Source organism: Magnetococcales bacterium, from assembly GCA_015232395.1.
Classification (GTDB): domain Bacteria; phylum Pseudomonadota; class Magnetococcia; order Magnetococcales; family JADFZT01; genus JADFZT01.
In genome coordinates this window covers 1-57,671 of record JADFZT010000009.1, presented here as the reverse complement: position 1 = coordinate 57,671, position 57,671 = coordinate 1, and the positions used below count along the sequence as shown (strand labels likewise).

41 protein-coding genes (1 of these 41 running past the window's edge) are annotated in these 57,671 nt (G+C 53.1%); 25 read left to right on the top strand and 16 right to left on the bottom strand.

Going from position 1 to position 57,671, the window contains the following annotated elements; genetic code table 11:
* The 3 genes from HQL52_04625 to HQL52_04615 all read right to left on the bottom strand — a co-directional run.
* A protein-coding gene (locus HQL52_04625) for a hypothetical protein (protein ID MBF0368724.1) crosses the window boundary here: on the bottom strand, positions 1-87 show its beginning. Its footprint begins 279 nt before the window's first position; the window shows 87 of its 366 coding nt (coding positions 1-87); it begins with the start codon at positions 85-87; the stop codon falls past the left edge of the window.
* Positions 88-268: 181 nt separating this feature from the next.
* Positions 269-2,470, bottom strand: coding sequence for an adenylate/guanylate cyclase domain-containing protein (locus HQL52_04620; GenBank protein ID MBF0368723.1), 2,202 nt, complete (start codon positions 2,468-2,470; stop codon positions 269-271).
* A 435-nt stretch (positions 2,471-2,905) separates the two neighbouring features.
* The gene (locus HQL52_04615; GenBank protein ID MBF0368722.1) at positions 2,906-3,196 is read right to left on the bottom strand and encodes a hypothetical protein; all 291 of its coding nucleotides are present in this window, start codon (positions 3,194-3,196) and stop codon (positions 2,906-2,908) included.
* Positions 3,197-3,595: 399 nt separating this feature from the next.
* On the opposite strand from HQL52_04615, the gene HQL52_04610 reads away from it, so the two are divergent.
* A complete protein-coding gene (locus HQL52_04610; GenBank protein ID MBF0368721.1) occupies positions 3,596-4,369 on the top strand; it encodes an MBL fold metallo-hydrolase in 774 nt (257 codons plus the stop codon).
* Positions 4,370-4,679: 310 nt separating this feature from the next.
* A complete protein-coding gene (locus HQL52_04605) occupies positions 4,680-5,147 on the top strand; it encodes a cyclic nucleotide-binding domain-containing protein (GenBank protein ID MBF0368720.1) in 468 nt (155 codons plus the stop codon).
* 115 nt (positions 5,148-5,262) lie between these two features.
* On the opposite strand, the gene HQL52_04600 is transcribed toward HQL52_04605, so the two are convergent.
* The 8 genes from HQL52_04600 to HQL52_04565 all read right to left on the bottom strand — a co-directional run bounded on the left by HQL52_04600 (position 5,263) and on the right by HQL52_04565 (position 14,549).
* Entirely contained in the window at positions 5,263-7,539 is a 2,277-nt protein-coding gene (locus HQL52_04600) for a filamentous hemagglutinin N-terminal domain-containing protein (GenBank protein ID MBF0368719.1), read from the bottom strand.
* A gap of 971 nt (positions 7,540-8,510) precedes the next feature.
* Positions 8,511-8,996 carry a helix-turn-helix transcriptional regulator gene (locus HQL52_04595; protein MBF0368718.1) on the bottom strand — a complete coding sequence of 162 codons (486 nt, stop codon included), beginning with the start codon at positions 8,994-8,996 and terminating at the stop codon, positions 8,511-8,513.
* A 196-nt stretch (positions 8,997-9,192) separates the two neighbouring features.
* On the bottom strand, positions 9,193-9,678 hold the full coding sequence (locus HQL52_04590) for a MucR family transcriptional regulator (protein MBF0368717.1): 486 nt from the start codon (positions 9,676-9,678) through the stop codon (positions 9,193-9,195).
* A gap of 414 nt (positions 9,679-10,092) precedes the next feature.
* Positions 10,093-10,764, bottom strand: a complete 672-nt coding sequence (locus HQL52_04585; protein MBF0368716.1) for a hypothetical protein — start codon at positions 10,762-10,764, stop codon at positions 10,093-10,095.
* 275 nt (positions 10,765-11,039) lie between these two features.
* A complete protein-coding gene (gene blaOXA, locus HQL52_04580; GenBank protein MBF0368715.1) occupies positions 11,040-11,894 on the bottom strand; it encodes a class D beta-lactamase in 855 nt (284 codons plus the stop codon).
* Between the two features lie 73 nt (positions 11,895-11,967).
* On the bottom strand, positions 11,968-12,201 hold the full coding sequence (locus tag HQL52_04575; GenBank protein MBF0368714.1) for a DUF2007 domain-containing protein: 234 nt from the start codon (positions 12,199-12,201) through the stop codon (positions 11,968-11,970).
* Positions 12,202-12,222: 21 nt separating this feature from the next.
* A complete protein-coding gene (locus tag HQL52_04570; protein MBF0368713.1) occupies positions 12,223-13,185 on the bottom strand; it encodes a universal stress protein in 963 nt (320 codons plus the stop codon).
* 8 nt (positions 13,186-13,193) lie between these two features.
* A complete protein-coding gene (locus HQL52_04565) occupies positions 13,194-14,549 on the bottom strand; it encodes a DASS family sodium-coupled anion symporter (protein ID MBF0368712.1) in 1,356 nt (451 codons plus the stop codon).
* A gap of 523 nt (positions 14,550-15,072) precedes the next feature.
* Here HQL52_04565 and HQL52_04560 point away from each other — a divergent pair.
* Both HQL52_04560 and HQL52_04555 read left to right on the top strand, forming a co-directional pair.
* Positions 15,073-15,339, top strand: coding sequence for a hypothetical protein (locus tag HQL52_04560; protein MBF0368711.1), 267 nt, complete (start codon positions 15,073-15,075; stop codon positions 15,337-15,339).
* A gap of 162 nt (positions 15,340-15,501) precedes the next feature.
* On the top strand, positions 15,502-16,845 hold the full coding sequence (locus tag HQL52_04555) for a GAF domain-containing protein (GenBank protein ID MBF0368710.1): 1,344 nt from the start codon (positions 15,502-15,504) through the stop codon (positions 16,843-16,845).
* Positions 16,846-16,910: 65 nt separating this feature from the next.
* On the opposite strand, the gene HQL52_04550 is transcribed toward HQL52_04555, so the two are convergent.
* The 5 genes from HQL52_04550 to HQL52_04530 form a co-directional block, all read right to left on the bottom strand.
* Positions 16,911-20,675: a PAS domain S-box protein gene (locus tag HQL52_04550; protein ID MBF0368709.1), complete on the bottom strand. Its 3,765-nt coding sequence runs from the start codon at positions 20,673-20,675 to the stop codon at positions 16,911-16,913.
* A gap of 408 nt (positions 20,676-21,083) precedes the next feature.
* On the bottom strand, positions 21,084-21,542 hold the full coding sequence (locus HQL52_04545) for a type II secretion system protein (GenBank protein ID MBF0368708.1): 459 nt from the start codon (positions 21,540-21,542) through the stop codon (positions 21,084-21,086).
* 694 nt (positions 21,543-22,236) lie between these two features.
* Positions 22,237-22,410 carry a DUF3012 domain-containing protein gene (locus HQL52_04540; protein MBF0368707.1) on the bottom strand — a complete coding sequence of 58 codons (174 nt, stop codon included), beginning with the start codon at positions 22,408-22,410 and terminating at the stop codon, positions 22,237-22,239.
* Between the two features lie 77 nt (positions 22,411-22,487).
* The gene (locus HQL52_04535) at positions 22,488-23,282 is read right to left on the bottom strand and encodes a hypothetical protein (GenBank protein MBF0368706.1); all 795 of its coding nucleotides are present in this window, start codon (positions 23,280-23,282) and stop codon (positions 22,488-22,490) included.
* 747 nt (positions 23,283-24,029) lie between these two features.
* Positions 24,030-24,575 (bottom strand): purine-binding chemotaxis protein CheW, encoded by a 546-nt coding sequence (locus HQL52_04530; protein MBF0368705.1) that lies wholly within the window; start codon positions 24,573-24,575, stop codon positions 24,030-24,032.
* Positions 24,576-25,042: 467 nt separating this feature from the next.
* Here HQL52_04530 and HQL52_04525 point away from each other — a divergent pair, with 467 nt between their 5' ends.
* The 21 genes from HQL52_04525 to HQL52_04425 form a co-directional block, all read left to right on the top strand.
* Positions 25,043-27,364, top strand: a complete 2,322-nt coding sequence (locus tag HQL52_04525; protein MBF0368704.1) for a response regulator — start codon at positions 25,043-25,045, stop codon at positions 27,362-27,364.
* A 57-nt stretch (positions 27,365-27,421) separates the two neighbouring features.
* A complete protein-coding gene (locus HQL52_04520) occupies positions 27,422-28,693 on the top strand; it encodes a response regulator (GenBank protein ID MBF0368703.1) in 1,272 nt (423 codons plus the stop codon).
* 31 nt (positions 28,694-28,724) lie between these two features.
* Positions 28,725-30,371: an adenylate/guanylate cyclase domain-containing response regulator gene (locus tag HQL52_04515; GenBank protein ID MBF0368702.1), complete on the top strand. Its 1,647-nt coding sequence runs from the start codon at positions 28,725-28,727 to the stop codon at positions 30,369-30,371.
* Positions 30,372-30,475: 104 nt separating this feature from the next.
* Positions 30,476-32,464, top strand: a complete 1,989-nt coding sequence (locus HQL52_04510) for a methyl-accepting chemotaxis protein (protein MBF0368701.1) — start codon at positions 30,476-30,478, stop codon at positions 32,462-32,464.
* A gap of 230 nt (positions 32,465-32,694) precedes the next feature.
* On the top strand, positions 32,695-32,979 hold the full coding sequence (locus HQL52_04505; GenBank protein MBF0368700.1) for a hypothetical protein: 285 nt from the start codon (positions 32,695-32,697) through the stop codon (positions 32,977-32,979).
* Positions 32,980-33,469: 490 nt separating this feature from the next.
* The gene (locus HQL52_04500) at positions 33,470-35,269 is read left to right on the top strand and encodes a type II and III secretion system protein (protein ID MBF0368699.1); all 1,800 of its coding nucleotides are present in this window, start codon (positions 33,470-33,472) and stop codon (positions 35,267-35,269) included.
* Between the two features lie 119 nt (positions 35,270-35,388).
* Complete coding sequence (locus tag HQL52_04495) at positions 35,389-37,686, top strand: tetratricopeptide repeat protein (protein MBF0368698.1); 2,298 nt, start codon at positions 35,389-35,391, stop codon at positions 37,684-37,686.
* 1 nt (position 37,687) lies between these two features.
* On the top strand, positions 37,688-39,421 hold the full coding sequence (locus HQL52_04490; GenBank protein ID MBF0368697.1) for a type II/IV secretion system protein: 1,734 nt from the start codon (positions 37,688-37,690) through the stop codon (positions 39,419-39,421).
* 73 nt (positions 39,422-39,494) lie between these two features.
* Complete coding sequence (locus HQL52_04485) at positions 39,495-40,697, top strand: type II secretion system F family protein (GenBank protein ID MBF0368696.1); 1,203 nt, start codon at positions 39,495-39,497, stop codon at positions 40,695-40,697.
* The gene (locus HQL52_04480; protein MBF0368695.1) at positions 40,697-42,298 is read left to right on the top strand and encodes a hypothetical protein; all 1,602 of its coding nucleotides are present in this window, start codon (positions 40,697-40,699) and stop codon (positions 42,296-42,298) included. The genes HQL52_04485 and HQL52_04480 overlap by 1 nt, the downstream gene beginning before the upstream one ends.
* Positions 42,282-42,896, top strand: coding sequence for a hypothetical protein (locus HQL52_04475; GenBank protein ID MBF0368694.1), 615 nt, complete (start codon positions 42,282-42,284; stop codon positions 42,894-42,896). Before HQL52_04480 ends, HQL52_04475 begins: the two co-directional genes overlap by 17 nt.
* A complete protein-coding gene (locus tag HQL52_04470) occupies positions 42,893-43,567 on the top strand; it encodes a hypothetical protein (GenBank protein MBF0368693.1) in 675 nt (224 codons plus the stop codon). The genes HQL52_04475 and HQL52_04470 overlap by 4 nt, the downstream gene beginning before the upstream one ends.
* 290 nt (positions 43,568-43,857) lie before the next feature.
* The gene (locus HQL52_04465; GenBank protein MBF0368692.1) at positions 43,858-45,180 is read left to right on the top strand and encodes a hypothetical protein; all 1,323 of its coding nucleotides are present in this window, start codon (positions 43,858-43,860) and stop codon (positions 45,178-45,180) included.
* Between the two features lie 98 nt (positions 45,181-45,278).
* Positions 45,279-46,178, top strand: a complete 900-nt coding sequence (locus tag HQL52_04460) for a type II secretion system protein (GenBank protein ID MBF0368691.1) — start codon at positions 45,279-45,281, stop codon at positions 46,176-46,178.
* Positions 46,175-46,945 carry an ABC transporter permease gene (locus HQL52_04455; protein ID MBF0368690.1) on the top strand — a complete coding sequence of 257 codons (771 nt, stop codon included), beginning with the start codon at positions 46,175-46,177 and terminating at the stop codon, positions 46,943-46,945. Before HQL52_04460 ends, HQL52_04455 begins: the two co-directional genes overlap by 4 nt.
* 60 nt (positions 46,946-47,005) lie before the next feature.
* Positions 47,006-47,719 (top strand): hypothetical protein, encoded by a 714-nt coding sequence (locus HQL52_04450; GenBank protein ID MBF0368689.1) that lies wholly within the window; start codon positions 47,006-47,008, stop codon positions 47,717-47,719.
* A gap of 318 nt (positions 47,720-48,037) precedes the next feature.
* Positions 48,038-48,973 (top strand): prepilin-type N-terminal cleavage/methylation domain-containing protein, encoded by a 936-nt coding sequence (locus HQL52_04445; protein MBF0368688.1) that lies wholly within the window; start codon positions 48,038-48,040, stop codon positions 48,971-48,973.
* Positions 48,974-49,124: 151 nt separating this feature from the next.
* Positions 49,125-49,841 carry an ABC transporter ATP-binding protein gene (locus tag HQL52_04440; protein MBF0368687.1) on the top strand — a complete coding sequence of 239 codons (717 nt, stop codon included), beginning with the start codon at positions 49,125-49,127 and terminating at the stop codon, positions 49,839-49,841.
* Positions 49,842-49,968: 127 nt separating this feature from the next.
* Positions 49,969-51,936 carry an AAA family ATPase gene (locus HQL52_04435; protein MBF0368686.1) on the top strand — a complete coding sequence of 656 codons (1,968 nt, stop codon included), beginning with the start codon at positions 49,969-49,971 and terminating at the stop codon, positions 51,934-51,936.
* A gap of 1,132 nt (positions 51,937-53,068) precedes the next feature.
* Positions 53,069-53,854, top strand: coding sequence for a thrombospondin type 3 repeat-containing protein (locus tag HQL52_04430; protein MBF0368685.1), 786 nt, complete (start codon positions 53,069-53,071; stop codon positions 53,852-53,854).
* Between the two features lie 32 nt (positions 53,855-53,886).
* On the top strand, positions 53,887-57,671 hold a 3,785-nt coding region (locus HQL52_04425), incomplete at its 3' end, for a thrombospondin type 3 repeat-containing protein (GenBank protein MBF0368684.1).

The following is a 57,671-nucleotide window of genomic DNA, read 5'->3' as shown; positions in this document are numbered from 1 at the left end:
GCGGGCCTGGATGATCCGCTCATCATAGTCTGACGGTGGGTCGAACAGGTGGATGGCGCAGTGTATTTCGCTCTTTTTTTGGGACATGCCTATCGTATTGAGCCTGTCGCAATTCGCAACGACTTTTCAATCTTCTGCGTTCAATCAAAAGTATCGTTGGTCTCCTGGCAACCCACCGGGCGGCTGACAACTGATGGCCGGAATGAGTCGAGAAGAGTGAGCGCCGTACTTTTGCCAATGCGGGTTCAATGATTGCCCGCAGCCGTCTCTATTTTTGCGTAAATACCACCCGCTCACCACTCTGACCATCCCCAAGGCGCTTGTTATGGAATTTGATCAGGGGATCTTCAGGATAGGTTTTAGCCAGCTCGGCAAACATTTGCACCGCCTTGGGATCTTCACTCTTCATCAATTCAAAGGCCGCCTTATAAGCCACCACCCGCTCGGACTGTTCCTCTTCCCGGCTTAACGGTTCAAAGGCCTTGATACCTTGGGCTTTGCCCTTGAGCACCAGAGTGCCGACTTCCCGACCGACAAAATCGGGGCACTGCTGGACCGTCTCCCAACTCACACAGATATGGCCGCCCAACTGCTTGTTGACGCTCTCCAGCCGGGCACAGGTGTTGATGGGATCCCCCAACGCCCGATAGTCAAACATGGTGGTGCCACCAAAGTTGCCCACCAGCACTTTGCCGGTATTGACCCCCACCCGGGTCTTGCCGAAGGGAAAGCCTTCATCCTGTTTGGTTTTGGCAAATTTTTGTGCAAACTCATCCATCTCCATGGCACAGGCCAGCCCTCTTTCAGCATGATCGGCCTGCTCGATGGGGGCGGAAAACATCACCGCCACCGCATCACCTACGATCCGGTCCAGGGTGCCGTCATGCTTGAAGGCGATCTTGACCATATGGTCGAGATATTCGTTGAGAATGGAAACCACGACGTTGGGTTCATAGTTTTCCATCAGGGAGGTAAACCCCGCCAGATCGGTCAAGACAAAGGTACACTCCTGAAATTCCGCTTCCAGGCGCAACTTGTCGGGATTTTCCAGCAGGTGCTTGACCCGGTTGGGAGAGACATAGCGGGAAAAGGCATCCCGAATCCAACGGTTTTCCATCTCCTTGGCCAAATTTCTCGGGATGGAAATAGCCAGAAATATACTCAAAAGACCAATCAAAGGCAGGATGGGATCAACGAGGATACTCTGCTCCATGAACAGCCAGAAGGAGGCCAGATAGAACCAAAAGGCCACCCCAATGACGAACCATCCCATCAAAATGGAGCGCAAACGCTTTGGGAAAAACACCATGATCAACCAGGAGACGATCAACATGCTGGCTGTGGCTGTAGGCTCCCAGTGGGGGCGCAAAAGATAGTTGCTGTTGATAATCTGCTCTGCCAGCTGGGCTTGGATTTCCACCTCGGGGATGGCATTGCCGAAGGGGCTGAAGCGGCTGGTCAAAAGACCGCTGGCCGACATGCCGATGATTACCGTATGCCCCTCGATATAGGGGGCGGGGACTTTGTCGTGCAATATGTCCGCAGCGGAGATAAACCGTTTAGGCTCCTTGCTGTCATAATAAAAAAGGATATTACCCCGTGTATCGGTCGGTATATCGAGATTTCCAACCTTAATACCGGCAATCCCCGGGGAGGTGATCCACGATTCGATCATGCCCGGCTGCCGAATCTTCACATCGATGGTATCGGCCCCTTGGGCCACCCGAAGGGTTTCCAAAACCAGGGACGGATGGATGGTCCGGCCAATCTTGAACAGCAGGGGAAAGCTACGGGCGATCACTTCCTGCTCCTCCAGGGCGAGAATACCGCCATTGCCTTTGGCTTCCCGACTGATGAGTTGCAGGGTACCTGTCGCTCCGAAAGTATCCAGAGGCAGGGAAACATCCGGCATTTGGGGCTGGCCGTCGAAGAGAAAGGAGGCTGGCCGTTTACCCAGAAAGGCGCTGGATTTTTTGTTTTCTACCTGAAAACCGGTAACAACAGGACCTTCAGAGACCGCCTCAGCAAATATTTCATCCTGATTTTCAAGCCCTGTCGCCAGCTTCATCAGATCAGCTGCCGAGGCCAACTCCCGTAATTGCAAAAGCTTTTCGGAAGCGGATGGGTCCGCTTTATCAAAAACCATATTGAAGGCGATGACCTTGGCCCCCATGCCGGTGAGTTTTTCCACCAGCATCGCCATCTTATCCTTGGGCCAGGGCCAGGGACCGATTTCGTTGAGGCTTTTATTGTCGATAGTCACAACACGCACGGAGGGCTGCATGAAGGGCCTGGGACGAATATTTTGATAACCATCGAAAGTCAGGTCGCTCAAAACCTTCAAAAAAGCGGGAGGATGATATTGAACGAACACCCCCAGCATCAACACGATCAAGGAGAGCCAGACCGGCGAGCTGTTGATGACGGGTTTTAAGATCGCTGTAATGCGTGGGTTGGATAGTATGTACATTCTCAATCCATCTCCGGCAACTACCGGTGATACCAAGCTTGTCAAAGGCACCAAACTTGACAAAAAACAGGCCCCTGTCGGAGCAAAAAGCCTCTCTCGGATAACGGCTTCATCAAACCGTGTCACCTGATTGGCCGCCCACTAAAGCTGAGCCATTCCAAGTTAAAAAACAATAAAGACGGGGCTTTTTGGATACGCCTGCCATTCCTGATTTTAAAATCGGAACAAGAGGGCACCCGACTGCCAACCGTTGGCTATGGTCACAATCCAAACAGGAGATGAAAGCCTCTGGATTGTGGATACGCTTGATTGTGGGATTTTAAGGCCGGCCAAATCGCCTGACTGAAAAAAGCGCGAACCGAAACTCAAAAAACCCCCTCCCCGAACTGGACAGTATACGCCCTTCCACAACAGATTTGAACCACAATGGCCCGATCAGGCCAACCGAATCTCAACCAAGCAGATCAAATCTACAAAAACGATACCCGCATTGATTTTCCAACATCCTGAATTTGTTTTATTTTCATAGCCATCCCCGCCAAAAAAAGCACTCCTTGACCATCTGGGCAAATAGACAAAAAACAGCGTCAAAATTTCCAGAATGGACTCATACCCGCAGGAAATAACGAAGGAAAACCATCCGATCAAGCCCGCACCCGGCAGGAAGGCCACTTCTATTCCCCCCTGAGAGCCTGTGGCAACATACCGTTTTTGGTCTTCAGGCAAGGCTTGCTATTTTTTGAAAAATCAGCATATTCAGATAGTTAAAATCCTTACAGAAAGCTGCATCACACGACATCAAGACCAAAAACGGCGTATTGCACCAAACTCCTCAAGGAGGGCTTGATCTCACCACCTCCGATAAAAATGCCCCAGCTGGAATGAATTGATGATGTAACTGGCATTTCCCACCATTTTCACCTAATCTGTCAGATGTCATAAAATCTTGCTTTATCTCTCCCGGGTCGAGGCGTATGGCTGAACACCATATTGTCTCCACTCAAGAGGGTCGGAGTGTGCCAGAAAGAGCTGGCCGACTGCTTTCCAGATCCAAGGGAACAGCCCTCCTGTGGGCCGCACCAGCCTCCCACTGCACCATGACACACCTATTCGATTGGACATTCGATGAAAATGACATTTCTCGGGGTTGGAGGGGCTTTCACCACCCTTGAATATGGCCAATCGAACATGCTCCTGACCGCCAAAAACGGCAAAGGCCTGCTCATTGATTGCGGTGCCGACGCCCGGCTCTCCCTGGCCGACCAGGGCATTGGCAACCAGGAGGTCGCCAACCGCATCAATGGCGTCTACATCTCCCACCTCCATGCCGATCACGTCGGCGGCCTGGAATGGCTCGCCTTCAACACCTATTTCAACCCCCGCTGCCAGAAGCCCAAACTCTATGCCGAAAAGGATCTACTCTACGATCTCTGGCATCACTCTCTGAAAGGTGGCCTTGAATTTGTCCACGATCAGGTGATGGAGTTGGAGGACTATTTTGAATGCCACCCCCTCACTGTGGGCAAACCCTTCTATTGGGAAGAGATCCGCTTAACACCCTATGATCTGGCCCATATCCAGATTCATGAACGCCTGATTCCCAGCTATGGCCTCACGGTTGAGGAAGATTGGTCCTTTTTTCTCTCCACCGACGCCCTCTACCACCCCCCCTTGCGGCCCCTGCTGGAAGAGATGGCCGGGAGGATGGATCTGCTTTTCCAGGATTGCGACACCTCCGCCTTCAAAACCCCGGTCCACGCCCACTATGACGAACTCCGCACCCTGCCAAAAGCGATTCGAAAAAAAATGTGGCTCTACCATTATGCGCCCACACCTCCCTATGATGCCGTGGCAGATGGTTTCCAGGGATTTGTCACCAAAGGGCAAACCTTTGGTTAAGCTGGCCATAGGGAACAAAACCCTATCGAAAAATCATAAAGCGATTTAATTTTTTAATTGATTGAGATATATTATGATTGGTTGGCCTGAAACCATTTGATTCACTTTCAGGGAACCATCAGATCAACCGATTCAACCTACCATCAAGAGACCCCATCCACGCGACCACCCGAGCATTCCCATGACCCTGCCCTTTATTCGACTCCTGACTGACGACCTGTTTGGCACCAACCTCCTCTCCGCCCGTTGGAAATGAGCTCTGTCAACGGCGCAATAGCCGGAAAAAAATCCGCTTTAAGGAGGGCATCTGATGTTTTTTAAAAAAGAGAGCGACCCCATCAAAGTGCTTCTTTCCAAGCAGCAGCAAGCCCTTGGTCGGGTTTTCAAGCGTGGAGAGATGATCATCCGGGAAGGGGATGTCGATAACAGCATGTATGTCATCCAGTCGGGCGCTGTGGAAGTGTTTCGGTTGGACCACAAGGGCCAGGAGATGATTTTTACCACCTTGGAGAAAGGGGATGTCTTTGGCGAGATGTCCCTGTTCGACAGCGCTCCCCGTTCCGCCTCCATTCGGGCATCAAGCAAAGAAACCCGGGTACTCTGCCTGACTAAAAAAACCCTTTTGCAACGAATCCGGGAGGATCCGTTCCTGATGTTGCTCATCTTCCGCAAAATGTCCGAACGCATCCGGGAGAAGGACGAAGAACTCATGACCCTCACCATCAAAATGAACCGGCTCATGGACGAACTGCCCCCCTCCGCTCCCAAGGAGTCCTGACCCCCCGGCAACCCACATTTCCCCTCCGGCGCCCGGAAAAGCAACCCAATGCCAATCCCCGCCACAGGGATAAAACCCATCCGCCGAATCAGATCAAATCCTCCCCTGAATCAGATCAATGGCGCAGGCTGTTACGACACCCTCCTCTCAAAAAATCTTCTTGCCCCATTTTTTGTGCCGAACTGAGCTGCTGCCAATCCAGCTCCGACAAAGCCCCACCACCCCTGGTTTGATCCATCCAAACACGCTGCTTTTGGCTGCTGCCATCCCACGACTCCCCTGCCTGGAATGAACTCACTCGCTTCACGACTGGATTCAAATCCAATAGCTGGGCGGTTTGAAAGCCACTCATTCCCGACGCCATCCCCCCCTTCCCCACCCGCACCAGAGAGCTGCCTTTTTGCTGCCGACTGACGGAACAACGCTCCTTGAGCATTTTAGCCACCTTCTGAAAGGAGGAGGACAAGGAGAGGGCCTGGCTGTCGGCATCGTCCCGGGGGGTATTGATGGTGACTGTTCCCTGCAAGCCGAACTCTGATGAGGCGGTGATGGAGGAGTTGGGATCGGTGATGAGGTGTTGGGTGGTGATATCGATGGCTCCCCCATCCCCGCCGTGGGCATTGGCATTGATGCTGCTGTTATCAAGGATGACGAAGGTGGGATCGATGGTGATATTGCCCCCGTTACCCACACCGCTCTCAACCGAAGTGGTGATCTGGCTGTCAGCCAGCTGTACCAGCTCCTCGGCGATCAGGGTAATGTTGCCCCCATCAGCTATTTTGGCTTCAGCAATGATCGTGGCTGAGGCAAAAATCTGAATACGGTCAGCCTCAATCCGAATCTCTCCGGCATCACCACTGTCACTCTGGGTTCCGGAGCTTTCAGCGTGGATATCTCCCCCCCCTGTCAGAATGAAAGTGGCCGCCACCAGATCAATGCTCCCACCGGGTCCACTCCCCGAAGTGGAGGAGGTGATGGAGCCGGTCGCATCCAGCCGCATCTCCCCGGCTGCAGTCACCCCAATCTCTCCCCCCTGGCCGGAGCCGGTGGTATCGCTGGTGAGGTAGGAATCGATCAGACTGAAGTCCCCCCCCACCTGCAACTGAATCCGACCGGCATCACCAGAATCGTGGGTATCGCTGCGAAGAAAAGAAAACCCCGTCAAGATCAGGTCATCACCAGCGGTGAGGGAAATTTCGCCCCCCTTGCCAGAGCTATCGAGAATGGAACTGGTGATAGAGGCGGTGGAGGAAAGAACAATGGACTGGGCAGAGGTGAGGAGGATGCTCCCGGCATCCCCCAACGCCACATCGGTAGCCATGGCATACCTCGAAGCGCTCTCCAAACTCCCACCCTCCAGGGTGATGGCGCCAGAAACGGTGGTCAGCGTAACTGAACCAGCACTCCCGGTATTGTAGGTGGTGGTGTTGATGCCGCTAACAGAACGATCCACCTTGCTGATGTCGATGGATCCCCCGGCACTCAACAGCACACTCCCCCCATTGTCAGCCGAGGTGGTATAGCTGTTAATCAGGGAATCGACAATCTGGATTTCGCCCTGGGCCATCAGCGTCACCCCCGCCCCGTTGGTGGAAATGATATCAGCCCCATCTTCCAGTTGAATATTTCCACCACTCACCTCCCCGCCGACATCCAGTGTCCCGGCTCCAATGGTCACTTCCGCTTCAGAGGCGACCGTTATAATCTCGACACGGCCACTGCCGGAAGCGGATAACCTGCCGTCGGTCATGGTAAAATCCCCTCCCACAAAGGCCAGGGTTTCCCCCTCGACGGCTGAAAGAGAGCTTCCTTGAATGGTAATATTTCCCGGGTTATCCAAAAAACCGAAGGCAACGGGCGCAGCACTGGAGAGCCGACTCGCCTCTCCCAAATCCACATAAAGCCGGTCACTCTCACCCAAATGCAGCGTGTCGGCACTGCTGGCATAAAACGCCCCTCCCAGGTTCAAGGAAGCATTTTCACCAAAAACGATACCATTCGGATTGAGGAGATAAAATCCGGCCCCATCGATTTCGGAAACAATTTCCCCATCGATCCAGGAGTCGTTGCCACCGGTCACCCGGCTGATAATGTTGGTGACTGAATCCGGGCCACTGAAAGTGGCGGACTCATTGGTTTCCAAGTTGAAATCACTGAAGCTGTGAAAAAGATTTCCCCCAGCCTGCTCCCCCATATCCGAGGTGATGGCATAATTTCCTGCCACCGGGGTAAGAGAGCCGCCAGCCTCAGCACCTATGGAACCATCCAGGGCGATGCCATCCCCCGTTCCTGCCCAAACAGTGGAAGTGACGAGCAGACCGCCCAGACAAATCGCTGCAAACAGGGCACCGTTTCGGTTAAAAAACATTCTGGGCGCAAAAAACACCATCATTTAAATTCCTTTATGGGAGCGGCCCATAATCATCCACAATGCCTTCATTGGAAAGAGTGCCACCTGCGCTCAATGGATGGACAAGCTTAAAAAAAAATTCCCGTCGCCACACTTCCCCATCATTTCAAAAATTCCATCAAGGATACCAATGCAATCCAGACCCAAGGAGCCTGTTGCCATACCATTTTGGTCTTGATACAGCGTTACACAAGTTTTCTGCAAGCCTCACATCTATCTGAATATGCAGCGATTATAAAAAAACACCAGCCGCATCCTAAAGGCCAAAATCGACATATTGCAGCAGGCTTCAAGGTGTTGCCAGTTTCATAAACTGCGCAAAAAAGTGACACACAATACCAACAGAGGAAGACAAATAAAGCCATACATCAAACGCTTACGGATGGGTGAGAGCATGACTCCATTGAACATGGTGAACCTATCCAGAGAACAAAAGGGTGATAGAATCAACCAGACAAATGGATGGTACAATCAATCTAATCGTGCCTCCAGCTCCCCCAAAAATGCCACACTCATATTCTCTCATACCAGAAGACGGTGAGTAAAACAATCCATTCCTGCTGGCCGTAACTTTCAGTTTACAATTGTAATATTTCATTTATAGACAAGGCGAGGCTAAAAGGGACCGGTTGCTCGGTGATTTGGGTAGGTTTTGCTGATGTAACATCAAACAAAACAGCTGCCCGCATCACCGAGTTCCAGAAAAAAGATGCGTTTTAAGGAATAGCCTGGGAGGCTCTATCTGAAAAAATCCACCCAACACCCAGAACCAACAATCGCACCAGCCCCGCACACGACAAAAGCTGGCACCATTTCGGGATCCGATGTTTGATTTGCAATGAGGTCTGGGGCACCCCTTGGCAGGAACCTGGCAGGCTCTGCCACGAAATATTCCCAGAGCTTACCGAACACGAAAATCCCGCTTTGCCGGTCCAAGCCCCAGGCAATCCAGCCTATTCCGGCGGTCTCCAACCGGCTTGTCGAAAGATCCGAATAGCTGCACGCACTTCCAGGATACGGTTGTTTTTGGAATCGATGGAAAACTGCTCCCAAGAGGCCGAAGAGCCAAATGGGGTCGCCTCAAACATGGCTCTGGCCATAGCCTCTTCCAGTTCAGAAGGGGGCGGGTTGATGGGTTTGGGAGGGGAGATGGAAATACGCTCCAGATCGGAGCAGGGTGATGGAGAGGCTGGCTTTCTCCTGACAGATGTACTACCCGACCGGCCTGGAACCATCATTCCATCGCCAGTTTCCAGCCAGACCGGATCCACGCCACAAGAGAGCGCGATGGGTACCGTAAAGCGTGATGAACGGGAAAAACCATTTTCCAGCTTGTGAATGGCCGTCTGGCTCACACCGACCTGATTGGCCAAACCAGCCTGTTTGAAACCACCATGTTTTCTGGCCATACGAATTCGTTGGGCAAAAGTGGTTTTCATGGGGGTACTCCTTCTAACACGGTCCCACCGACAAATCGTGACGCTTGGCAAACCAATGAGCGTCCGGCAAGAACCCTTTCAATCCCTAATTGGATGGATGATGAGAAAATAATTTGGGGGCTCAGTCTCACCAGCTACGGATGCAATGGCCGATGATGGCTGCCAGCCCGAAAAAAAAATGGTTTTAAGGGTTGTTCTAGTTCTGCTTTTTGCGACGTCCAGCACGTAATTTTTCACCCAGACCGGATTGAATGGCCAACTCTCTGCGTTTTGCGGAATAATTTTTGGAAACCAAAGGAAAACCTTTGGGAAGATCAAATTTTTCCTGGTAGGCCTTTACATCCATTTTGTGGGTTCGGGTTAGATGTCCTTTCAGAGTGGAAAGAGATTTTCCGCAAATCAGGCAGATGACAAATTCATCGCCGACCGCTTGGTCGAGGGAGACGGCCGGGGCCTCTTTCAGTGGTTTGTTCCGCCGGGATTTCGGCGTTACGGGAAGCGGATCGGCATCACTGACAGAGGGGGTGGAAGCAGGCTGCAAATCATCCAGAGCAGATCCATGACCAAGGGTGGATAAACTCCGATGGATATTTTTCATCAATTCCGGGATTTCGCTGGGAGCCAGATCATTATTGCTGACATAAGCTTCCATGATCTGGGCCGTCATTTTGATGATTGACATGGGTTCTCCAAAGAAGCGGTCTCGTGAATCAAAGTTAATTTATCAATAAAGCTAACACTTTAACCGAAACTTGAAAAGCGTTTTTCGATTCTCTTCCAATAACCACTCCAAACTCAGGATGGGTTTGCAATGAAGTCAAAAAAAACTGGCGATATCTTATCCTTTGTTTTATTTTATACAACCTTCTTCAAGAGCTTGGTTTCGTTCATCCAAAGCCATTCTATACTGAAAAACCGCATGTTTTATTAATACAGGAGTCAAAATCCACTAAACATGGAAACCTTTTCGAAAACTTGTCGGGTTGAGAGACAAAAACATCGACCAAAGTCAGGCCAAAGCTTTCCCAGCAGCGTTCCAGGGGAATCTTCCTGCCCCAGGCTGGTAGTGGTGGTGGTGAATGAAGGCAGGTTTTGGTCAGTGCGGCAGGTGCAGTCCCGCCACCAAACCGGTGGTTACCGGTAGGTTGAGGTTGGGAGGAGTGGGCAGGTCGGGCAAAGGTGTGGCAGGTAAGGGATGTGGCTCAAATTTTCGCCACTCAGGGGGAATCACCGGTTGGTCGCAGATGGCCTGCTCCTCAAGCGCCATCTCCACTCCACCGCTGATTTTGACCCCACAATCAATATCATAACGGATATAGAGAACAAAGGCGGAGCGATCCGGGGCGCTGTGATAGAACACCCGGTGGTGAGGGGTCAAATCAGATTCAGCCCGGGCTGTACACCCCCCACCCTCTTGACAACCCCGGCCAGCAGCGGTGAAACCAGTGGGAATTTCAGGACAGAGGGCCTTGGATTGGCACTCTGCCTGGATGAGGGGAGCTGTTTCCCGGACAAACCGGGTAGAGGTCTCCCGGCCCCGAATGATGAGGACCATGCCCACCACAAAAAGCAGAAGCACAATGGCCCCGGTCCATCTAAAAAACAGCCGGAGGCGAGGGCGGGGTTTTCCCGGTGGGGGCCGACCCCCTTTGAACAAGCGAAAATAGATTAAGCGCAGGAGCCCATACCCCAGGCGACCCAGGGCATAAAAAACAGCGAAAAAAATCAGCAGGCCAAGGGAGAGCCCAAAAATTTCAGCTCCAACCATCGATCTACCCCACCTCTTTTTCTCAGGGATATTCTACCTTATGAAAACGCCTCTTCGAGGCGGACTTTTCAAACCTGAAGCCCCTATAACCCTAATGGTTAATGGATACTGGGGAGTGGCCCATTGATTGCCTCTGACGCTGGATCCAGGTTTATAAACACTAACTCAGCAACATCCATGAGTTATCTTTGGCTTGGCCTGAATTGAGGGGGGAAATGAAAAAAAAAGACAATAAAATCCAGACTATACGAACCTCTCACACTGTTCCAGCCAAGTTATTGTTTAGGGGGAACCACACCAAGGGAGTGTAACGCAGCCTTGGCCAGGGATATGCGTAAGGGAGCCCAATCCAGCGAAGGCATGGGGATTTTGACCGCGAAGGGGACGATTTCATCCTGGCGTTCTACCCAGCCAACATACCAGCCGATATGGAGTGATTCAGCCACTGCCCAGCCGGTTTTACCAAAGAGACTCCATCCCTCCTCCATCCTCTCCCGGGGGATAATGCGCCTGAGTGCAGTCATGGAAGATTTCGCCACTGGAAGCTGCCCATTGGCCAGTAACGCCATAAATGTAGCCTGTTCCAACGGAGAAATGGCCAAAGGGCCATCCAACCAGAATCGATCCACGACGTCGCCTATGTCTCTGTTGCCATAACCGAGCCTGGTGACCCACTCCGCCATACGCTTCAGGCCAATCCTGCGGGCAATCTGCTGGAAAACAGGGACCGCAGAAACAGCCATGGCCTGACGAAGAGTCATATCCTGCTCCCACACACTGAAAGAGTAGGAGGCACCATCCCAAGGAAAAACCTCCTCTTCCTCAACTACCCCGGTTTCCAGTGCGATCAAAGCATTGGCCATTTTGAATGTGGAGGCCGGTATCAACCGCTCCTGGCAATCGGACAGATTGGAAACCAGAGTGCGCTCCTGGCGAGGTTGAACCACCACAATGCATCCTTCAACTCCCGCCTGATGAAGAACAGTCGCCAACCGCGAATCAAGCGTTGGTTCAGCCCATCCCACAGAAGCCGTAAACAGGATTGCAGCCACTGCTCCAAGCAGACTTACCCGCACCTCTCTACCTCTGCCCATCAGCATGGAAAGCGAGAGACCAAAAAAGCCAGCCATACCCACATCCATTGAATTGTCCCCTCGTCCGAAAAGCGCCCCCAGGCCGACCGGTTATCAACAACACTGAAAATCAGACCCCCTCCCCTTCGATCCCATCCAAGCTCTCCCTGGCCTCCCGCAAAACCGCCTCAGCCCGGAACCGCTCCCCCTCCGACACCATCAGGCGCCGGGGGAAGGCACCGATATTGCCCTCCAAAAAATTAATATTGAGATCAAAAACCTGAGCCGCAATTCCAGCACTTTCCAATATCATCTGCGCCCACCCCAACTCCACAGGGTTATTGGTCCGCAGGAGTTCAACCATGAATATACAACCAAGCCATCTTCAACGAACGATCAATACCGAGGTTTCGGCATGCTCCAGGACGTTGAAGGAGACCCCACCGATAAAAAAGCGGCGCATCCCCGACTTGTCGGTATCAGACATCACCACCAGGGAATAGTCTTTGCCCGCTTCGATGATTTCGTGAACCGGATCCCCCACGCGGACAAAACTATCCTCTACCGGAATTTTCATTTCGGAAAGGGCTTCGTTGCAGTCGGCCAGGGCCTCTTCAGCATCTTTAAGCTCTTCCTCGGAGGTCGCTACTGATAGCAGGGAGACCGGACAGCCACAACGATAGGCCAGTTCAGCATCCTTTCTGGCCATTTCCAATGAACGTTTCGAACGATCCACACAGATCAGATGACCATATCCCACCTCCAGCTGTCGGGCGATGATCACCGAACAGGGGGCGTGGGCGGCCACCTTGAGGGCAACTGGCGCCACCCCCAGGATCCGATCCATTTTTTGCTTCATTTTACGACGCCGTCCCGAGGCACCCAAAATAATCAGATCGTGATTTCCCTCCTCCTGCTGGTCGAGAATGCCGGTTTCGATGGAGGCGGAAACCTTGAGGCGCAGGCGAATCCGCTTACCGGTCTCACCGCTATATTCCACCATGTGATCCCCTGAAGGATCCCCCCGAACATCCCGCTGGGGATAGCTCATCTCCCAATCCGGGGTCATATTCCCCATTTCCAAGAGCATCTCCCGGCCCTTTTCCAGATAGCCCACTTCCGGCAGGTCGAGCCCCCATTCGAGCATGTTTTCCCGGGCCACACGCACTTGCAACCCCTCGGATTTCATTCCCTGATCTTCCATGCGAACGTAAAGCAGGGAGATGTCCGAATCCATGCCTTGACCGAGCTTCGCCGCATAGCGCAACCCTCGATAGGACTCTTCGGAGCCATCGATACAGACTAAAATCCGAAAACGGTCATGGGTATCCTTGGAATCAATCGTCATTTTGCCACTCACACACTGAGAAGGGGCCAATAAAAAGCGGACAGGAGCATCATGATGGTGATGGAGATGACGGCCATCTTCCAGCCAACTTTCAAAAAGTCGGTGGTCTTGAGATAACCGGAAGCATAGACGATGGTGGAAGCTGGGGTGCCCACGACCGTCAGATAGGCGAATGCTGAAGAGATGGAGGTGATAAAGCCGATCACCAGGGGGCTTTCATTGGCGATTTCGGCCATAGGCAACACAATCGGCCCCAAAACCGCCACAGCGGCACCGTTGGACATGACGTTGGTCACAGTCCCTGTCAGCACCGAAACCGACAGCCAGAGCCCCATCCCCTCATTGGCTCCCAGGGGAACGAGGAGTGCCATAAAGTTTTCCGCCACCCACTGGGCCGCCCCCGTCTCCTGCATGCGCAGCCCCAGAGAGATGGCTGCGGCATAGAGAAGCACCACTCCCCAGTTCACGCCACCGTTCAGGTCGTCCCACACCACCAGGCCCGCCACCAAAAAAGCCGCTGCCCCCAGGAGCGCAACCACCCCCATGCCTACCGTGCTGGAAAGGGTGACCCAACCAATCAGGATCAACACAAACAGCCCAATCGAGACCCAGTCCCGAGCCTTCAGAGGCCCTTGCCCCGCCACCTGCTTGCGGAGCTTGGTGACCGCTGGCGTGAGATCGGCAAATTCCGGCTTGAAGGTAAAAAACAGCACCATGGTCACAAAAGGCAACAACATCAAAAACATCGGATAGGCAAAAGTCATCCAGCCGGTATAGGTCATCTCGATGCCATTAAACTGCTTCCAATAGCCAATCATGATGGCGTTTCTGGCTCCCCCGGAAGGAGTTCCAAGGCCCGCTACAGAACAGCCATAGGCGATGGAAAAAAGCAATACTGCCGCCAGATTTCGGACCTTTTTGGGATCGTCGGAGGTCAAACGAATCAGGGTGATTCCCACCGGCAGCATCATGGCGGCCACGGTGTGCTCACCGATGAAGGAGGCCAAAAGACCCGACACGGCGGTCACCCCAAAGGCGATGCGTGAAGTTCGGGTTCCAGTGAGGGCAATAATCAAAAGGGCCAAGCGTTTATCGAGCTTTTGCTTGACCACTGCGACGGCCAACATGAGGGAGCCCATGATGAAAAGAACGGAATCGTTCATCAGGCTCCGGGCCACCTCGGAAGAGTTGACCCCCAGCAACAAAACCTGCCCCACCACAATGAGTAGCGCGACGGTGGGCAGGGGAACCGGTTCGGTGATAAACAGCACCGTGGCGACGAGGGTCATGGTGAGGACCGTACGACCATCCATGGTCAACCCCTCGGGCAGGGGCAGATACAGGAGCACCGCCCCGCCGATCATCGCCAGGAAAAACCACTTTTTTTCACTTAGATAGGGGACCACCCATCCTACTCCGTTCCATTTGCTGGGAAGGTTGAGCCGGAACTTATCCGACCTTTGGCATCATCAACACAGCCAAAGGGGGCTTATTCCAACAAGACAAACCTCTCGACAGCGGGTTCACAGTTATGGTCGCGGGCGTCTCCCCCTGAATTGCCACCCATTTTTATCGATCAATGGATCGGTTATGCCAAACCTGGAACCTATCAGGAAGGATTGGGAAATTCACCGGTTAAAAAATACCGGCCAGCTCTGCCAAACGCAGGCTGACCAAAATCAAAATGGTCGCCAGCGCCCCCCGGAAAGAGACGCAGTTCTCCTGACGAGGAACGACCTGGAAAAAATCACCCTTTTCCTCCACCAAATCCCCCGACTCTCTCATGATGGGAAAAAAATTTGACGTACTCTCATCCGCAAAATCCCTTGCAGAGATAAAAGAAAAATAACGCTTCTGGGGTGAAAAACCGACAGATCGCTGGGGCTGATGGGCAGGCAAAAAATGGCTGGCGCAATCGGCCTCCCTGCCTGGAAAATTGCGCTGTTTTTGAAAGAAAAACACATTGAAAAACAAGGAAACTTTATGAAAATACCGCATATTTTTTTCACCCCTGAAAATCAATCCTCCATTGAGAAAATTGACCGCAGCATACGGAAAATTAATATGCATTTTGTATGCCATGCGCAGAGGGAGCCAACCTTTCATTTGTTGAAAAACGTTACAAATTTCAGCCCTTTCCAGGGAACCAATTGATCTTCATGCCTTCAAAACACCCAGGTGGATAGGTATACTTTAGAATATTCTAATGTTATTGGACGGATCCGATTTCACCCTCCAACCGACACTGCTGGTAGTGGAGGCGACCCGTCACCCTATTTAATCAACGGCTTAGCCACTTATATAGAAGAGCGGATCATGGAAAAACTGCTACTGGATCCATTTCCCAATCTCAAAACCGAGCGCGGTGTACAGCTGCCATTGGATGTGGATATCAGCAACCTGATCATCACAGGTCCGCCTGGATCGGGAAAAACCACCATCCTGAATAAATTGGGGGGATGGCCTGAAGAGGGCTATCTGGATGTTTCCAGCCACGACTGGTGGCGCTCCCCAGCCATGGCCCATCGCCCCAGGGAACTCCATCTGGGGCTGCCTTTCGTAGGATTTGACAAGGCTGTACCGGTCTACGAAGCCAAAACCCTGGATGACACCAACTATCTGGAGCTGGACCTCTTCCGCATTCCCCTGCCGCCGCCCAAGGGCAACCTGATATCTGGCAACTTCCGCCGCAAGCTGGTCTTCGAATTTGTTTTGCCCCCACCTGAAGTCCTCTTTGAACGCCGCCAGGAGCGGGCAAAAAAGGGGACTCACCATGTGGACAAGGAACTGAAACTTGAGGATGTGGTGGAGGAGTACAATTTTTTCTGTACCCTCGCGCTCTTTTTCCATCAGAGCGGCATGAACGTCTATGTCCGGGATGAGGGGGAAGGCCCCCCCAAACGCATCCGCGACGAATCCGGTGCTCTGGATTCCGTGGGCATGATGCGGGCTCGGGGCAACCTCGAAAAAGAACTTTACCAGGTTCACGACCAGCTCAAGCTGCGTCAGCGAATTCTCACCCGGGCTTGGAGCTTTCGGGGCAACACCGATTTGATGCAACTCTTTTTAAAGATGCTCCCCGATGCCATGGGGGTAGAGTTTTGCAATATCTGCATCACTGATCGGGAGCAAGAGGATGTCTGGCTGCTGGCTTCCACTGATTTTACCGAAGAAGAGCTGCACACCACAGGTCTCAGGGAAAAAGTCCTGGATGTCATCATCAATGGGGAATATCTGGTGATGGAAAACCAAGATCTCCAGACCGCTCCAGGAGAGGGAGACAAACCGGGAAAAACCATCCACAACGCCCTCATCGTGCCGATCAAAAGCGTGTTGGATAACAGTGTCACCGGCGTCATTCAGGTACTCAACAAAAACAACGACCAATATTTTACCGAAGAGGATCGACTACTGGTGGAGCGGGTTGCCCTGCACCTGCAACTGGCGTTGGAAAATGTTTCACTCAGACAGGAGATGATGGACTTTTCCGAGCTTCTCTCCCAGAAAGCTTGGCGTATGGGGGGAACCGTACGGTTTTTCGGGATCCTGCTCCTGGTGCTCTTTTTTATCTCCCTGGGGGTAAATGCCTGGTTATTGGCCCCACCCTGGGATGAGTTGATGCAAATAATCCTTCAGGACAGCCACACGCCCACACCATAATGTCCACAGAAAACAGAGGTTCCAGGAGATCCAGGAGAGGCATCCACACAGTCTGTACAATCAAGCTAAGAGGAACGCTCGATCTCTTCGGCAATTCGCTCCAGTTCCTGGATCAGGCGAAGTTTTTTAATGGGTTTGGTCAGATGACCATCACAGCCGGAGGTGAGGGTTCGATCAAGATCTTCCTTTAAGGCCTGGGCGGTCAGGGCCATGATGGTCACCGGGAGCCGCCCCTCCTGCTTTTCCCAACCCCGAATCCGGCGGGTCGCCTCATAGCCATCCAGCACCGGCATGAGCATATCCATCAAGACCAGATCAAAATCATGGCTCTTGAATTTTTTCAGAGCCTGAAGCCCATCCATGGCGGTCACAATTTTGTGGGGGGTTTTTTTGAGGAAGGCCTGGATCAGAAATAGATTGTCCTCGGAATCATCCACCAACAAAATCTTCAAACCTTCTTTGACCGTCAGGCTGGGATTCCCTCCCCTCCCCTTTACTTCGGAAACCTCCGGCGATTCCTCGACCCTGAGATCTACCTTGGGCAGGGGGACGGAGACAAAAAAGGTGCTTCCCACCCCCACAGTGCTCTCCACCCGGATATCCCCTCCCATGGCCTGGAGAAGTCGTTGGCAGATGGTAAGCCCCAACCCCGTCCCTCCAAACTGTCGGGTAGTGCTGGCATCGGCCTGGACAAAAGGGTTAAAGATGGATTCCAGGCGGTCCGGGGGAATACCGATACCGGAATCCCGCACCGAAAAATGGATCCAATCCGCCTCCCCTGCCTCGACCCGAAAGATCACCTGGCCTATGGAGGTAAATTTGATGGCATTGTTCAATAGATTCAAAAACACCTGACGCAGACGATCCCGGTCGCCACGGACGGCTTGGGGAGTTTTCGGGTCCATCTCCAAAACCAGATCGATTTCCTTATCCCGGGCAGGCCCTTTTTGGATATCCAGAGTGCCCTGCACGAGCCTTTCCAGCTCAAATTCGGTCAACACCAGGTCCAGTTGCTGAGCCTCGATTTTGGAGAGGTCCAAAATATCGTTGACCAAGGCCAACAAGGTGCCGCTTGCCCGCCTGGATGTCTCCAAAAATTGGCGCTGTTCCTGAGTGGTTTCGGTCTCCTCCAGGAGATCCCCCATACCGAGAATGGCGTTGAGGGGGGTGCGAATTTCATGACTCATATGAGCCAAAAAGAGGGTTTTGGCCCGGTTGGCGGTCTCGGCTTCCTCTTTGGAGCGAATGAGATCTTCCTGTAGTTTCCGCTGTTGGGTCACATCCCGGGACATGAGCACAAAGCCGGTCAGGTTACCCGAGCGGTCTTTAATGCCGGTCACCTGGGATTCCACCACCCGCTGCCGGCCTGCCTTTTCGTCGGTCACCGAATAGCGATAGTGACCCTCCTGGCGAACGATTTCCACGGCGCGGTCGAAGCGGGCATGGTCGACCTTTTCCCGGGTGTGGATCTCCTGGACCGTCTGACCGATGGCCTCATGAGCCGTGTAGCCGAATATTTTTTCTGCCACGGGGTTATAGTAACGAATTCGAAAATCCATATCGGTGGCGGCAATGGCCAGATCCGGGGAAGAGTGCAAAATGTTATCGATAAAGGCGGTTTTTTCGGCCAAATCCTGCTGGGCTTTTTTGCGCTCGGTGATATCAATGGCCATGCCGCACACCCCATAGGGCGTACCGGCACTATCCTTGAGAGGAAATTTCAAGGAAACATAAACCTGCTCCCCATCCCCCATCGAAACCCGCTCCTCCATCTCCATCGGCTGATCCGCCGCCAGCACGGCCTGATCGTTTTTTCTGAATTTTTCCGCCACTTCCTTTGGGAACACATCAAAATCACTTTTCCCCTGCAACCGGGCGCTGGATACGCCAAATAGTTTTTCGTGGCGGGGATTGACGAACAGAAACCGCCCATCAAGATCCTTCAAAAAGACCACCATGGGGGCGTTGTTGAGGATATCCCGCATCTGGCTTTCACTGTGCTGAAGGCGCTCATGGGCCTGGCGAATCCCCTTCTCCGCCCGGGTACGGCTGGTAATATCAGAAAAACTCCAGATCCGACCCGACAGATGATCTTCTACAATCAGCGGCTGGGAATAGCGTTCGAACACCCGACCATCTTTAAAATGGAGAATACCAGAATCACTCTCCCGGGATCGGTAAAGCTGCTGGACCTTGTTGAGAAAAACCTCCGGTTCTTGAAGCTGACCAAGGACATAGGCCAGCAGCTGTTTATCATCCCGGGTTTCGAAGAGGGTATCGGGTATCTGCCACATCTCCTTAAACCGGGGATTGGTGGTCATCACCTGCCCCTGATCATCCACAACCAGGATGCCATCCTTGGTGGAATCGATGGTCGCTCGCAGCAGCGCTTCACTCTTGTGTCGGGCGGCCTGGTCTGCCACACGCTCGGAAATATTCTGTTTGACCGCAATGAAGGCACTGATTTGACCCTCTTCATTGCGAACCGGGGTGATGGTGGCGTCTTCATGATAGAGATGACCATCCTTGTGTCTGTTGGCAAAAACACCCTGCCAGACCTCTCCTCCCTTGATGGTGTTCCAGAGCCGTGCATAAAAATCAGCATCGTGCTTTCCAGATTTCAATACTTTGGGGTTTTGACCCAAAGCCTCTTCCGGGGAAAAACCGGAATTGACCGTAAAGGCCGGGTTGACCCATTGGATTTGTCCCTCTGGATCGGTGATGACCACCGTATTGGCAGCAGCCTTGAGGGCGGCATCCTGAAGGCGCATTTCCGCTTCGGCCTGTTTGCGTTTGGAAATATCAGCAAACGTCACCACCGCCCCGCTGATTTCCCCCTCCTGCAGGATGGGATGGGAGCGATATTCAGCGGAAAAAAGGGTGCCGTCAGCTCTCTGGAAGAGATCATCCGCCACATGCACCACCTCCCCCTTGAGAAACGAAGCACACAAGGGGCAGTTCGCATCTTTCCCGCTTTGGTTTAACCCTGAAGAGGCCCTCTGGGACTCCCTGCCAGGGGTGTGAATCACAGCATGAATCTCTCGCCCCAAAAGCTCTTTGGGATTGGAATAGCCCATCATCTTGAGACAAACGGGATTGACGAAGATGCAGCGCCCTTCCAGGTCCAGCCCAAAAACACCCTCACCCGTGGACATCATGATGGCATTGAGCCGGGCCATCTCCCGGGTCAGGCGTTTTTGGTAGCGATGGAAAAGCAGCAGAGCCAGGCCGCCAAAAAGCAGGATCAATCCACCCATACCCAAGCTCAGATAACGCACCTGCCCCAGATGTTGATTCAAGTCACCTTGGAGAACGCTCCCAAGCTGATCAACATCCTTCAAAACAGCGTTAAAAATCCCATCAAAAGCCTGGCCTGCATCGGAACCGGCCCAGTTTTCAAAACCGCTGTCAAAACGATCCCGGGCTCGGGCTTCCAATACCTCCACACGGGAGAGAAGATGTCGGATGGATTGACGGAGGCGCGGTTTTTTCAGGGAAAGAACGGTTCGTTCCCTGATGACACCCCCATCCAACATGGTCCGGGCATGGGATTTGGCGTTCTCCAGATGTATCCAGATCACCTCCCTGGCCAGGGAGGGATCGTTGAGCAAAATTTCCTCAAACCACAGATGAAAGAGAGTCAACTCCTGTTTCAGCTCGGTGTTTGCTTCTACCAGGGGGGCATAACGGATGGAAATACGCCAGGAAAGAGCGGCCAAAATGAGACAAAACAGCGCCAGAACAACGATGAATGACACCACGGAACGAACGACCCATCGGTAGGGAAAGGCCTCTTTGGCTATTTCGTGGAGGGTGGAATCAGCCGACATGGTGGAGCTCCGGCATGTTGCGGATATCATAAGATCTTCGCCTGACAATATATCCTCGTCATTAGGCCGATGTCTTCTCTTTACGATAACTCGCCCCCAACTATATACAATACAGCTACAGGGAGCAGACAGGTCAGGAATAGAGGGCGATCTGCCCATGTCTGATGCAAAAGAGGTTGGCTGGCACTTCAAGTTACGAGGTTAAACGGGTGGCATGACCGGCAAAGCAAGGAGGCCTGTTCATGACTGGAAAAAGAGAACAGCTACAACAATACTCAAATGCATACAACAGCTATCGGTCATGATTGGCTTGAATGGTTCCAGCCAAAGAGTCGCTGGGAAGAGGCCGAACAACGATGCCGGAAAAATCTGTCCCTTCAGGAAAACATCCCTCCCGGCTGAAGCACTTCAGGTACCACTCACATAAAACACCTCCGTTTTGCCACTGGGGGTGTAGTTCAAAGTGCACTTCACCACCTCTCGAAACCCCACCGGTTGGGGGCTTACGCTATAATTTTTTGGCATCTCCAACTCCAGGAGCTGCTCGGCATCCACACAGTCACTCACCCGAACACAGGCCTGATTGCCAACAATACAGGCCACCAGGTTGATATAGCTGCCGGAACCCAGCCCCCCAGCCACTCCCAACAGTGCCGCCCGTTCGGCTTCATCCCGAAGATCCACAAATTTGGGGACGGCATGGGTGCTCAGGATGCCCAGCAAAACGATCACCATGGTCAGCTCAACCAGGGTAAAACCGGCACCGCGATGCCTGTTCTCAGGCTGAAGCTTTTTTCCCCTGGTGAGATCCGTTCCTGGAAAAATCCTGCCCCACAGGAAAAAACCGAGGCTTTCTTTCAACCACATGGCCATAGCTCGTCTCCATTGGAAATAGGACGAAACAACACCATCCAATCCACCCCCGGTAGGATCGAATGTTTGACGCAAACGTGGGATCACTCTTCGGTGTAAGTTCACTCCTTAGGAAAGAAGCACTATTGATGCCATCACATACCTGAAAAAACCTATAGGCCCTTTATTCCCCGGCAAAGCGAGTTATCCAAAAAACGGTCCCTGGGAGGCTGCCCTTTTCTTGAACAGAATGCCCCATCCAAACAAAAATGTGAATTCAAATATAGTGGCATCACCCTTTTAAAAGGCTATTATTGGCGCTGCCATTGAGAATGACACATTTTGATTTGTTCAGGGCCGAAGAGAACCATTTGAGCGTCAAAACGTCGGTTCGCCACGAAAAACACTGGAAACAGGGGAAAGGAACAAGGAGACGAAAGAAAAACAACAGAAAACCCTCATCTGAAATGAGGGTTATGTTTGCCTGAAGATATTGATTTATCTTGAATATATGGATTTTTCAGCGCAGAAAACCACTTTCCCGAAAAGGGTGTGTCCAGGAAAGTGTACGGCTATTCTCTACCCTCCCGCAAAGCACGAAGATCCGGGGCTGGGCAGCAGGTCACAGGCCACTCACTCACTGCCGAGTTCAAACAGGCAGCGAGGGACGGTCACTGAAAAAAGCGGGGATTGGATAAATCTGTTTGCGTTAGTAGCAGTGCTGATCAAAATGCTTGATATCATTGGCAGACATCTCTCCCTGGCTTTTGCCTTTCATATTTTCGCACCAACCGGGACTGCCGATGGGATCGGAGCAGGCACCCAGGGTGAGTGTGGCGAGAGCGAGAATGACCAGAAAGAGTGGGGAAAAACTTTTACGCATCTTTTCCTCTTCAAAACTTGAAACGAAAGATTAAACAAGCACTAATGAGGGACAGTAACCAGCAGACAGATCAGATATCAAGGCAAACGTTCAGGACCGTGACAGGCCACACAAAAACCATTGATTCCCTGCCTTAAACGCTCCGCATCAAGCCTCTTCCCCTGATCCAACTCCGCCTCCATGGATACGGTGAGACTCCGCAGCCCTGCCAACTGCTTCTGGCTCTTCAGGGGATCCAGAATGATACCGGAAGGACCGGCTCCAGGTAGCGTGGTTTGCAGCAGGTCGAGATAATAACCAGCCAGGGCCAGCTGCTGCCGTTCCTTTTCCACCCCTTCCGCACTCCCTTCATAGACCTGAATAGCCATAAAAGTTTCCGAAAGGCGGTGCATATAATCCTGGAAGAGGATTTGCCGACCCGGGGGCAGGCGAAACAGATAGTCCAGGCGTGCGTTGGAGTGACACTGGATACAGAGGTTGAAGATCTCCCCGGGGAGGCGTTCCATCTGCTCTTTGTTTTTAGCCTGGATCGCCTCCTTCAAGGCGGTCATCTTGCTGTGAAGAACCGGGAGGCGCTTTAAAAATTCCTTCCAAAAAAAAGGCCCCCCATCGGAATTGCGCGCAGGCATCAGCTCGGGCAGTTCTTCAATGGCGGCCAAGGCGTCGTCCAGCTGGATCAAGGAAATATCGTAGCGCTCCATCCCCAGACTGATCCGGGTGTGATTGTAAGCGTGAAAAATCCGGTGCATGTTGTTCTTGAAAGTGTAACTGGCTTCAGGGGCCGAAGCGGTTTCCCCCAGGGAGAGCCCAGGCTTTCCCACAAGCACCATCAGCAGAAAAAAAGCCAATGAAAATCGTCCGATCCTGTTCATCAAAAAAAGGCTCCTCTGCCAAAATCATTATCGAAAACGATACCCGAACGCCTCCCGGGAAGAGACACCCCATAACCCCGGGAAAGAGATGAAACAGCCATCCACTTAAAGGGAGCCTCCAACTCCATTGACACCCCAGCCCCCCTGAAACAGCCGCCAGCTCAAAGATACCTTTTTGACCTTCAAAACGCGACTCCTTTTCCAGGCCCCACCACTGACATCAACAACAAGACAGAGTGTCCCATGGAACAAAACGTATCGGACATTCTGCCCCAAAGCAGCTCATTTTCCCAAAGATTCATCCAATCTCCAGACTCTTGGATCAGCCACTGTTTTTTAATGGAAGACCAAGACCGACTTAACATTTATTCCTCTTATAAAACAAGGAAACTCAGACATTTTACACCGCTGACACTCCATCCTGAACACACGACGCATCAACGCTTTCCCAAGCCTGTTCCACCCCACTCAGGGAATGGCATGTCCTATACTGAAGAGTCCTATCAATATGGATGCAAAACAATACCTGTCCGACATGTCCGATGGCCTGACTGTTTCAGCTGGCAACGACAGAATTTGGTGGAAATCACGAAAAAAGGCAAAAGAGATGTGACTGGCCAAGTCAGGACATCATGAATCACAACCCAGGCCGCACTTTTTTTCAACTGGCAAACCAAGGCGGGTGGGTATCATGGCCTCCCGCTTTTTTTATCCCGACTGAAAATCAATGTTAGCCAAAAACCGGTGCTATCCGAAGTTTGGTGTGACCTGAAAATCAGAAATTTTTTGCAGGATCATTTCCACGTTCAACAGATGTACAGGCCCCTCCTGGCCGGACAACTCTCCGACGACAATTTCCTGAAGAGCCTCAGACAGGTCAGCCCCCGGGGGATGAATGGCGCTCACAGGGAGATGAATGATATCCCGCATCCCATCAATCAACACCCCGGTGCGTAGCCCGTGAGCTGAAAGCAGCAGCACCTGCCCCCGCTCTACCTTTTTTAGCGGCGTCATCCCCAAAAAATGGCGCAGATCCACCACTGACTCGACCACTCCCCGAACCTGAATCATCCCCACCACATGCTTGGGCGTACCTGGGAGATGGCTGATGGGTTGGACAGGCAAAACCTGCACGACCTGTTCGATGGGAAAAGCAAAGTGGGCTGAAGAGAGCTGCATCACCACCAGGCCCAGCTGTTTTTCCGCCACATCGATAATCTCGGCCCGTTGGCGGCGTCGGTTTATCTCCTTCGGGATCCGGTCACTGTTACCCCCCTCGACCTGCCACGACATACCCCCCTCCCCTCAGCCAAAATCCAACTCAACCTGATCCAAACGGTTCTTCATCGATGGATCACCTACGACTTTTGAAGTGTCATCATCAGCAAGGATATGCTATAAATCAATCTTTTTGAAAGCTTATCCAAGCGCCTCCCATGAGGCCAAGATTCATGGGATAAAAATGAACACCATTTCCAAATTATTTTATTTCCCCCCATAGAATAGATACCAAAAAATGACCGACCTGATTTCAACCATCCCAACACCGCGTTTTCCATGTCGTATTTCTTGAATCGCATAGCTTGAACCGTTTGGTTTAATTCGTGATTTATGGCTCGTATAGCTTGGCATGAATCCCCTGATTCGTATCATCTCATTCGTATTACCTGCAACGTACTAGATGCGACATATTTCATACTCTTGAATCGAACAGAGCCGCCCCACTCCACCCCTCACGCCTCCAACGCAGGATGCCCATTATGGCACTCAATCCGGACAAATACAGAGTACGTTTCATCGAAGAGTCCCGAGAGCACCTGGAGGCGATCAATCAAGGAATACTCGATCTCGAGGGAAATGGTGGCAACGACGACTCTCTGGATGGGGTGTTCCGGGCGGCCCACTCCATCAAAGGGTTGGCAAAAATCCTGAAATTTACCGCTGTCAGCCAAGTGGCCCACAAGCTGGAAGATCTTCTGGATGCCCTGCGCCAGGGCCACCTGAATAAAAGCGACCACCTCTTTAACCGACTTTTTCAGGGAGCCGATACCCTCACCACCCTGATCGACCGGATTGCCAAGGGCGAAAAAATTCATCCCAGGGAAGTAGCGCCCATCTGCCTTCTTCTGGAGCAGACGGCCCAGGGAGTGGTCATCTCTGAACCGCCCCCCTTACCATCCAACCTACCCTCAGCCTCTCAATCCCCACCGGCCTCCTCTCCCCCCTCCTCCTCACCATCTGCCCCAGCAGGGAGCAAGCCATCGGCATCTCCCTTCCCTGTCCCAGAGCCAAAACCCTTGCCCATCATCGCACCAGCAGCTACACCTCTTTCCGAAGAGAGCCCCCCCACCACACCTGCCACACAGCCCAACCTCTCCATCCGCATCGACCCCCAGCGCCTTGATGATATGATCCTTCTCGCTGGGGGAATCGGATTTCATCAGACGGGATACAAGAATGCTCTCACCCGACTGAAGCAGCTCCGCCGCCAAAGCCGCCAACATCAGGAGCAGGCCAGCTTTATCGCCCTCAACCCGGCAGCCGACAACACCACGGCACTGGAAAGTTTGGCCGAATCCGCCACCGATTTGCATCGGCAGATCCAACAATTCACTCAAACCTTCCGGGAAAAAACCGCCCTGCTGGAAAGCATGACCCACAAGCTCCAGGCCCAGGCTCTGGAGATGCGCATGCAGCCTCTCTCCACCCTTTTCGACCCCCTGCGCCGCACCGTTCGGGATATCGCCCAGGGGTGTGGCAAATCGGTCCGATTGCGGGTGGAGGGGGGCGAAACCGAAATGGATAAAAAGATTATCGAAAAAATCGGCGATCCCCTGACCCACATGATCCGCAACGCCATCGATCATGGTCTGGAACCTCCTGCTGAAAGAGTCCAGTCGGGCAAGCCGGAAAAAGGCTCCATTGATCTGGCCGCTTTTTTTGAGGAAGGGGGCGTCAAGATCGAGCTTTCCGACGATGGCCGGGGCATCCCTCTGGAAAAGGTCAAAGCCAAGGCCCTGGAAAAAAATCTGGTCACCCGGGAGGAGCTGGAAACCTGGTCCGAAGAGCAGATCCTCAACCTCATTTTTCAACCGGGATTTTCCACCAGCGCCATTCTCACCGACCTCTCTGGCCGGGGGGTGGGGATGGATGTGGTCTGGAAAAACATCGTCATACAGATGCAGGGCCACATCCAGGTTACCAGTCAAGTCGGCAAAGGCACCCGGTTTGTCATGACCCTCCCGGCCACCCTGGCTGCCATGCGGGTCATGTTGGTCCGCATTGCCGATCTTGTTTTTGGGCTGCCGATGTTTTCCCTCTCCGAAGCGGTCCGCCTGCCCCGCTCCCAGGTGATGGATGTGCTGGATGGCCAGGGCATTCGGGTGCGGGAGCAGTTGATCACCCTGGTCTCTCTGGCCCAACTCATGGGGCTTGAGGCCCCTGCCCTCTCTAAGGAATCAGACCAGCTGCTGGTGGTGATTGTGGACTACGATGGTCGACGCTTCGGCTTGATTGTCGATGAACTCCTGGATGAAGGAGATCATGTTATCAAACCCCTCCCTCCCCTGCTCAAGGACAATCAATGGGTTTCCGGGGTGATTGAAACCGACTTGCTGCCCCAACGGCTCATCAACGTGCTGCGCTTGCGAACCATCCTGGGCGCGATAGAGGCAGACCGCTCAAAAAGCCTCCAAACCCGGGAAAAAACCGGTCAGGGCAAACGCATTTTGGTGGTAGATGACTCCCCCAGCACCCGGGAGATCGAACGGGGCATTCTGCTCGCTGACGGCTTTCAGGTGGATCTGGCTGAAGATGGTCGAGTGGCCTTGGAAAAGATCGCCCAAGCCCCCTACGATCTGGTAGTCACCGATGTGGAGATGCCTGTCATGGATGGATTTTCCCTGACCGAGCATCTGCGTTGCCACCACACTCCCCAAGAGCTACCCGTGGTCATCGTCTCCTCACGCGCCCAGGAATCGGACAGACGCCGGGGTATCGCCGCTGGGGCCAACGCCTATATCGTCAAAGGCACCTTCGACCAATCCAACCTGCTGGCTACCGTACGCCATCTGGTCAATTGAGCGGACTTTTAAGGGAAAACGACTCATCCACTCCCCCCTTACAGCCGATTAGAGGCCATGAACCCAACGCCACAGACCCATCCACCAGCTGAAATAAACCCCATTCTGATCGTCGATGATCAATGGATCGTTCGGGATATGGTGGGGGATATTCTTTCAGATGCGGGTTTCCCGGTGGCAACAGCCGAGGATGGTGTCGAGGCCTGGGAGCTGTTTCAATCCCGAGAGGGCAAGTTTGCGCTGATCATTTCCGACATCAACATGCCCCGCATGGGTGGTCTGGAGTTGATCGAAAAAATTCGCGCCATCGATCCACACATTCCCTTGATTGTGCTCACCTCCAGCAACGAAATGTCGGTGGCCATCGAAGCCATCAACCACGGGGCCAGCGACTATCTGCTCAAAGATGAAAACATGGGGGATCTGGTTCTGCTCTCAGTACAAAAGATGCAGAAAATGTTTCGGATGGGGGTTGAAAACCGGGAACTCCTGAAAAAGCTGTCCACTCGAAACAGCGACCTGGAAAAGGCTCTCCATCAGGTACAAACCACCCACGAAGCACTCAAAGCGAGTCAGGATCAGCTCATCCAGGCAGAAAAAATGGCCTCCCTGGGACGCCTGGTGGCCGGGGTCGCCCACGAAGTCAACACCCCCATCGGCATCGGCCTGACGGCGGCTACGTTGCTGGCGGCCAAAACCCGGGAGATCTCCCAGGCACTCCAGGGCCGCACCATGAAAAAATCGGACCTGGAAAAATATCTACTCAAAACCGCTGAAAATGCCCATCTGCTCCAAAGCAATCTGACCCGCACCGCTGAACTGGTCCAAAGCTTTAAGATGGTCGCTGCTGACCGAAGCAGTCGGGAGCGCAGGGTATTTGTAGTCAAAAGCTATCTGGAGGAGCTCCTTTTCAGTCTCAGACCCCATCTGGAAAAAACCCCTCATCAGATCAAGATCAGCTGTCCGGAAAGCCTCACCCTGGACAACTATCCCGGCGTGTTTGCCCAGATTGTGACCAACTTGATCATGAACGCCTTGATCCACGCCTTTGACGAAGGCATGGCCGGCCAGATCGAGATTGAAATCTACTCCCGGGAAGAACAATTAGTCCTCTCTTTCCGGGATAACGGCAAAGGGATTCCCCCCAAACAGCTGGGCCGTATTTTTGATCCTTTTTTCACCACTCGCCGCAACGCCGGAGGGACTGGTCTGGGGCTGCATGTGGTATATAACCTGGTTCAGCAAACATTGGGTGGTCAAATCACCTGCGAGAGCGAACCGGGAAAAGGCTCCACCTTCGAGATAACCCTTCCCAGGCAAAGCCTATGATGGGATATCGACCTCTTGAAAGAAATGGCTGATGGCTCCTATCCATCCAAATCAAAATTCAGCTATCCCCCAAGAGCAGCCCCGGGATCATCTGACGGCTATCGATAAAAGAGCCTCTCTTTCTACCAATCAGGAAGTGAAGCCTCTTTTGGACGGCATATCCGATCTGACTTCCAGCACCATGGCTGCTCTGATTCCAGAAAAATCAACAGGCATTGCCAACAACGGAACAGCCCCCCTCTTTGTTCAGGTGGAAGAAGATTTTTTTGCCGAAGAGGAGGAAGAGGATACCCTCAACACGGTGCCCGATAACCACTGGAAGGTGTTGGTGGTGGATGACGAGGAAGAGATCCACACCATCACCAAACTCGCCCTGGAAGATCTGGTTTTCGACAATCGCCCCATCGCCTTCCAAAAAGCCTATTCCGGAGCCCAGGCCAAACAGATCATGGGGGAAAATCCCGATATCTGCCTGGTCCTGCTGGATGTGGTCATGGAAGAGGATCATGCCGGTTTGTCCGTGGTGGAATATATCCGGGAGGAGCTGGACAACTATCTGGTCCGCATCATCCTGCGCACGGGACAGCCAGGCATGGCTCCGGAACCGGAAGTGGTGGTGAAATACCATATCAACGACTACAAATCCAAAGCTGAACTCACCTACGAAAAACTCTACACCTCGGTCCTCACCGCCCTGCGCTCCTACAACGACATGATCTCTCTGCAAAAGGCCAATCAAAGTTTGGCGGTGGAGATGCAGCAGCACAAGCAGGCCTGTGAACTCATCGAAAAAAAGAACGTCGCCTTTAAAAAATTTATCCCGGCAGAATTTTTGGATCGCTTAGGGCGGGATGGGGTCGAAGAGGTGATCCTGGGGGACTCTTCCAACGAAAACGTCGCGGTCTTTTTTGCCGACATCCGGGATTTTACCAGCCTCATGGAAGACATGACCTATGAGGAAAATTTCCGTTTTTTAAACGGTTATCTCAAGTTTATCGGCCCCATCGTCACTGAACACCACGGCTTCATCGATAAATATATCGGTGACTCCATCATGGCGCTTTTCGCCAGCCGCAAGAGCAATGTGGTCCGCAACGCCATCGGGGCCGCCATCGACATGCAATCCATCCTGCACACCTATAACGGCTATCGGAAAAAATGCAGCTATCGGGCGATCTCCACCGGTATCGGCATCCATACCGGCTCCGTCTCACTGGGCACTGTGGGCTTCGAAGATCGCATGGATACAACGGTGGTGGGGGATACGGTCAACCTGGCCTCGCGGATGGAAGGGCTCACCAAAAAATATGGCCTGGATATCGCCATACCGGAATCCGACCTCCTGAAACTGAAAAACCCCCACGACTTTGATGTACGCATTGTCGATACGGTCCGGGTGGTGGGGCGGAAAAATCCAGTCACCATCTGTGAAATCTTCAACCATCAGGCTCAACCCCGACGGGAGGCCAAACTGGCCACCATGGGGCGCTATCGGGACGGCTGGGAGGCGTACCGGCAAGGCCATTGGACGGATGCCATTCGCCTGTTCCGGGAGGTCCAGGAAAAGGTTCAAGAAGACCGGGCGCTGGCCATTCTCGTGGAACGCTGTGAAAAATTTCAGCAGCGCCCCCCCCCGGAACCTTGGGAAGGTATCATCGTGTTGAATCGCAAAAAATAGTGGGCGAACTCACCGGATTGATCGGGATTCACCGGGTTGGTCAAGAGGCCCGGGGTACCAGGGGCAAAGGTTGCACGCAACCGAACAGCAGGGAGGATGGACAAGTGACTCTACAGGCGAAATTGATGATGAGCTTCGCCGCTGTGACCCTGCTGGTCTTTGTCGCGGGGGTGCCGGGGATGAAAATGGTCGGGGATACCTCCGACCTCGCTCACCGGGTCATTGACCGGCTACTCCCCATCAAAGAGCGCGCCAACAACGCCCTGCTGGCACTCACCACCCTCACCATAGAGAGCCAAAACTATCTGGCCAAAACCAACAACCTGGACGATATCCGAAAAAAAATCGATCAACAGCGCGATCTGTTTGATCGTTTCATCCAGATCAAATCAATCATCGGGATCGGCAACACCTCCCGGCTACTGGAAGAAAACAACCTCCTCATCGCCACTTTCAATGCCGCTGTGGAGTCTCTTCTGGCCGCCCACGACCGCCAGGCGGCACTCTCCTTCTCCTTACGCGGCAGAGCTTATCATATCCCCTCTTTTCTGGATCATCTGCGCCAACAACTGCACCAGTGGCAGCAGGTGTTTTTGTTGACCCTCCACGAAAAGGCCCCTTTCGAAGGGGATTGGGAGGCCTCGGCCAGTGATTTTGGTCTCTGGTATCCCGGATTCAAAACCGACGATAAAACCCTGGCCCGGCTGCTACAGGAGTATGCAGCCGTCAACGCCACTCTGCACCGGATGGCCCAGGCGTTTGCCAAAAGCGCTCCCGATGATCGACGCGCCATATACCATACCCTACGGCAAGAACAGTTTGTCCTGGCGGAACGACTCCTGGATCAAATGCAGAACCATATCGTGCCTGTTTTCGAGGAAGCTCAGGGAGAGGAACGCGCGGGCCTTGAGACGTTGGCCAAAACAGGTGCCAAAATCAGGTCCAATCTGGAAAATCTGCAAAATGTCATCGACCAGGAAATCAAACGCAACCTCACCCTGTTGGATGAGCGGGAAGCGCTGGCCAAAAGTGTCACCCTGTGGACTTCGGCGCTCTCGGTGGTGGTGGCCTTTTTTCTCAGTCTGCTGTTGACCAGCCTGATCAAACGCTCCATCCAGAATACGGTCCAGATGGCGGTGCGGCTGGCTGACCGGGATCTCACCATCGAAATCAAGCCCGGTGGCCGGGATGAAATTGGCCAGCTCAAAAGCGCCATGGGCAAGATGGTGGATCAGTTCAAGGAAATTATCGGCATGGTGGCCAAAACCTCCGAGCGGATCACCAACACCAGTGACGACATCACCGCTTCGGTAGACCGGGAGGTGGTGACCGCCACCGATCAATCCGCCTCAGTGGTGGCCATCACCTCCTCTATGGAACAGCTGTCAAAAACCTCCACCCTGATTGCCAATCATGCCGCTTCGGTGTTGACCATTGCCACCAATACCCTGCAATTGACCGAAGATGGCCAGGGGGAGGTGCAAACCCTCATCCGCAAGATGGATGAAATCCAACAAAACAATAAACACTCCATTCATGTCATCATTCAACTGGGCCGCAAATCCCAGGAGATCACCAAGGTGATGGAGATCATCAACAATATTGCCGACCAGACCAAATTGATCGCCTTCAACGCCGCCATCGAATCTTCCCGGGCTGGAAAAGCGGGCAGCAGCTTTTCAGTGGTGGCTGAAGAGATCCGTCGACTGGCCGACAACGTCACCGAGTCCATCGACGAAACCCGGACCACCATTCAGGACATTCAGGAGGTGGTCAACAATCTGGTGGACGATGCCAAGAATAGCGCCGACACCATCGAAGAGGGCAAAAAATTGACAGGCCGTACGGCCAATGTTTTTTCAGATATCGTCCAGGGGAGTCGATCCACCACCCAGGCGATGTCCCAAATATCCCTCTCCACGGAACAGCAAAAGACCGCCTCGGATCAAATCGTCCACGCCCTCCATGAAATTGAAACCGGCTCCACCCAGATTTCCGATTCCATCCAGCAAACCCGGACCAACTGCCAAAGCCTCCAGGATCTTTCCAACCAATTGAAAGATCAGGTGAGCAAATTTCGATTGAAGGAGTGAGAGATCAAGCCAACGGGATGGTTTGATCGATTTGGTTCATACTGTTGATATCGTGTTATTTTATTGCGCCATAAAGTCAGGAGTGGGGTCGGGAAGCAGTACACACTTTGCAAACCAAACACGCCATCAGGACCACAAAAACAGAGTCCCAAGCTCCCAGATCCCCAAAGCACACCAACAAAAAACAGATATTTTCTGACTGTGCCATACTGTAAAACAAGATTCAGCAAATGAACACTATAAGGAGCATTTTTTACTGTCAAACCATCAAATTGATCGTTCAGTTTCAGGTTAATCCAGCCCAAGCCATTGGCCAAATGATGAGAGCCGTGGCAAAAAAAGTTTGTTTCAGAGCAGGGGGGATCAGAAAATTACCGGAAAAACAAACTTTTTCCCTACTATTTTTGTGTCTTGATCAAAAATGGGAGACCACAGGCGACACGAAGAAAAATCAATTTTTTTTTGCCTTTTCTGAAAAAAAAAGCCTAGAATGCGTGGTGAATATGCAGCACTAATTTCATTTATCCAAAGATAAATATAGAATCAAGAAGATAGAGCGCAAAAATGGGTGCTATTTTTTTTTGTTATTCTGGCTTGTTCCAGCTACTGAAACCTGACCCACTTCCGTCACCACAGCCAGAACCGGATCACCCCAGCTGACATCCTATTGGGAGAAGCCTCTTTCACAATTTGGAGGCGGGGAGCCATACAGATCCATCAGGTCACCTGATGGCCGCCCCATTGTTTAACTGTCAGGCGTGTGAATGTTTGGACCAAATGTTGCATAGAACTCCCTTCAGCCGAACGCATATCGGTTAAAAAAGTGGGGTTGCCTGCCACATATGAACACTGTTGCGGCAACAAATGCCGGTTAGGGGGCTTCTGGCTTCCTGAAGGAGATGTGACCGATCCCAACATGGGGATCCAGAGCACCTCTTCTTATTTTAAGCAGATGCAATATATAGCGATTTGGGAAGGGCGCTCCTCCAAATGGGGCGAAAAAAAATGAGCCGTTTCGTCTTGTTTCTTGTTCTGGGATTGACTGTCGCTGCCTGTCAGCAAATCCCTTCCGCCCCGCATACCACACCGTCGGAGCATCATCTCAAGTCCAGCACTACCGTCAAGGAAGCTGGCACCCAACCCCCTGCCCATGTGGCCGTGACCCCCATCCTGCCGCCGCCTCAACTGGAAAGTGGGCCGGAGCGCTACACGGTGGTGGTGCATAATGTACCGGTTCGGGAGCTGCTCTTCACTCTGGCCCGGGATGCCCACATCAATGTGGATATCCACCCGGCCATTGATGGCGATGTCACCCTGAACGCCCTGGAACAGACCCTGCCACAAATTCTCGAACGCATCTCCAATCAAGTGGACCTACGCTACGAGCTGTCTGGCAACAACCTGATGATCCTGCCCGACCTGCCCTTTTGGCGCACCTATCAGATCGACTATCTCAATCTGACCCGTACGGCTACTTCTACCATCAGTGTCGAAGGGGATATCGGGGACAGCGGTGATACGGGGGGCAACTCCAGGGGCACCATCACCAACACCATGAGCAATGATTTTTGGGAGCCGCTGATTGAGGGTATTGAAAATATCATTGAAGTAGAGGAAAACATGCGGGAGTGGCTGGAAACCCGCTCCCAGTCCCTTGCCAAATTGATCGAACCGGTCGTGCTGCCTGAAACAACAGCAGGCGCCATGACCTATAAAACTGGCGAGACAGATTCCACGAAAAAAGCCTCCACCGAAACCAAAGAAGAACAAACACGGGTGGAGGTGATCTCCCAATTTTCCCCGGTCATCGCCCATGAGGCCAGTGGCGTCATATCCGTTTATTGTTCTGAAAAACAACACGAAAAAGTCGAAGCCTTTGTCCATCAGGTCGTGGGCAGCGCCCAAAAACAGGTGTTGATCGAAGCCACGGTGGTTGAAGTCACCCTTTCCCGGGATTTTGAGACGGGTGTGGATTGGCAACGGGTGATGGACGGCAATACCGGCACCACTGTCAGCTCAGGCATGATGGGGGGCAACTTGACCAGTGACCCGGTCTTTTCCCTGGTCTACACCGCATCCACTGCTGGTGGCCACTTTATTGAGGCCGAACTGAAGGCTTTGGAACAATTCGGCGATGTTCGGGTTCTCTCAAGTCCCAAGATCATGGCGCTGAACAACCAGGCAGCGGTCCTCAAAATTGTCGACCAAAGAGTCTACTTCAATGTTGAAATTGAAGAAGAAACAAATGATGAGACCAACGTAACCACCAAGACCACCACCATCGAAAGCAATACCGTTCCCGTAGGGCTGGTGATGATCGTCATGCCTCAGATCAGCGCCAACGATATCATCACCCTGGACATCCGTCCCTCCCTCACCCGCCTGCTTGGTTATGCAGATGCGCCAACCGTGGATGGCGTGGATGTGGACTACCAGGTTCCGGAAATTCAGGTTCGGGAGATGGAGACCATCCTGCGAGTAGCTGACAATCAAATGATCATCATGGGTGGTCTGATGAACGACGAAGTCAGTGAAGACAACAGCAATGTACCCATTTTGGGAGACCTTCCGGTTCTGGGTGAACTGTTCAGCTACGATAAACGCTCCGTGCAAAAAACCGAAATGGCCATCTTTTTAAGGCCGACCGTGACTACCCCCTCTGGTGGAAAGAGACAGGTCAAGGTTTTTGACGGGCTGCTCGACAAATTCACTGAAACCCGGGAACATCCCGTGACTTTTCCTTCAATCAACATTGGCGACTGGAAAAGCATGGAGAGCCCAGCGACCCAAACCGGCAATCCGTAAGAGGGATGAGCATGATCCCTCGCAGCCCCTGTTCCGTGACCGGCAGGCCCATATTTAACCTTGATCCAACCGTTGGGGATTCCCGATTGGTGGGTCAAGGGGGGCGGAGAATTTGATCCATGAGTATTTTGCTGGAAGCCCTGGAAAAATCGGAAGAGGAGAGGAGCAAACGGGAATCTGCCGATCAGGTAGATGTCACTGAAGCCCCGTCCCCCTTTGACGACAACGCTCAATCCGGTCCCGAAGCCACTGGATCGATTGGCGATCTTCTTTTTTCCGAAGCCCATGACGCCCCTCCTCCCTCTGATGAGGTACCGGGGACGGATTTTGGAGCACTGGAGGATAGCTCTGACACTTCGACTCTCACTGCGGCGAGCGACGGGACGACGTCGGATATTTTTCAAGGACTTGATCTGGCCCTGACTCCCAGTGATGCGGGTGGCCTGCTTTCTGATTCTGACAGGGATCTCACAGGAAGAGAGTCGGAAGCTGTGAGTCCAGCCTTGATTTTTGAAGAAAATCCAGCACTCTCCCTGGCCCCTGCCGACAGCCTGCTGACAGAAGAAAGTTCCACTGAGCCCTATTCCGAACCCCCGTCCGAACTCTCTGAAAGCCCAAGCCCAGCCGAATCAGAGAGCGCCTTGGAGCCTGATCTGGAGATCACCGAACCAGAGGCCGATCCCCACCTTACAGCTCCGAGCTGGGACACCTTTTCCGATTCGGAAACCGGCACCCTTGATTCCCCCGATTCCGAAGCCCCTGTAGAGGCCTTTCCCAGCTTCGAACCAGCAACCTCCGATGAGGAAACCGAATCTCCGTTTCCGACACTGGATGCAGAGATCACCTCGCCGGACGAGGAAAGTTCCACTGCGTTTCAAGTGGACACACCCCAATTCGAACCGTTTTCACCAGATCCGGGTCCATCTACAGAGGCAGCTGAACCCGATTTTTCGGTCACATCCGATACAACACAACCCGACTCCGAAATGGGTGATCGTGAGGCCCCCTCCTCCAGCACCCTGTCGGAACCGAACAGTGACACCCGGGACACCTCCTCCCATCAAACCGATGAGACCATCCCGGATGATCAACAGGGGAACACAACGGAGCAAATTGATTCGGACGATGTCGTCTCACCCGACCTCCAAACCACCGCCTCCGATCTCCTGACCGATCTGCCGGATCCCACGCCCCAAAAGACTCTCAGGGACTATTCCGGGGGATTTCAGGCCAAAGCGCCGACACGCTGGGGTCGCTGGCTGACCGCCAGTGTCGTGCTTGCCGGTCTTGGTGGCGGAGGATATTACCTGATGGAAACCCCCCAAGGGGCCAAACAGCGCCACGCTGCCAACCAACAGGTCCAAAGCATTGCCTCCATACAGATGCCGGATCTGTCAGGCTTTTTCAGCTTTAACGGGCTTGCTCCGGAAACGCTGGCACTCCTGCCCAAGGAGTTGCAGTTTGATTTTCTCAAGCCGCCACCTCGCAAGAGAAAGCCCAGAAAGAATCGGGAAAAGACTCAAGCGGTCAAGCAGTTGGAACCCAAAACCCAGACAGTGGAAACCTTCTATATCGACCCCACCGGCAGCGCCTCCACGCCTGTTACGGCTCAAGCATCCGACTCACAGGAAGGTATGGCGGATAACACCTTGGCTGCCAGCATACCAAGCGCCGAAATATCCACTGCTGCGCCCACACTGGCAGATGGAGCCAGAATGGTAGTCGCTGGCGAAGAAGTGCCGCCACCGGATGAAATCGGCAGTGTTGCGATCTATGACGGCTACTCACGTATTGTCCGGCACGCTCCCAAGGCGGACTACTTTAAAATATTGACCGAGGCCCACTCTGCCTGGACCCGGGGAGAGTTGACCCGAGCCAACACCCTTTATGATCAGGTTTTGGCCCAGAAGCCCAACAATCGGGATGCCCTGCTTGGAAAGGCGGCTCTCGCCGTCCATTTTGGCAAGTATGATATCGCCCGGGCCTATTATGTCGGCATTTTGGACTTGATTCCCGGTGATCACATTGCCCTGGCGGGACTTGCCAGCCTGCCCGGCGAATCCACCAACAGAGAAGTACAAATCCGCCACCGCCTGCGGGGAAATCCCGACTCACCCCATCTTAATTTTATCCTGGGATCGATGTTGGCCTCCCGTTCCCAGTGGCATGAAGCGCAACAGCACTTTTTCAAGGCCTATTCCGGCCATCCCGACCAGGCGGATTATGCCTTTAATCTGGCGGTCAGCCTGGAGCAGATGGACCAGATAACAGCAGCACAACACTATTACGAAATCGCCTTGGAAAAAGCCGAACTGCTTGGCAGTGGCTTTGATACCCAGGCGCTTCGGACCCATCTTTCCATTCTGGCGAGGCCGTCCGGTTCGGACCCTTCGACACATTCCGGGGACGGGAGCTGACATGGCAGGCCCATCAAAAGGTCAAGCGGCGACCAAAGGCAAAGAAAAACCCAAGGTGATGTTGGGGGAACTCCTGGTCCAAAAGGGTGTTCTCACCCAGGACCAGCTGCGCATTGCCCTCACAGAACAGAAAAAACAGAACGCTCCCCTGGGGCAGATTCTGGTCAAGCTTGGATTTCTCACTGAAGGTTCCATGCGGGATCTCCTGGGAGAATCCATCGGCCAGGAGTCGGTGGATCTGACCACCATCATGGTCGATGGGGAAGCGATCAAGCTGATCCCCAAGGATTTTGCCAAGCGCGCCAACATGTTCCCGGTCTCCTACGAATCCGAGACCAAACGCCTGACCGTGGCCATGTCCAACACCTACGATGTGGTGGCTCTGGACAAGCTGCGGTCGTTGCTCGGGGAAGATGTCGATATCCAGGTCAAGCTGGGTGGTGCTGCAGAAATCGACAACGCCATCAGCCAATATTTTGGCTTTGAATTTTCCATCGACGGTATTCTCCGGGAGATCGAGTCCGGGGAGGTGGACCCTGAAGCCACCACAGATGCCGAAGAGTACAGCCAACCCCTGGTGCGACTGGTGGATGCCCTGATGGCAGACGCTGTCAAAAAAGGGGCTTCGGATATCCATATCGAGCCGGAAGAGACCTTTTTGAGTGTCCGGCTGCGGGTTGACGGGGTGTTGCGTCAGGTTCTTTCCCTGCACAAACAGTATCAATCACCGATCATTGTGCGCGTCAAGGTGCTGGCTGGGCTCAATATCGCCGAAAACCGCGTCCCTCAGGACGGTCACATCTCCCGGCAGCTCTTTGGCCGTAACATCGACTTTCGCGTCTCCAGCATGGCTACCCACCATGGGGAAAACCTGGTACTCCGGATCCTGGATCGAACCAAGGGGATCGTGCCCTTGACCTCTCTGGGTTTCAGTGATGAACAGGTGTCGGCCTTGAAGCTGATGATGGCCCGACCCGAAGGGATCATCCTGGTTACCGGCCCCACCGGCTCGGGTAAGACCACCACTCTTTACTCGATGCTTGATTTTATCAACGACGTATCGGTCAACATCATGACCCTGGAGGATCCGGTCGAATATCCCATGCCCCAGATTCGCCAATCCTCGGTCAATCCCTCCAGTAAAATGGGCTTTGCCGATGGTATTCGGGCCATGCTGCGCCAGGATCCGGATATTATGCTGGTGGGTGAAATTCGTGACCAGGAAACCGCAGAAATGGCCCTTCGGGCAGCCATGACCGGTCATCAGGTCTACTCAACGGTACACACCAACTCCGCCATGCAGGCCATTACCCGTCTTCGAGATATTGGGGTGCCGTCAGATATTTTGGCGGGCAACATTATCGGTGTGGTAGGACAACGGCTGATCCGTCTGCTCTGCAAAAGCTGCCGCAAGGCGTATAATCCAGGAGGGGTAGAGGTTCGTCTCTTGCGCTCCCTGGGCGTGGTCGCCAAAGGCCCCATCTATCGTCATGTGGGGTGTAAAGCGTGTGAAGGCACGGGGTACAAAGGGCGCATGGCCTTGATTGAAACCATCAAGATTGATCCTGAAATGGACGCCCTGATCGCCACCAATGCCCCTTACCATGAATTACGTGCCCACGCCAAAAAAATAGGTTTCAAACCCTTGGCAGTGCGGGGAATTCACCGAGTTCTCGAAGGGATCACCACCCTGGCGGAAATCAGCCGGGTAGCGGATTTGACTGAAGGATTTTAACCCGAAGCCTGCTTGAAGACCGATGGGGTCCAAGCGCTTCGATTATTATCAAGACCACGTATCAGAGGTTTGAATGCCCACCTTTCGCTTCAAAGCGATGGATCTCGACGGAAAACTTATCCGCGACCAGATGGAAGCGGATAACGAAGCCGATGCCGAAGGTCGTTTGGCCCGGATGCAGATGGATGTGATCCAGCTGAAAGAGATCAAATCCTCTACAGCCAAGTGGGGCGCCAAAAAGCTGGATCGGCGGGAGATGATCACCTTTTGCTTTCACATGGAGCAGATGGTGATCGCCGGTGTCCCCATCATTGAGGGTCTTTCGGATCTGCGGGATGCGGGTAGTCGCCAGCTACAGGTTTTGTTGAACGGCATGCTGGATGAGATTGGCGGCGGCAAAACCCTCACCCAGGCGATGGAGTCCTACCCGAAAGTGTTCGATGAGGTGTTTATCTCCCTGGTACGAGCGGGAGAAAGCTCGGGCAACCTGGGCGAAATTTTTGCCAATCTGACCGAAGATCTGAAGTGGCAGGACGAGATGGCCGCCCGCACCAAAAAGCTGATGCTCTATCCATCCATCATGGGTACAGTGATGGTGGGGGTGTTCTTTTTCATGATGACCTTTTTGGTGCCCCAACTGGTCTCCTTCATGAAAATCATGGATTTTGAGCTGCCCATCTACTCCATCGCGCTGATGAAAACCTCGGATTTTGTGGTGGCCTACTGGGCCTATCTTCTGGGGATACCCATTGGCATCGTGATGCTGATTCAGGTGCTTAAGCGTATCAGCTCCCGGTTTTTGGAGTCCTACGATGGCTTCAAGCTTCGGGTGTGGATCTTCGGACCCATTCTCAACAAGTTGATTCTGGCACGTTTTGCCAATATTTTCGGTCTACTTTACGCCTCGGGCATCAGCGTTCTGGACTGTCTGGCCATTGGCCGTCGGGTCGCTGGAAATCAGCGCATGGAACGGGTACTCGAAGAGATCGGTGAACGTGTTCGGGGCGGTGAAGATATCGCTGGCAGTTTTGAAAAGGCGTTGATCTTTCCCAGGCTCGTGGTACGAATGATTTCCGTGGGCGAACGAACCGGGGCACTGGATACCAGTCTGAAAAACGTTCGTTATTTCTATGACCGGGATGTGCGGGAGGCTGTGGATCGGTTGCAGGGTATGATTGAACCGGGACTCACCGCCTTTGTAGGCATCTTGATGATCTGGGTGGTGGTTTCGGTTCTGGGCCCCATTTACGACATCATGCAGAACATGAGGTACTGATGGCCCGCAAGCGACTGTTTTTCATGACAAAAGAGCGCCTAACCGCCTTCGATTGGAAGGGGGGGAAAGTCGCTGGTGTCTCCCGTTTTGATGCCAACGAAGAAGGGCGGGAAGCATTTGCCACCTATCTGGAAAAAAACCCGGCACACCATATCCACATTCTCACGGATCTGATCGAGGAAGAGTTCCGGGTAGAAAACATCCCCTTTGTGCTGGGTCCGGAGCGGGGCAACATTCTCCAGCGCCGGTTGCGCCGCGCCTATCCGGAGACCCCTTTCAGAAGCGGTAGTGTCGTCGGACGGGATAAGGAAGGTCGCAAGGATTCCAAGGTATTGCTGGCTGCGGTCACCGCTCCGGAAGTGCTCAACGAGTGGCTTGGGATCATTCAAAGCAAAAAAGCCTCCCTGGCAGGCATTCACTCCCTGCCCATGCTGAGTCGGGCCTTCCTCTCCTCCCTTTTGGGCCGTGTCCCGGAGGGAACTCTTCTGGTGAGTCAGCAGAGTGGTACGGGGCTACGTTTTTCCTATTTCAAGGGCAAGCGGCTGATGATGAGCCGGATGGCCCGGGTTCCGGATAACGAACCTGGCGCTTACGCCGCCCTGCTCACCCAGGAGCTGGAGAGAACCCGAACCTATCTCTCCCGCATGGGTTTGATGACCCACGGACAGCCTCTGGTGACGGTCATTCTATCCAGCACCCCCTTTCTGGAAGCCTTTCAGCCCTATTGCGATGAACGGGAGGGAGAGGATTTTCGTCTGTTGCCGGTGGGTGAAGTGGCCAGGCGACTGGGTATCGACCGGGACATCAAGACCCCCTTCAGTGACTCTCTGTTTATTCAATTGTTGGGCAAGGGGGCGGGTCAAAACCACTATGCCAACCCCCGGATGCGTCGCTATTTTCTGACACGTCGCGTGCGCCAGGCTCTTTTTGCCGCCAGTCTGCTTGTGGTTCTGAGTGCCACCACCTGGGGATTCCAGATTTCCTCCAGGGGCTTGGCTTACCAAGAGCAATCTCGGATGTATACAAACAAGACGAGTGATGATCAGGCCACCTACAAAAGATTGATCGACAAATTTGTTGAACAAAAGGTGGATCCAGCCCACATCCGACAGGTAGCATTATTGGTGGAGGAGCTGCAGCAACAACACAGCTCTCCCCTGCAGATGATGTCGGCCATCAGCACCCATCTTTCCCGGTTCCCGGAGCTGCAAATCAATAAATTTGATTGGACGGGGGTTGGAGAGGGAGCAAGCACCAAAAAAAGCAGCTCCAATTCCCGCAAGCGCAAGCGAAGTCGTGGTCGATCCAAAAAATCAGCTCAAAAAATGCCGGAACTGTTGGAGATGGCAAATCTCTCAGGTCGCGTGTTTGGGGTCGGTAACGACTACCGATTGGCTGAAGAGCGAGTCAACCGCTTTGTCAACGCTCTTTTGGAATCCAAAACCGTGGCCCAAGCTACTGTGGTCAAAAATCCAAGCAAGGCGGTACAGTCCAAAAAATGGGCCGGCGACCTTCTGGAAACCCCCAAGGAAGAGCCAGTGGATATGAATTTTTCCTTGAAACTGGGCTTTAAGAGGAAGAGGGATGGCCAGAATCCTTGATTTTAAAATGTTGACGGGTGGAATCGTGGTTTTGATTCTCTCCCTGGCCGCCTCAGGCGGTTTTGTCTGGTATGCTCAGTCATTCGAAAAAGACCAAAAAAAAATGGCTCGCGTGGCCAAGAAAAGGTCTGGCGACATCAAAAACAGACTGGCTCGCGCCAAGGAAGACACCAAAAGTCTTCATCTCTATCAACCCCGTTACACGGCTTATGAAAAACAGGGGCTTTTGGGGGCGGACAAGCGTTCCGAGCTGGTTAAAATATTACGGAACGAAGCAGAACGCCTGGGAGTCGAACATATTACCTATTCGATTTCTGACACCAGCCCCTATCAGCCCACTTTCGACGCAGAGCTGGATACGGTTGAGTTGACATCCAACACCATGGAACTCTCCATGGACCTGCTTCACGAGGCGGATCTTTTCGGGCTGCTGGGTATTTTGGAAAAACGGGCCAAGGGGCTTTTTACCGGGGAGCTTTGCAGTTTGACGCGCTTAAGGTCACAGATTCAACCTGACTCCACCGAATCCAACATTTCGGGACAGTGCCGTTTGCGCTGGTTTTTCATCAAGCTTTCCAAAGAAGGTCAAATCTCATGAGTGCGCCTTCATTCTGGAATAACGGGTCTACTCTGCCTCCCTCGACCGGACTCTCCATGGCGGGACGGATGGGATTGTTCCTGGCAGGATTTTTCCTGGCATCCCTCTTCCCCCTCCAGGCGCAAGCTGAAACCCTGGAACTCAGGCGCTTTTTCACCACTCCGGGGGAGCGCTCCCGTCTTGACTTTACCCGGCGTATGGTGCAATCCGGGCAGTCCGTGACCAGCAACGAGGAGAGTGACAGCCGGGGGCTGGTCTCCTTTGACGGACTTTTCTGGATGGAGGGTTCCCAACCCACGGTTTGGATCAATGGCGAGGAATACAAGCTGGCCGATAAAAAGGCTTCCGACTGGTTGAGCCTTTCCAAAAAGAATCAATGGGATTCACGGGTTTGGCTGGACCTGCCGGATGCCGTCGCCAAGGTGCGTCTGAAGCCGGGGCAGGCGATGGATCGTATCAGTGGCTCGGTGCTGGAGACCTATCAGGTCTACAAGGAAAATCTCTTGCAGCAGCGACGCCTCCAGGCTGAATTGACTGCCCAGCAAGAGTCTAATAATCGCCTCAAATCTCCCATGAATCCCGATGAAAAGCTCTTGCAGGGGATTGTTGCTGATCACAAGGGGATCGAACAGATCAATAAACTGCTGCAAGGAATGCAAAAAACGCCCTGAACTGCAGGGTAGGCTTGATGGAATGGGCTGATACACCTTTTTAACAGCTGAATCAGGGACCACTGGACGCATCTTTTTTTTGTCATCCATTTGGTCTGCCTTGGGGGTGTTAAACCCAACTGTTTTTCAGGTGAGCGTTATCAAGCGGCTGCCGATTTGGTCAAGATTCAGGAAGTGGATGGAGGGGCTTGCTTGAGGGGAGTAACCGGTCATTTTTTATCAACGAGCCCTGGCAGGAGTATGTTAAACTGAACCGTATGGCGGATCGTGTCGACAACGAAGGAGTGAGCATGGCCTCAGCACCCGGCCCCAGCCTCCCCCCTGGGAAAGATTTTCGATCCCAGCAAGGGGTAGCGCTCCTCATGCTGATGATCATCATGACCATGGCGGGCACTGCCCTCGTCCTCCACACGCTCCCCACCGAATCCCTTCGCTGGAACCGCAACAAGGTCTCCCTGGAAGTTTTGAAAAAGGTCAAGGAGGCGCTGATTATCTATGCGGCCACCAACGACACCCGGCCAGGGGAGCTGCCCTGCCCGGATCTGGATTTTGACCAGGATGCCGATGGCCCGGGATATGGTGACAACAATGGCAGTGTTTGTGCGACTGATACCGGTCCTACCCTCTACGTTGGGCGCCTACCCTGGGAAGATCTGGGGCTCAACGAGCGGGATGTAAAAGATGTCCAAGGTGAGGTTGTCTGGTACGCCCTCGCCATGGAATTTTCCTTGAGCGAACCGACGATTAACAGCAGTACAGAAGCGGATGATATGGGGGAGGATATCGTTGCGGTCATCTTTTCTCCCGGTGCTGGAGTGGCAGAGCTTGATCAATTCCGGGTGACGGATGACGACCTATTGGATTGGTCCAACTATCTGGAATATATTTCAGTCGGTGACACGATTGAGGGCGCTGTTACCTATCCGTTGGAGGCCGAGGAGGAGTTCAACGACCTCTGGCTCACCATCAGCCGGGATGAAATCCTGACAGCGGTGGAAAAACGGGTTTTAAAATCCGCCAAGGTGTGCCTGGCCCAATTTGCTGCGGATAATAGTGGGAAATATCCCTGGGCAGCCCCGGTTGCCAATGGGGATAATAATGGCGTTTGTGGAACCTATTTCGGCCGTCTGCCTCTGGATACCCTCAATGTGGATGACGTTGCCGACTGTGCTGCGGCGACACCTGACTCCCCGGCTATGGATAGTGGCTGGGCAACACGATCGGAGTGCACGGATCTCTTATCGGGGGGATGGATCCACGATAATGCTTGGCAGGATCTCCTGTTTTTTCAATTAACAGCAGGATTTGATCCCGGCACTGCTGTCACCGGTTGTGGAATGAATTGTCTGAAGATTAATAGCGGCTCAACCGATTACCAGGCTGTAGTGATATTGGCTGGGGAAGAACTAGACGATACCAGCCCTGAACAGGATCGTTCAGTGCTGGGGGCTACGATAGTAATCGAAAACTATCTTGAGGATAACAATCTGACCGCTTCAACGACGTTAAACTTTGATTTTACCAAAATTTTCACTGACACTTTCAACGACCGGGTGGCCTGTTTGGATGGAACCGATGATGCCACCGAAGCTGAATTCTGCCCTGGAGAATAGACCCGATAAACCGGGAGGAACCCTGATGGGAACCGATGATGCCACCGAAGCTGAATTCTGCCCTGGAGAATAGACCCGATAAACCGGGAGGAACCCTGATGGATACTTTTGACAAACAACGCATGACATCCATGAGCGGGGTCACCCTCATTGAAGTGGCGGTGGTGCTGGTGATTCTCAGCCTGATGGTGGGGATGGCCCTCACGCCCATGGGCACCCAGATGGAAAATGTCTACCGCTCCCGCACCGAACGCACCATGGAAGAGATTCGGGATGCTCTTTTCGGCTTTTTCCTGGCCAACGGTCGCCTCCCCTGTCCGGATACCGATGCCGATGGCTATGAAAACCGCGATCAGGATGACACAGCCAACGTGACCCCCAACAAAATCCGCTGTGGCGTCTATGACGGTATCAGCGGAGTGTTTTCTCTTGAAGTCAACGGCGATCTTCCTTATCTGGACTTGGGTGTCACAGGAGTAGATGCCTGGGGTCGGAATTTTATTTATCAGGTCACCGGTGAATTTGCAGATGAGATAGGGGAAGACACGGCAAAATCCCCGACCATGACCTCTGTCAACTGCGACTCCCCTCCCTCACAATCCACCATCTCTTTGGCCACTGGTATCATACCTGTCGATATCACAGGGGGGGATGGACCCTTCTGCAATGGCGACATCCAGATTTGGGAAAGCGAGGAGGCCTGTAACGATGCCGGAGCCTGTGATGATTCCGACATTTTTGAAGATGTGGAAGGACTCCTGGCCGCCAACGTTCCGGTAATTGTCATTTCCCAAGGGGCTCAACCAGTCAGAGTGGGTTCGTTGCCTGGTGGTCGGAAATCCGATGAGGTGGAAAACGATATCGAGAATGATGACGACAACGTTTTCATCGACCGGGTTTTCAGCAATGTCCAGGGTCATGAGTTTGACGACATGGTGATGTGGATCTCAGCCAGCGCCCTGAAAAAACAGCTGGTGGATGTGGGTAAGCTGCCGTGATCGGATCGGTCTGGACCCTGGCTCGTTATACCGCTCTGGAGGGGTGGAAAAACCGCTTTTTATGGATCGTGACGGTGGTGGTGCTTGGAGGCTTCATGCTGGCGGAATTTGCCGGCACCCTGGCGCTCACCGAGGTAAAAGAGATTCAGAGTGCCATTTTGGGAGCCTACCTGCGTCTGGGTGCGGTGATATTGACCTCCCTGGTAGTGCTCAACAGTCTGGTTCGGGAGTTGAATGACAAGGGGCTTGAGTTGATCCTCTCCCTGCCCATCCCCCGAGGCAGCTATTTTTTTGGCAAGCTGATCGGCTATACTTTTACCGTTCTGACCATGGTCACTCTCTTTTCAGCAGCCTTGCTACCCTATTCGGCTGGGGAGATGGTGCTCTTTTGGGGGATTTCCCTGCTGGCCGAACTATTGATCGTCATCGCCTTGTGTCTGTTGACGCTGCTGACTTTCAATCAGGTCACCCCAGCCTTCAGCGCTGTTTTGGCGATTTATCTGCTCAGCAGATCCATCACCAGTCTGCAACAGGTCGGCCAAGGCCCCATCATGGGCTCGAACAGCCTCTGGATGCAGTTTATGAATGAAATGATTGGCGCCATCGCCCTGGTTTTACCGGGATTGGATCGTTTCACTCAGACCGAATGGTTGGTATATGGCACTGGCAGCTGGTTGGAAATACAACATATCTTTGGGCAAACCGTGATTTATCTGGCCCTGCTGTGTGGGGCGGCCCTTTTTGATCTTTATCGAAAAAACATTTAAAGAATTGCACCAGATAAACCGACATAAAGGGAGGAACCTTATCAAGGGAGCTGAAAGTCGATGCAGGTACGCTCACTGAATAGAGTGCCAAGTTCGGTTTTTCTGCTGCTGGTTCTGGGGCTTGCCGTACAAATATTTTGGCAAAGCCTGCAACCTCTCCCGGAAGCCAAGGCCGAAGATCTGCCAGTCCCCCCCTCCTCCGCCTACCTGCAATTGGCGTCACTGGGGGAGCCGATCACCCTGGCCAAGGCCTTGATGCTCTGGTTGCAGGCATTTGATTATCAGTCCGGCGTGAGTATCTCCTTTCACCAGCTCGACTACCAGCGTACCATGTTGTGGCTGGACCAAATTATTGCGCTGGATCCGAAAGGACAGTATCCTTTCATGAGTGCCAGCAGACTCTATGGGGAGGTGAATATCCCTGAAAAGAAAAGGGTCATGTTGGAGTATGTTTATGATCGTTTTTTGGACGATCCCCAGCGTCGCTGGCCATGGCTGGCCCACGCTGTTATTGTTGCCCGCCACCAGCTGAATGATCTGCCACTGGCGCTGCGCTATGCCCGGGCCGTCAGTCAACATGCCACCGGTTCCCAGGTACCGGAATGGGCTCGGCAACTGGATTGGGTAATTCTGGAAAAAATGGGGGAGCTGGAAAGCGCCCAAATGCTCATAGGGGGACTTCTCACCAGCGGTCGGATCACCAGCCCCAAGGAGATCCATTTTTTAAACCAGCGACTCCTGGATCTGGAAAAAAGGCTGGAACAAAGGGAGTAAATTTGTCTCTAATATTGTATCAGACCTCCACATTAAAAAGTACGGCAGAGGCTCGCTCTCACCAGCCTGTTTTTTTTCTGCCATTAATCATTTTTTTTTGGAAATAGTTGGTAAAATATGTTGAAATAAGATGGGGATAACAAACAGCGCCCGCCTACTCTTCAAATCAGGCTCGGATACGCGGTCTATCTCTCTGCCACACCCAGTTGCAAATAGAGACACATGGAGCTTGTATGCATTAACAAATTTGAGTGACAAATACACAGCATTCCGCATAAAAATGACCCGGAAGCATCTCTCGGAGGAGGAAGTTTAGCAATGAAAGACTTGAATAGATCGAAACAGGAAGCAGGGTTTACCCTTATCGAAATTGCCATCGTAGTGGTGATCATCGGACTTCTGCTTGGCGGTGTACTCAAAGGGCAGGAGATGATCAAAAACGCCCGAGTCCATAACCTGATCGACCAGGGCAGCGCTGTAAAAGCCGCCATCCTGGGCTTCCAGGATCGCTTCATGGCGCTGCCTGGTGACTTCAGTCAAGCAACGGACAACATTGACGGCACCGTCGCTGATACCGGCGACAACCCCACCCCGTCCTCCAGTGACGACGGTGACGGCAATGGCCGCGTAGGTGGTGACCCCATGCTGGCTGGCGACTCCACTTCCGATGATCGTGAAGCGGAACTGGCTCTGGTATGGAAGCATCTGGCCTCTTCCGGATTTGTCACCGGCAGCTATGTCTCCGCTGCGGACGACTCCGTCGACAACCTGAGCATCAACGAAGACACCTGGGAGTGTGGGGTTCAATCCTGCATGACCAATGTCTACGGTGGACCCCTCTTCTTCGCCTACACCGACGAAGCCTACACCCCCTATGACGAAGCGGCTGCTGAAACCCTCCCGACCTTCACCGGTGATGGATCGATGGACGCCCGCTCCCACCAGCTGATCGCGGGTAACCTGGTTCCCGTGAGCGTGCTCTCCGAAATGGATCGGAAAATGGACGATGCCGCCCCCACAACCGGCTCTTTCCGCATCGGTGACCGCTACGCGACAGATACGGAAGGTGGTAACCAAACTCTCGGTTCCGAAGCCGACACCGGGTCTGAGTGTGTGGCATCCGGTGCTGTCAGTGCTGGTTCTGCCGGGCCTCCAGGCCCACCCCGAGGTCCAGCTAAAGACTCTACCAACGACGTCGACCACTACGATGTGTTGAGCCAGTATGACAACTGCGGCGCTGTGCATCTCTTCTAGTTTCTGGGAAGAGGACGCAAAATCCGAATCCGTTCGGTGCTGAATCGATCAAAGGGTGGCTACGTTTTGAGCGTAGTCACCCTTTGTTTTGTCCGGGTCCCTATTTATTTCCGGGTCCCTTTTTTTTGAGGTTTTCCAAGTGACCGACGCCTTGACCTTTCAGGGAGTGGAAAAATCCTTTGGTAAACAGCGGGTTCTATCTGGGGTAGAGTTCAGCATCAAACCCGGCGAATCCTTTGCCCTGGTGGGTGCCAACGGAGTGGGTAAAACGACTCTGATCAAGGGATTGCTGGATTTTATGGAGATGGATGGGGGGGAAATCGATATTTTTGGCCTCTCCCACAAGCTGCCCCAAGCCCGCAAGCGCCTGGCTTATCTGCCAGAACGATTTGTGCCTCCCTATTTTTTCAAGGGCCGGGACTTTCTCACCTTCATGTGTCGCCTCCACGAAGTGCCCTACCAGGAAGATAAATCGGTCGAACTGTTCGAATCCCTGGATCTGCCCCTGGCGGCATTGGATCGACCGGTGCGGGCTTTTTCCAAGGGCATGACCCAAAAGCTGGGGCTGGCAGCCTGTTTTTTAAGTGGCAAGGAGCTGCTGCTGCTGGATGAACCCATGAGCGGTCTCGACCCCAAGGCCCGGGTTCTTCTGAAACGACGCCTCATGGCCATGAAAGCCCAAGGACATACCCTCTTTTTTTCCACCCACCTGCTGGCCGACGTGGAAGAACTCTGTGATCGTATGGCCATCCTCCACGATAACCACCTGCGTTTTTTGGGTACCCATCAGGAGTGCCGGGAGCTTTATCCCGGGGAGACCATGGAGCAATCCTTCATCCACTGTATCCAATCCACCCAAAAAGCCTGAATTCCCATCTTTCCTTCCCCCCTGTGACCAGGTACGGTAATTGCATCCTGGTCACTACCCGGGATACCTTTAGGCCCAGGCTTTCCCGCTCCCAAGTATCCGTTGATTTAAAAATACAGGGAACACCATGTATCTGTCCCATTTTGGCTTTGAACATTATCCCTTCAACAACACCCCCGATATTCGGCTCTTTGACGATGTCGGAGGACGTGCCGCTATTTTGGAATCGCTGATTTCCGGTATTTTCCGGGGAGTTGGCATCCTCAAGGTGGTTGGCGAGGTGGGCAGTGGCAAGACCATGCTCTGCCGAATGCTTGCCAGCAAGCTACCCAAAACAGTGGACCTGGTCTTCCTGTTCCAACCCCGCCTCACCCCCGAAAACCTGATCCGCTCCATTGCCGAAGATCTAAAGCTGAAGATGCCGGAAGATCTGGACCCCTGGCAGTGTATGAACTGCATCCGGGATCATCTGGTCGTGGCTCACGGTAAGGGTAAAACCGTTCTGGTGCTGGTGGAAGAGGCCCAGGCCATGCCCCTGGAGACCCTGGAGCAGCTGCGTCTTTTATGTAACCTGGAAACCCACCGCCAAAAATTGCTGCAGGTGGTGCTCTTTGGCCAACCGGAGCTGGAAGAGGTAGTGGGGGCCCACGACATGCGCCAGCTCTGGGATCGGATCGGCGGTCACTACTATCTGGCCAAGCCTAAAGCCGAAGATATCGAACGCTATCTCACCACCCGCGCCACCCGGGCTGGCTATCATCGGGGTACGCCCCTGTTTACCTCTGCCGCCGCTCGGGAAATTGCCAAGCAGGCTGAAAGCTCCCTGCGCCGTGTCAACTTGCTGGCCCATGAGGCGCTCCTGGCGAGTTATCGGAATGGCAAGCCCCAGGTAACACCCGATCAAGTGCGTCAGGGTATTAAAAACATAACCAACCCCATCCGGAACAAACGTTATTTTTGGCCCCCGCCCCGCTGGGCTTATCTCTCTACCGTAGCACTCCTCACGCTGTTGGTTGCAGCTCAGGTGGGACAATCCTATCTCTCCAGAAAACCCGTGATTCCCCCCTCCTCCCAGGTTCAATCCATTCCCGAACAGAGCCTGAAACTGGAAGAGGTGGCCGCTCTTACCCAAAAAAGCCCGGGAAAAGTCTCGGAACCGCCAGCGCAACCTGTTGAAGAAACCGTCGTTCAGAGTGAGGCTGAAGCGCCCCAGGAAAGCCCATCTGCCGTCATGCTCCTGGATCCGGCCAGAGTGGTTCAGGCCGTCGTGCCCCCCCCTTCTCAACGCCGCTACCTGCCCCGACACAAGCCTACGCCAAAGTCGGCCCCAGCAGCCTCAAGCAAGGCCGCCACCCATACCAAAACGACCGGGAAAAAAAAGGCTTCCAAATCGTCTGCTCAAAATATAGCGGCCCCGGCACCTGCCAAACCAAACCAACAGATGCCGATTTCCCCCTCAGTGCTCCCCATTTCCAAAGAAAAACCGGGCAAGAACACCCCCTCGCAAGCCGCAACGGGTGATCAAGAAAGTGCCCTGGAAGAAGAGGCCGTTTTCAACACAGCTGAAAAGGTTACCTCTCCCTTCCCTGTAAATTCGCCCAGGCAACCCGCCAAGAGCGGACAAGCCACTTCCTTGGACAAATATCCACTCGTGCAACAACGCCTGCAAACTTCCCAACAATGGCTCTCTCTGACCAAAAATAAAGGGTATTCCATACAGTTAATGGTTGTTAATCATAATTATATAGAGCATATCAATAATGTGATTCACGAAGCAGATCAGGAATTTGGCCATAATTCGACGCATTTGTTGCCATACAGGAACGACCAGTTTTTAGTCTATCTCGGCTGGTACCCCAGTGAAGAAAATGCTGCAGAACATCTACCGATTGTCGAAAAACAGCTGGGCCGTTCCGATGCCTATGTTCTCTCCATGGCCCAGGTTCAACAAAAGTTGCGCAAAGCCGGAGTCAACCTGCAAAAGGAGCTTCCACCCCAAAATCAGCACCTCTCCATGGTCCCGCCATCCCCTCCTTTCCACGCCCCTCTCTCCACTGGGACGTTGGCTGATCAAAACGGCCTTTCCCAGCTCTGATAAAAATCTTCAGTCCGGCATGGGTGAGGGACTCATCAAAAAAGGTTATCCGACCACACCTGCAAGCCCCATTTCCCCCCGCAATATCCCCTCTATATGGCTTTGATTGCCTGATTCCTGACACCGCCCCATCCCCAGGTCCAAGCCACTTTTTCGAAAGATCGGACTGTTGACGAACACCCATCCGGGCATGTGCTCTGTTTTGATAGATATCAAAAAACTCTTGGGTCTCAAAGCCAGGACAATTTCGGTGGTCCACTCTCTTTGCAGAAACCTCACCAAAACCGGGCTGGAAAACGTTTCAAGGTGAGGTTCCAACTCGAAAGTGTCGGTCTTGGGAGTGAACCCATCGCCAGATGCCAAACAGAGCGGATCATCCGTGGCTGGCTCAAAAACCAAGTTTCGTCACCCAAAGCTCAGGCCTCTGCCACGCGTATTCTCATGAGCTCAAGGATGGTGTCTGAAAAAGGATTGAGCCGATTCAATCCATTTTTTTTTGTTTCTGAAAAAAAATTATGCAGAGTTCCTGAGATTCCTATAAACGGCCCTTGGTAATATGGTTATAGAGAAATTATCGGTCAGAATAATTCACATGAATGCTATCCATAAACAAAATGTATCTGGAAAACAGAGACGGCCTGACTCGGATGAATCAATCCTCAAAAACCGACGATTATGCCTGCCGTTACTGGCAACAACCAAATCAAGCAAATCCTGTCAGCACCCATCCAAAATCTTTCCATAGGACATCATGACAAGCTCCGTGATCGCACTTTGTCTTGACAATATATTTTCTGCGCTAAACGGCCTTACCGAATATGACTGGGGACAGAAGATGAAAATTAGATTTTCCAATATTCTCCTCACCTTGGCGACAGCTCTCGGCCTTACTGCCACTATTTTCGCCACACCAGCCCATGCCCAACCAGGAAAAATCTACATTCCGGACTCCGATCACATCACGTTCAAGGAGACGGGGCTGGATACGAATACCGACGCTGCTGTTACCCCGATTAGTACTCTCCCCTACACCCAGGATTTTTCCGGGGATGATCACACCTCACTACAGGGCTGGAGTTACTACTCCTCCGGCACCCCCACAGCTGAGGGGAGTATTTCCCTATACGACGAAATGTTGCGCATGGATGCGGTCACCGACCAAACCTATGCCCTCAACGAAGCCGTGCTGCTGATCGACCTGGATGCTGCTGATACAGCACTGAGCGAGCTGTATATCTCCTTTTTCCAGGCGGAATCCACCTTTGGAGATGAAGAGCACGATCTCTCAAGCTATTGGTCTGATCATGAGGATGGAGATGGTGTCTCTGTCAGCCAGGATGGCATCTACTGGTATCAAATAGTCAGCGCCTCGGAGCTGGCGACAGATTCAGATGGCCTCACCATCAGCGTCAAGCTGAGCACCAAGCTTGCAGACATCATGGCGTTGGATCCGGATTTCGGCTTTGGCGACTATCTCTATATCAAGTTCCAACAATATGATGACTATGCCAACACCAAGGATGGTCGGGATTGGGACAACATTGCAGTCGGTGGCGACGAAGATGGAGATGGCACCCCTGATTTTAACGATCCCGACTTTACCGGCACCGGCAGTGGCACTGGCACCGACGAAGAGACCGATACCGATGAGGATGGCATAGCCGACGAATCCGACAACTGCCCCCTCACGGCCAATGCCGACCAAACAGATTCAGATATCGGAAATTTCGGTGACGCCTGCGATGTGGACGATACTGGTTTGACCGGAGTGACCCTCCGCTACAACAATAGTGAAGACGATATCCTCTACCTCACCCAGGATTTTACCGCCTTTTCCGATACGGTTCTGCCCGGTGGGGATGACGGCTGGGTTCTCTATTCCACCTCCACTTCGGATACCAGCCCCCCCCCGTCGTGACTTCAACAGGCCGCATCGAGGTGCAGGATGGAATGCTGCGCATGGATGTGGATACCGACAGCAACTATGAGCTGAATGAAGCGGTATTGCTGGTGGATCTCTCTAAATCTGATATCGGCGACCTGGATCTCTACCTCGCCTTTACCCAATCTGATAATGCTCCCTATGGGGATGAGCAACACAATCTTTCAGATGACGATACGGCCACAGAGACTTCCTACTCGCTCAACCAACAGACCAAGAACTCCTCGGTCAACGCAGTGAACAATGCGACCATCACCGTCACCTACGGCCATGCCCTGGGGGATGGGGTTTCCATCAGCCCTGACGGCTACACCTGGTATGAAGTCGTCTCTGCCCAAGAGTTGGAAGATTCTGAGACTGGCTCCTTTGAAATCAACCTGACCGATATCATCAACGGTCTCAACACCTATGCCAATTCCACTATTTTCTCCACCTCCGGCGCTCTCTATATCAAGTTCCAGCAATATGACGACTACACCTATAACAAGGATGGTCGGGAGTGGGATGACATTTCCATCGGGCTGGACAGTGATAACGATGGCACCCCGGATTACAGCGACCCCGACTTTACCGACAACGGCACCACCACCGATCCGGAGGCCGATGATGACGAGGACGGGGTCGCCAATGAATCCGACAACTGTCCCTACACGGCCAACGCCAACCAGGCTAATGTCGATGGAGATGATATCGGCGATGCCTGTGACGTGATCGACACGGGCCTGTCCGGGATTGATCTCCTCTTCAGTAACGACAGTGATGACACCAACGATACCCTGTATGTCACCCAGGATTTCACCGACTTTTCCGATACGGTTCTGCCCGATGGGGATGATGGCTGGGTTCTCTATTCCAGCTCCACGACAGATTCTGGCACCACCGTTTCGGGCCGCATCGAAGTGCAGGATGGAATGCTGCGCATGGATGTGGATACCGATAATAACTATGAGCTCAACGAAGCGGTGATGTTGGTGGATCTTTCTGATTCCGATATTGACAACATGGATCTCTACCTCGCCTTCACCCATACCGAAGACAGCACTTATGGGGATGAGCAACATGATCTGTCCGCTGACGACAATGCGGCCACGGAAGGTTATGGATCATCAACCAACGCCAATGGTACTCCAGGCAATCCCGATGATGATTTCGATGAAGTCGACAGCACCATCACGGTAACCTACGGACATGCCCTGGGGGATGGTGTTTCCATCAGTGCCGACGGCTACACCTGGTTTGAGATCGTCTCCGCCCAAGAGTTGGAAGATTCCGAGACGGGCTCCTTCGAAATCAACCTGACCGATGTTATGGATAAGATCAACGCGGCTGCGGATGTTGAGGATGCCAGCTACGACAACACCGGCATCGACACCACCACCGATGATCAGCTCTACATCAAATTCCAGCAATATGACGACTACACCTACTTCAAAGATGGTCGAGATTGGGATGACATCTCCATCGGAGTGGATAGCGACAACGATAGCACTCCGGATTACAGGGACAGCGACTTTATCGACGACGACAGCGGCGAAACCACCGATCCAGAAGCCGATGACGATGAGGACGGGGTCGCCAATGAATCCGACAACTGTCCCTACACGGCCAACGCCAACCAGGCCAATGTCGATGGAGATGATATCGGCGATGCCTGTGACGTGATCGACACGGGCCTGTCCGGGATTGATCTCCTCTTCAGTAACGACAGTGATGACACCAACGATACCCTGTATGTCACCCAGGATTTCACCGACTTTTCCGATACGGTTCTGCCCGATGGGGATGATGGCTGGGTTCTCTATTCCAGCTCCACGACAGATTCTGGCACCACCGTTTCGGGCCGCATCGAAGTGCAGGATGGAATGCTGCGCATGGATGTGGATACCGATAATAACTATGAGCTCAACGAAGCGGTGATGTTGGTGGATCTTTCTGATTCCGATATTGACAACATGGATCTCTACCTCGCCTTCACCCATACCGAAGACAGCACTTATGGGGATGAGCAACATGATCTGTCCGCTGACGACAATGCGGCCACGGAAGGTTATGGATCATCAACCAACGCCAATGGTACTCCAGGCAATCCCGATGATGATTTCGATGAAGTCGACAGCACCATCACGGTAACCTACGGACATGCCCTGGGGGATGGTGTTTCCATCAGTGCCGACGGCTACACCTGGTTTGAGATCGTCTCCGCCCAAGAGTTGGAAGATTCCGAGACGGGCTCCTTCGAAATCAACCTGACCGATGTTATGGATAAGATCAACGCGGCTGCGGATGTTGAGGATGCCAGCTACGACAACACCGGCATCGACACCACCACCGATGATCAGCTCTACATCAAATTCCAGCAATACGATGACTATACCTACAGCAAGGATGGTCGGGAGTGGGATGACATCTCGGTGGGAATCGACAGCGATGCAGATGGCACCCCGGACTACCGTGACAGCGACTTTATCGACAGCGACGAAACCACCGACCCGGAGGCTGATACCGATGAGGATGGCGAAGCCGACGACTCTGACAACTGCCCTTACATTGCCAACGCCAGCCAGGATGATCTGGATAATGATGGTATCGGCGATGCCTGCGATACCGTGGACGACCGTTCCGTTGCCAACGGTGGTGTGACTGCACAAGATCCTGGCCTCTTCCAAAACTTTGCCGACGCTTCTCTGCCTGGCGAAATTCTGGGTTGGAGCTACTACGAATCCTCCACCTCTACTACGGATAGCAGCACGCCGCCGGTCACGACCACCACCTCTGGACGCATCGAACTGTCGGATGATGGTGCCATGCGTATGGATGTGGATACCGATGGGACTTACGAATTGAATGAGGCTGTACTGCTGGCAGATATCTCAACTGTCTCAGCTGATCTCTATCTCACCTTCTCCCACAGCGAAGGGGGTACCTACGGGGATGAGCAGCATGATCTCTCCGCTGACGACAATGCAACGTCCGAAGGCTATGGAACAGCATTGGTTGACATTAACAATACCCCGGGCAATGCCAATGATGATGTCACAACAGTCGGAGACACCATCACCGTAACCTACGGACACGCCTTGGGGGATAGGGTCTCCATCAGTGCCGATGGCTATACCTGGTTTGAAGTGGTCTCAGCCGCAGAGTTGGAAGAGTCCACCACCGGTACTTTTTCGGTTAACCTGACCGAAGTCATCACCGCCATCAACGATGCGGCTGACTTGGAAGACAGTAGCTACGACAACATCGGCTTCGACACTTCCGACGCTGATCTGCTCTATATCAAGTTCCAGCAGTATGACGACTTTGAATACACCATGGATGGCCGGGAGTGGGACGACATCACTCTGGGAACGGCAGCCCAGGTGGAAGACGACGACGTCAACGGCTTCCCGGATGATACCGATGGCGATGGCTATCCCGACTTTGTAGATGACTTTGATGACGACGACACCCAGTGGGAAGAAGACAATGGCGGTACCGCTGGCGATTCCGATGGGGACGGCTTCCTGGATGATGTCGACCTCTGCCCGGATACCTCCAGTGTGAGCAATGCCGATACCGACAGCGATGGCTTTGGGGATGCTTGTGATACGGTGAACAACACGGCTGTAACGGAAGCCACCACCCTGGCGACTGAAGATTTTACCACCCTGCCGGGTGCCTCTGATGGCTGGAGCTTCTACTCCTCAACCAATGGTACGCTGGAGGTGGTTGAAGGTGAGATGCGCAGGCAGGTGGAGCAATCTTTGGAGCGACTCAAAGTGGATCGGGTGGCGCTGTTTGCCTTCCATGG

Bases quoted from the DNA above. Each gene is read 5' to 3' on its own strand.
- HQL52_04535 (MBF0368706.1), bottom strand. From the start codon at position 23,282: ATGAACAGGATCGGACGATTTTCATTGGCTTTTTTTCTGCTGATGGTG.
- blaOXA (MBF0368715.1), bottom strand. From the start codon at position 11,894: ATGGCTGGCTTTTTTGGTCTCTCGCTTTCCATGCTGATGGGCAGAGGT.
- HQL52_04595 (MBF0368718.1), bottom strand. From the start codon at position 8,996: ATGAAAACCACTTTTGCCCAACGAATTCGTATGGCCAGAAAACATGGT.
- HQL52_04565 (MBF0368712.1), bottom strand. From the start codon at position 14,549: ATGATCGGCGGGGCGGTGCTCCTGTATCTGCCCCTGCCCGAGGGGTTG.
- HQL52_04445 (MBF0368688.1), top strand. From the start codon at position 48,038: ATGAAAGACTTGAATAGATCGAAACAGGAAGCAGGGTTTACCCTTATC.
- HQL52_04465 (MBF0368692.1), top strand. From the start codon at position 43,858: ATGGCCTCAGCACCCGGCCCCAGCCTCCCCCCTGGGAAAGATTTTCGA.
- HQL52_04520 (MBF0368703.1), top strand. From the start codon at position 27,422: ATGAACCCAACGCCACAGACCCATCCACCAGCTGAAATAAACCCCATT.
- HQL52_04600 (MBF0368719.1), bottom strand. From the start codon at position 7,539: ATGATGGTGTTTTTTGCGCCCAGAATGTTTTTTAACCGAAACGGTGCC.
- HQL52_04460 (MBF0368691.1), top strand. From the start codon at position 45,279: ATGGATACTTTTGACAAACAACGCATGACATCCATGAGCGGGGTCACC.
- HQL52_04505 (MBF0368700.1), top strand. From the start codon at position 32,695: ATGAACACTATAAGGAGCATTTTTTACTGTCAAACCATCAAATTGATC.
- HQL52_04555 (MBF0368710.1), top strand. From the start codon at position 15,502: ATGGAAAAACTGCTACTGGATCCATTTCCCAATCTCAAAACCGAGCGC.
- HQL52_04475 (MBF0368694.1), top strand. From the start codon at position 42,282: ATGGCCAGAATCCTTGATTTTAAAATGTTGACGGGTGGAATCGTGGTT.
- HQL52_04530 (MBF0368705.1), bottom strand. From the start codon at position 24,575: ATGTCGTGGCAGGTCGAGGGGGGTAACAGTGACCGGATCCCGAAGGAG.
- HQL52_04590 (MBF0368717.1), bottom strand. From the start codon at position 9,678: ATGTCAATCATCAAAATGACGGCCCAGATCATGGAAGCTTATGTCAGC.
- HQL52_04545 (MBF0368708.1), bottom strand. From the start codon at position 21,542: ATGTGGTTGAAAGAAAGCCTCGGTTTTTTCCTGTGGGGCAGGATTTTT.
- HQL52_04495 (MBF0368698.1), top strand. From the start codon at position 35,389: ATGAGTATTTTGCTGGAAGCCCTGGAAAAATCGGAAGAGGAGAGGAGC.
- HQL52_04485 (MBF0368696.1), top strand. From the start codon at position 39,495: ATGCCCACCTTTCGCTTCAAAGCGATGGATCTCGACGGAAAACTTATC.
- HQL52_04470 (MBF0368693.1), top strand. From the start codon at position 42,893: ATGAGTGCGCCTTCATTCTGGAATAACGGGTCTACTCTGCCTCCCTCG.
- HQL52_04610 (MBF0368721.1), top strand. From the start codon at position 3,596: ATGAAAATGACATTTCTCGGGGTTGGAGGGGCTTTCACCACCCTTGAA.
- HQL52_04550 (MBF0368709.1), bottom strand. From the start codon at position 20,675: ATGTCGGCTGATTCCACCCTCCACGAAATAGCCAAAGAGGCCTTTCCC.
- HQL52_04490 (MBF0368697.1), top strand. From the start codon at position 37,688: ATGGCAGGCCCATCAAAAGGTCAAGCGGCGACCAAAGGCAAAGAAAAA.
- HQL52_04500 (MBF0368699.1), top strand. From the start codon at position 33,470: ATGAGCCGTTTCGTCTTGTTTCTTGTTCTGGGATTGACTGTCGCTGCC.
- HQL52_04575 (MBF0368714.1), bottom strand. From the start codon at position 12,201: ATGGTTGAACTCCTGCGGACCAATAACCCTGTGGAGTTGGGGTGGGCG.
- HQL52_04430 (MBF0368685.1), top strand. From the start codon at position 53,069: ATGTTGCGCATGGATGCGGTCACCGACCAAACCTATGCCCTCAACGAA.
- HQL52_04540 (MBF0368707.1), bottom strand. From the start codon at position 22,410: ATGCGTAAAAGTTTTTCCCCACTCTTTCTGGTCATTCTCGCTCTCGCC.
- HQL52_04435 (MBF0368686.1), top strand. From the start codon at position 49,969: ATGTATCTGTCCCATTTTGGCTTTGAACATTATCCCTTCAACAACACC.
- HQL52_04620 (MBF0368723.1), bottom strand. From the start codon at position 2,470: ATGTACATACTATCCAACCCACGCATTACAGCGATCTTAAAACCCGTC.
- HQL52_04570 (MBF0368713.1), bottom strand. From the start codon at position 13,185: ATGACGATTGATTCCAAGGATACCCATGACCGTTTTCGGATTTTAGTC.
- HQL52_04560 (MBF0368711.1), top strand. From the start codon at position 15,073: ATGGGCAGGCAAAAAATGGCTGGCGCAATCGGCCTCCCTGCCTGGAAA.
- HQL52_04605 (MBF0368720.1), top strand. From the start codon at position 4,680: ATGTTTTTTAAAAAAGAGAGCGACCCCATCAAAGTGCTTCTTTCCAAG.
- HQL52_04450 (MBF0368689.1), top strand. From the start codon at position 47,006: ATGCAGGTACGCTCACTGAATAGAGTGCCAAGTTCGGTTTTTCTGCTG.
- HQL52_04515 (MBF0368702.1), top strand. From the start codon at position 28,725: ATGGCTCCTATCCATCCAAATCAAAATTCAGCTATCCCCCAAGAGCAG.
- HQL52_04585 (MBF0368716.1), bottom strand. From the start codon at position 10,764: ATGGTTGGAGCTGAAATTTTTGGGCTCTCCCTTGGCCTGCTGATTTTT.
- HQL52_04525 (MBF0368704.1), top strand. From the start codon at position 25,043: ATGGCACTCAATCCGGACAAATACAGAGTACGTTTCATCGAAGAGTCC.
- HQL52_04480 (MBF0368695.1), top strand. From the start codon at position 40,697: ATGGCCCGCAAGCGACTGTTTTTCATGACAAAAGAGCGCCTAACCGCC.